This is a genomic window from Nocardiopsis sp. NPDC055824 (genome assembly GCF_053616335.1).
The window spans coordinates 1-56,272 of record NZ_JBSHDN010000008.1 but is presented as its reverse complement, the minus strand read 5'-3'; the positions used below and the strand labels follow the sequence as shown (position 1 = coordinate 56,272).

48 protein-coding genes are annotated in these 56,272 nt (G+C 72.7%); 25 read left to right on the top strand and 23 right to left on the bottom strand.

Features of this window, described 5'->3' with window-relative positions; all coding sequences use genetic code 11:
- The first annotated feature begins 164 nt into the window (after positions 1 to 164).
- Positions 165 to 1,109 (top strand): alpha/beta hydrolase, encoded by a 945-nt coding sequence (locus tag ACWGL3_RS03965; protein ID WP_267945048.1) that lies wholly within the window; start codon positions 165 to 167, stop codon positions 1,107 to 1,109.
- A 257-nt stretch (positions 1,110 to 1,366) separates the two neighbouring features.
- On the opposite strand, the gene ACWGL3_RS03960 is transcribed toward ACWGL3_RS03965, so the two are convergent.
- Positions 1,367 to 1,939, bottom strand: a complete 573-nt coding sequence (locus ACWGL3_RS03960) for a TetR/AcrR family transcriptional regulator (protein ID WP_267945049.1) — start codon at positions 1,937 to 1,939, stop codon at positions 1,367 to 1,369.
- Positions 1,940 to 2,023: 84 nt separating this feature from the next.
- On the opposite strand from ACWGL3_RS03960, the gene ACWGL3_RS03955 reads away from it, so the two are divergent.
- Positions 2,024 to 2,974, top strand: coding sequence for an NADP-dependent oxidoreductase (locus tag ACWGL3_RS03955; RefSeq protein ID WP_267945050.1), 951 nt, complete (start codon positions 2,024 to 2,026; stop codon positions 2,972 to 2,974).
- Positions 2,975 to 3,182: 208 nt separating this feature from the next.
- Here the strand turns inward: ACWGL3_RS03955 and ACWGL3_RS03950 are convergent, their stop codons facing one another.
- A complete protein-coding gene (locus ACWGL3_RS03950) occupies positions 3,183 to 4,430 on the bottom strand; it encodes an FAD-dependent oxidoreductase (RefSeq protein WP_452460799.1) in 1,248 nt (415 codons plus the stop codon).
- 97 nt (positions 4,431 to 4,527) lie between these two features.
- On the opposite strand from ACWGL3_RS03950, the gene ACWGL3_RS03945 reads away from it, so the two are divergent.
- Entirely contained in the window at positions 4,528 to 5,526 is a 999-nt protein-coding gene (locus ACWGL3_RS03945; protein WP_452460798.1) for a helix-turn-helix transcriptional regulator, read from the top strand.
- 322 nt (positions 5,527 to 5,848) lie between these two features.
- Here ACWGL3_RS03945 and ACWGL3_RS03940 read toward each other — a convergent pair whose 3' ends face one another.
- A complete protein-coding gene (locus ACWGL3_RS03940; protein WP_452460797.1) occupies positions 5,849 to 6,106 on the bottom strand; it encodes a carboxypeptidase-like regulatory domain-containing protein in 258 nt (85 codons plus the stop codon).
- Between the two features lie 457 nt (positions 6,107 to 6,563).
- Here ACWGL3_RS03940 and ACWGL3_RS03935 point away from each other — a divergent pair, with 457 nt between their 5' ends.
- From ACWGL3_RS03935 to ACWGL3_RS03925, 3 genes are read left to right on the top strand one after another with little or no spacing between them, the layout of a single operon-like run.
- Positions 6,564 to 7,400: a CPBP family intramembrane glutamic endopeptidase gene (locus tag ACWGL3_RS03935; RefSeq protein ID WP_267945054.1), complete on the top strand. Its 837-nt coding sequence runs from the start codon at positions 6,564 to 6,566 to the stop codon at positions 7,398 to 7,400.
- On the top strand, positions 7,397 to 8,560 hold the full coding sequence (locus ACWGL3_RS03930; protein WP_267945055.1) for a sensor histidine kinase: 1,164 nt from the start codon (positions 7,397 to 7,399) through the stop codon (positions 8,558 to 8,560). The genes ACWGL3_RS03935 and ACWGL3_RS03930 overlap by 4 nt, the downstream gene beginning before the upstream one ends.
- A complete protein-coding gene (locus ACWGL3_RS03925; RefSeq protein WP_267945056.1) occupies positions 8,557 to 9,216 on the top strand; it encodes a response regulator in 660 nt (219 codons plus the stop codon). The genes ACWGL3_RS03930 and ACWGL3_RS03925 overlap by 4 nt, the downstream gene beginning before the upstream one ends.
- A gap of 225 nt (positions 9,217 to 9,441) precedes the next feature.
- Here the strand turns inward: ACWGL3_RS03925 and ACWGL3_RS03920 are convergent, their stop codons facing one another.
- Positions 9,442 to 10,290: a LysR family transcriptional regulator gene (locus tag ACWGL3_RS03920; RefSeq protein WP_267945057.1), complete on the bottom strand. Its 849-nt coding sequence runs from the start codon at positions 10,288 to 10,290 to the stop codon at positions 9,442 to 9,444.
- Between the two features lie 152 nt (positions 10,291 to 10,442).
- Here ACWGL3_RS03920 and ACWGL3_RS03915 point away from each other — a divergent pair, with 152 nt between their 5' ends.
- Positions 10,443 to 11,180: an NADPH-dependent F420 reductase gene (locus ACWGL3_RS03915; protein ID WP_267945058.1), complete on the top strand. Its 738-nt coding sequence runs from the start codon at positions 10,443 to 10,445 to the stop codon at positions 11,178 to 11,180.
- 184 nt (positions 11,181 to 11,364) lie between these two features.
- Positions 11,365 to 14,064 carry an AAA family ATPase gene (locus tag ACWGL3_RS03910; protein WP_267945059.1) on the top strand — a complete coding sequence of 900 codons (2,700 nt, stop codon included), beginning with the start codon at positions 11,365 to 11,367 and terminating at the stop codon, positions 14,062 to 14,064.
- 34 nt (positions 14,065 to 14,098) lie between these two features.
- Here the strand turns inward: ACWGL3_RS03910 and ACWGL3_RS03905 are convergent, their stop codons facing one another.
- Positions 14,099 to 14,656 carry a helix-turn-helix domain-containing protein gene (locus ACWGL3_RS03905; RefSeq protein ID WP_267945060.1) on the bottom strand — a complete coding sequence of 186 codons (558 nt, stop codon included), beginning with the start codon at positions 14,654 to 14,656 and terminating at the stop codon, positions 14,099 to 14,101.
- Between the two features lie 120 nt (positions 14,657 to 14,776).
- Between ACWGL3_RS03905 and ACWGL3_RS03900 the strand changes: the two genes are divergently transcribed.
- The 5 genes from ACWGL3_RS03900 (at position 14,777) to ACWGL3_RS03880 (ending at position 20,329) form a co-directional block, all read left to right on the top strand.
- Positions 14,777 to 15,574, top strand: a complete 798-nt coding sequence (locus ACWGL3_RS03900; protein ID WP_452460796.1) for a hypothetical protein — start codon at positions 14,777 to 14,779, stop codon at positions 15,572 to 15,574.
- The gene (locus ACWGL3_RS03895; RefSeq protein ID WP_452460795.1) at positions 15,496 to 16,008 is read left to right on the top strand and encodes a hypothetical protein; all 513 of its coding nucleotides are present in this window, start codon (positions 15,496 to 15,498) and stop codon (positions 16,006 to 16,008) included. The genes ACWGL3_RS03900 and ACWGL3_RS03895 overlap by 79 nt, the downstream gene beginning before the upstream one ends.
- A 287-nt stretch (positions 16,009 to 16,295) precedes the next feature.
- Positions 16,296 to 17,801 carry a multicopper oxidase family protein gene (locus ACWGL3_RS03890; RefSeq protein WP_452460794.1) on the top strand — a complete coding sequence of 502 codons (1,506 nt, stop codon included), beginning with the start codon at positions 16,296 to 16,298 and terminating at the stop codon, positions 17,799 to 17,801.
- A 631-nt stretch (positions 17,802 to 18,432) separates the two neighbouring features.
- Positions 18,433 to 19,341 carry a zinc-binding dehydrogenase gene (locus tag ACWGL3_RS03885; RefSeq protein ID WP_452460793.1) on the top strand — a complete coding sequence of 303 codons (909 nt, stop codon included), beginning with the start codon at positions 18,433 to 18,435 and terminating at the stop codon, positions 19,339 to 19,341.
- 70 nt (positions 19,342 to 19,411) lie between these two features.
- On the top strand, positions 19,412 to 20,329 hold the full coding sequence (locus ACWGL3_RS03880; protein ID WP_452460792.1) for a cupin domain-containing protein: 918 nt from the start codon (positions 19,412 to 19,414) through the stop codon (positions 20,327 to 20,329).
- Between the two features lie 81 nt (positions 20,330 to 20,410).
- On the opposite strand, the gene ACWGL3_RS03875 is transcribed toward ACWGL3_RS03880, so the two are convergent.
- From ACWGL3_RS03875 to ACWGL3_RS03865, 3 genes are read right to left on the bottom strand one after another with little or no spacing between them, the layout of a single operon-like run.
- Complete coding sequence (locus ACWGL3_RS03875; RefSeq protein ID WP_452460791.1) at positions 20,411 to 21,874, bottom strand: phytoene desaturase family protein; 1,464 nt, start codon at positions 21,872 to 21,874, stop codon at positions 20,411 to 20,413.
- Positions 21,875 to 21,902: 28 nt separating this feature from the next.
- Positions 21,903 to 22,664 (bottom strand): GNAT family N-acetyltransferase, encoded by a 762-nt coding sequence (locus ACWGL3_RS03870; protein ID WP_267945066.1) that lies wholly within the window; start codon positions 22,662 to 22,664, stop codon positions 21,903 to 21,905.
- Entirely contained in the window at positions 22,657 to 22,938 is a 282-nt protein-coding gene (locus ACWGL3_RS03865) for a hypothetical protein (RefSeq protein ID WP_452460790.1), read from the bottom strand. Before ACWGL3_RS03865 ends, ACWGL3_RS03870 begins: the two co-directional genes overlap by 8 nt.
- A 90-nt stretch (positions 22,939 to 23,028) precedes the next feature.
- Between ACWGL3_RS03865 and ACWGL3_RS03860 the strand changes: the two genes are divergently transcribed.
- The 3 genes from ACWGL3_RS03860 (at position 23,029) to gltX (ending at position 26,163) form a co-directional block, all read left to right on the top strand.
- The gene (locus tag ACWGL3_RS03860) at positions 23,029 to 23,529 is read left to right on the top strand and encodes an NUDIX domain-containing protein (RefSeq protein ID WP_452460789.1); all 501 of its coding nucleotides are present in this window, start codon (positions 23,029 to 23,031) and stop codon (positions 23,527 to 23,529) included.
- The gene (locus ACWGL3_RS03855; RefSeq protein ID WP_267945069.1) at positions 23,526 to 24,593 is read left to right on the top strand and encodes a DUF2332 domain-containing protein; all 1,068 of its coding nucleotides are present in this window, start codon (positions 23,526 to 23,528) and stop codon (positions 24,591 to 24,593) included. The genes ACWGL3_RS03860 and ACWGL3_RS03855 overlap by 4 nt, the downstream gene beginning before the upstream one ends.
- Before the next feature lie 154 nt (positions 24,594 to 24,747).
- Positions 24,748 to 26,163 (top strand): glutamate--tRNA ligase, encoded by a 1,416-nt coding sequence (gene gltX / locus ACWGL3_RS03850; protein WP_267945070.1) that lies wholly within the window; start codon positions 24,748 to 24,750, stop codon positions 26,161 to 26,163.
- A gap of 1,271 nt (positions 26,164 to 27,434) precedes the next feature.
- On the opposite strand, the gene ACWGL3_RS03845 is transcribed toward gltX, so the two are convergent.
- Together ACWGL3_RS03845 and ACWGL3_RS03840 are read right to left on the bottom strand one after the other, a co-directional pair.
- On the bottom strand, positions 27,435 to 28,337 hold the full coding sequence (locus tag ACWGL3_RS03845) for a sulfatase-like hydrolase/transferase (protein ID WP_267945071.1): 903 nt from the start codon (positions 28,335 to 28,337) through the stop codon (positions 27,435 to 27,437).
- Between the two features lie 4 nt (positions 28,338 to 28,341).
- Positions 28,342 to 29,589, bottom strand: a complete 1,248-nt coding sequence (locus ACWGL3_RS03840; protein ID WP_452460788.1) for a methionine adenosyltransferase — start codon at positions 29,587 to 29,589, stop codon at positions 28,342 to 28,344.
- Between the two features lie 163 nt (positions 29,590 to 29,752).
- On the opposite strand from ACWGL3_RS03840, the gene ACWGL3_RS03835 reads away from it, so the two are divergent.
- From ACWGL3_RS03835 to ACWGL3_RS03825, 3 genes are all read left to right on the top strand, one after another.
- Positions 29,753 to 30,982 carry a helix-turn-helix domain-containing protein gene (locus tag ACWGL3_RS03835; protein WP_452460787.1) on the top strand — a complete coding sequence of 410 codons (1,230 nt, stop codon included), beginning with the start codon at positions 29,753 to 29,755 and terminating at the stop codon, positions 30,980 to 30,982.
- A gap of 24 nt (positions 30,983 to 31,006) precedes the next feature.
- On the top strand, positions 31,007 to 31,477 hold the full coding sequence (locus ACWGL3_RS03830) for an NUDIX domain-containing protein (protein ID WP_267945074.1): 471 nt from the start codon (positions 31,007 to 31,009) through the stop codon (positions 31,475 to 31,477).
- A gap of 580 nt (positions 31,478 to 32,057) precedes the next feature.
- Entirely contained in the window at positions 32,058 to 33,077 is a 1,020-nt protein-coding gene (locus ACWGL3_RS03825; RefSeq protein WP_267945075.1) for a LacI family DNA-binding transcriptional regulator, read from the top strand.
- A 111-nt stretch (positions 33,078 to 33,188) separates the two neighbouring features.
- On the opposite strand, the gene ACWGL3_RS03820 is transcribed toward ACWGL3_RS03825, so the two are convergent.
- Together ACWGL3_RS03820 and ACWGL3_RS03815 are read right to left on the bottom strand one after the other, a co-directional pair.
- Positions 33,189 to 33,725 (bottom strand): class IV adenylate cyclase, encoded by a 537-nt coding sequence (locus ACWGL3_RS03820; protein WP_267945076.1) that lies wholly within the window; start codon positions 33,723 to 33,725, stop codon positions 33,189 to 33,191.
- Positions 33,726 to 34,039: 314 nt separating this feature from the next.
- Positions 34,040 to 34,840 (bottom strand): GNAT family N-acetyltransferase, encoded by an 801-nt coding sequence (locus tag ACWGL3_RS03815; protein ID WP_267945077.1) that lies wholly within the window; start codon positions 34,838 to 34,840, stop codon positions 34,040 to 34,042.
- Positions 34,841 to 35,376: 536 nt separating this feature from the next.
- Between ACWGL3_RS03815 and ACWGL3_RS03810 the strand changes: the two genes are divergently transcribed.
- A complete protein-coding gene (locus ACWGL3_RS03810) occupies positions 35,377 to 36,171 on the top strand; it encodes an SAM-dependent methyltransferase (RefSeq protein WP_267945078.1) in 795 nt (264 codons plus the stop codon).
- A 207-nt stretch (positions 36,172 to 36,378) separates the two neighbouring features.
- Here ACWGL3_RS03810 and ACWGL3_RS03805 read toward each other — a convergent pair whose 3' ends face one another.
- Positions 36,379 to 38,469, bottom strand: a complete 2,091-nt coding sequence (locus ACWGL3_RS03805) for a serine/threonine-protein kinase (protein ID WP_452460786.1) — start codon at positions 38,467 to 38,469, stop codon at positions 36,379 to 36,381.
- Positions 38,470 to 38,729: 260 nt separating this feature from the next.
- Positions 38,730 to 39,110, bottom strand: a complete 381-nt coding sequence (locus ACWGL3_RS03800) for a winged helix-turn-helix transcriptional regulator (protein WP_452460785.1) — start codon at positions 39,108 to 39,110, stop codon at positions 38,730 to 38,732.
- A 75-nt stretch (positions 39,111 to 39,185) separates the two neighbouring features.
- On the opposite strand from ACWGL3_RS03800, the gene ACWGL3_RS03795 reads away from it, so the two are divergent.
- Complete coding sequence (locus ACWGL3_RS03795; protein ID WP_452460784.1) at positions 39,186 to 40,115, top strand: NADP-dependent oxidoreductase; 930 nt, start codon at positions 39,186 to 39,188, stop codon at positions 40,113 to 40,115.
- Between the two features lie 217 nt (positions 40,116 to 40,332).
- On the opposite strand, the gene ACWGL3_RS03790 is transcribed toward ACWGL3_RS03795, so the two are convergent.
- Together ACWGL3_RS03790 and ACWGL3_RS03785 are read right to left on the bottom strand one after the other, a co-directional pair.
- Positions 40,333 to 40,887 carry a hypothetical protein gene (locus ACWGL3_RS03790; protein ID WP_452460783.1) on the bottom strand — a complete coding sequence of 185 codons (555 nt, stop codon included), beginning with the start codon at positions 40,885 to 40,887 and terminating at the stop codon, positions 40,333 to 40,335.
- 155 nt (positions 40,888 to 41,042) lie between these two features.
- Complete coding sequence (locus ACWGL3_RS03785) at positions 41,043 to 41,237, bottom strand: hypothetical protein (protein WP_452460782.1); 195 nt, start codon at positions 41,235 to 41,237, stop codon at positions 41,043 to 41,045.
- Positions 41,238 to 41,475: 238 nt separating this feature from the next.
- On the opposite strand from ACWGL3_RS03785, the gene ACWGL3_RS03780 reads away from it, so the two are divergent.
- Complete coding sequence (locus tag ACWGL3_RS03780) at positions 41,476 to 43,329, top strand: ABC transporter ATP-binding protein (protein ID WP_452460781.1); 1,854 nt, start codon at positions 41,476 to 41,478, stop codon at positions 43,327 to 43,329.
- The gene (locus ACWGL3_RS03775) at positions 43,319 to 45,118 is read left to right on the top strand and encodes an ABC transporter ATP-binding protein (RefSeq protein WP_452460780.1); all 1,800 of its coding nucleotides are present in this window, start codon (positions 43,319 to 43,321) and stop codon (positions 45,116 to 45,118) included. Before ACWGL3_RS03780 ends, ACWGL3_RS03775 begins: the two co-directional genes overlap by 11 nt.
- Before the next feature lie 67 nt (positions 45,119 to 45,185).
- Here the strand turns inward: ACWGL3_RS03775 and ACWGL3_RS03770 are convergent, their stop codons facing one another.
- From ACWGL3_RS03770 to ACWGL3_RS03740, 7 genes are all read right to left on the bottom strand, one after another.
- Positions 45,186 to 46,277 carry a peptidase C39 family protein gene (locus tag ACWGL3_RS03770; RefSeq protein ID WP_452460779.1) on the bottom strand — a complete coding sequence of 364 codons (1,092 nt, stop codon included), beginning with the start codon at positions 46,275 to 46,277 and terminating at the stop codon, positions 45,186 to 45,188.
- 34 nt (positions 46,278 to 46,311) lie between these two features.
- Positions 46,312 to 48,414, bottom strand: a complete 2,103-nt coding sequence (locus ACWGL3_RS03765; RefSeq protein WP_267945085.1) for an iron ABC transporter permease — start codon at positions 48,412 to 48,414, stop codon at positions 46,312 to 46,314.
- A complete protein-coding gene (locus tag ACWGL3_RS03760) occupies positions 48,411 to 49,466 on the bottom strand; it encodes an iron-siderophore ABC transporter substrate-binding protein (protein WP_267945086.1) in 1,056 nt (351 codons plus the stop codon). The genes ACWGL3_RS03765 and ACWGL3_RS03760 overlap by 4 nt, the downstream gene beginning before the upstream one ends.
- Positions 49,463 to 50,341, bottom strand: a complete 879-nt coding sequence (locus ACWGL3_RS03755; protein WP_452460778.1) for an ABC transporter ATP-binding protein — start codon at positions 50,339 to 50,341, stop codon at positions 49,463 to 49,465. The genes ACWGL3_RS03760 and ACWGL3_RS03755 overlap by 4 nt, the downstream gene beginning before the upstream one ends.
- Positions 50,342 to 50,541: 200 nt before the next feature.
- Complete coding sequence (locus ACWGL3_RS03750; RefSeq protein WP_267945088.1) at positions 50,542 to 51,459, bottom strand: helix-turn-helix domain-containing protein; 918 nt, start codon at positions 51,457 to 51,459, stop codon at positions 50,542 to 50,544.
- Positions 51,460 to 51,919: 460 nt separating this feature from the next.
- Positions 51,920 to 52,675: an ABC transporter permease gene (locus tag ACWGL3_RS03745; protein WP_267945089.1), complete on the bottom strand. Its 756-nt coding sequence runs from the start codon at positions 52,673 to 52,675 to the stop codon at positions 51,920 to 51,922.
- On the bottom strand, positions 52,665 to 53,507 hold the full coding sequence (locus tag ACWGL3_RS03740; RefSeq protein WP_452460777.1) for an ABC transporter ATP-binding protein: 843 nt from the start codon (positions 53,505 to 53,507) through the stop codon (positions 52,665 to 52,667). Before ACWGL3_RS03740 ends, ACWGL3_RS03745 begins: the two co-directional genes overlap by 11 nt.
- Before the next feature lie 39 nt (positions 53,508 to 53,546).
- Here ACWGL3_RS03740 and ACWGL3_RS03735 point away from each other — a divergent pair, with 39 nt between their 5' ends.
- Complete coding sequence (locus ACWGL3_RS03735) at positions 53,547 to 54,191, top strand: TetR/AcrR family transcriptional regulator (protein ID WP_267945091.1); 645 nt, start codon at positions 53,547 to 53,549, stop codon at positions 54,189 to 54,191.
- Positions 54,192 to 54,597: 406 nt separating this feature from the next.
- Complete coding sequence (locus tag ACWGL3_RS03730; protein ID WP_267945092.1) at positions 54,598 to 56,202, top strand: BCCT family transporter; 1,605 nt, start codon at positions 54,598 to 54,600, stop codon at positions 56,200 to 56,202.
- The last annotated feature ends 70 nt before the right edge of the window (positions 56,203 to 56,272 follow it).

Genomic DNA, 56,272 nt, shown 5'->3' with positions numbered 1-56,272 from the left:
GGCCTACCCTTGAGTGCGCGTCGCTGTTTTCCCGACCCGTTGCCCAGGACGTCTCCGCGCGGAGACGTCCGTGCTCGTCCAGGCGGACCCACACCTGTGGAGGCAGTTCCGTCGGCGCGGGCTCTCCCCCACTGCCCCCCTTGCTACCCGACAGGACCAAGCGCATGAAGAGGGACCCCCGTATCTCCTGGCGGCACGCACTCGCCGCACGGGCGCTCCAACTGACCTACCCCGCGATGAACCGCTTTCTGCTGCTCCCGCCGGAGGTGGAGTTCGCGACCAAGCCGATCGCCGCGCCTGCGACCGTGCGGATCCCGACCCGCCACGGCGATATCGGCGCCCTGGTCTTCAGCCCCACCTCCGAGGACATCGAGTCACAGCTCGCCGACGGTCGCAGCCCTCCGGTGCACATGCTGATCCACGGCGGGGGGTTCATCACCCGCTATCCGCTCGGTGAAGGCAACGTCGCGCGCTATCTCGCCTCCGAACTGGGCTGCTACGTCGTCATGCCCGATTACCGTGCCGCCCCCCAGGTCTGCCATCCGGTGGCCGAGCAGGAGTGCTACGACGCCTACCTCTGGGTCCGCGGCAGCGGCGCGGCCCACTGCTGGGACGGCAACCGGGTCTCCGTCGGCGGGCCCAGCGCCGGCGGGCACCTCTCCCTGGGCGTTGCCCTGACGGCCATCGAGCGCGAAGACCCCTCCCCGGCGGCCCTGTCCGTGGAGTTCGCCCCGGTCGACCTGACGCTGCCGAACGCGCAGCGGACGTCGCCCCGGTCACGGCCCGTCGTCGGAAAGGCGTTGATGGACCTCGTCATGAACACCTACTTCGCCGGAGCGGACACCAGCCTCCCGCTGGTCTCACCCGCACTGCACCCGGCACTCGACCGGCTTCCCCCGACCCTGGTCATCACCGCCGAGCACGACACCCTCAGGGACGAGGCGGACCGGTTCGCGGGCGCCCTCGAACGCGCGGGCGTCGAGGTCGTGCACCGCGTGTTCGAGGGCGTCGACCACGGATTCCTCTACCACCGGCCGGCCGGACCCGCCCGCGCCGCCATCTCCCTGATGGGCGAGCACCTGGGCTCGGCCTTCCGACGTCCCCGCTGATCGAAGGAGCGGACCGGGTCGGGGTCGCGGGACCGGCGCGTGCGGTCAAGCTGTTGCACCCGCACCTGAGGGCAGGTCCCCGCCACGACGCGGGGCCCGGCTCGACACCGGATCCATCAGCCGATCCACTGTCCCCGCACCTCCGGCGACCGCCGCCCGACGACCCTGTCCGCGAGTGCGGCACCACGCGAGGAGGGTGTCCCGGGGTGTGTCCGGCATCGGCCACGACGAGCCGAACACGAGCCCGTGCGGCAGACTCAGCCGACCGTCGGGGCCGGCGGCGCGACCGCCTCACGCAGTTCGTCGGCGGTCTGGGCGACGAGCTCGGAGAGGGTCGCGTCCGGGTCGGCCAGCCAGCGGGACGTTGCGCGCCGGGCGACCGCTATCGCCACGTCGATGATGAAGCGTGCTTTGCCGGGCTCGACGCCGCGGTGTTCGAGCGCCCGCACCAGCGCGTCGGCGATGTCGGCGAGCTTGATCAGATCGCGCTCGGCAAGCGCCGGGCTGGCGGCGATCACCCTGACGCGGCGCAGCAGGAACTCGCGCGGGCGGAAGATCTCGTCGGCGGTCCCCAGAGCGGTCAGCAGCGCCTCGATCGGCGTGAGGCCCGGGTCGGCCGCTTCGACCTGGGCGACGAGATGGGTCTGGAGTTCGTCGCCGGCGAAGAGGACTTCCCGTTTGTCGGGGAAATAGCGGTAGAAGGAGCGCTCGGTCAGGCCGGCGGTGCGCGCGATCTGTGCGACCGAGGTGCGCTCGAAACCTTGCGCCTCGAACAGCTCGAGCGCCGCGCGCTTGAGCCGGCCCTGTGCGTCTGGCTCCCATCTCGGCATGCCCACCAGGATATGACAGCAGAGGCTGTCGTCGTGACACTAAGATCGATGACAACAGATGCTGTCATCACATAGGAGATCGTCATGAAGGCTCTTCAGTTCGACCGGTTCGGATCCCCGGACGTGATCGCGCTCCGCGACGTCCCGCAGCCGGAGCCGGGACCCGGCCAGATCCGGATCGCCGTGCGGGCGTGCGGCCTGGCACCGGCCGACTGGCACCTCGTCGACGGTCTCCTCGCCGACCATCTGCCGCCACTGCCGCGAGGGCTCGGCCTCGAGATCGCGGGCACCGTCGACGCGCTCGGTGAGGGCGTCACCGGCGTCCGGATCGGCGACCGCGTGTTCGGCCCGGCCACCTTCCACGGCCCGACGGCCGGCGCCGCCGAGTACGCGCTGATGCCGGCCTGGGCACGCATCCCCGAAGGCGTCACTGCCGAGCAGGCCGCCGCGCTGCCGATGGCGGCCGAGACGGCGTGGCGCGCGCTCGACGACCTCGGCGTCCAGGCGGGTGAGCTGCTGCTCGTCCACGGCGCGGGCACTACCGTGGGTGAGGCGGCGGTGCGCTTCGCGCTGCACCGGGGTATCCGGGTGATCGCCACCGCCGGGCCGACCCGGGCTGCCGCCCTGGAAGAGATCGGCGCCCAGGTGACCGCCTACGGCGAGGGCATGGCCGAACGCGTCAGCGCACTGACCGGAGGCCCCGTCGACCGCGCCCTGGACACGGCGCCGACCGGCGGTCGGATCGACCGTGCCGACCAGCCCAGCCCGGCCGGCGGCTCACTACCGACCTTGATCGAGCTGACCGGGGATCCCGACCGTGTCCTCACCGTCTCGGACTTCGCCGCCGCGGCCGAGCTGGGCGTCCGGATCACCACCGAGATCCGTTATGACCAGATGGACGAGTTCGCCCGGCTCGCCGGCGAAGGCATCTTGGTCGTACCGGTCGCCCGCACCTACACGCTCGACCAGATCCAGAAAGCGGCCGAACTCAGCCAGTCCCGCCGACCCGGCGGCAAGCTCATACTCGTCCTGTGAGCTGTGAGCGCACCGTCAGCCTGGTAGACGGATCCGGAGGGCGAGTACTGACATCCCTGTGCTCGTCAACACGTGACCAAATCCTGTGGTAATCCTCCTCGACCCCCGTTTTGGTTGCTGCAGCGTCAAGTCCTCGATGGCGTGGGTGGGATGCGGTTCACGGCTGGGAGAGGTGGAGAACGGAGAAGGGGTACGCGCCGGCCGGGGCTCAGCGGCGGTGGAGCAGCCGGGTGGCGGCGGCCAGGAGCGGGGTGGTGAGGGTGGTGGCGGCCGCGCCGAGCACGGTGTCGGTGGCCAGGATCCAGCGGACGGTCATCATCCCCCGGGTGATGACCTCGCTGCCCCGCAGGCGCATGGCCGCCTCGAACCGGTCGACGGCCGCGGTGAGCGCGGCGGGGTCGGCTCCGGCCCCGCCAAGGTTCTCGACCAGGTCGGCCGCGTCGCGGACGGCGGCGCCGGCCCCCATTCCGGCGGTCGGCGGGGTGGCGTGGACCGCGTCCCCCAGCGCCGTGATCCGGCCGGCGGGCCACGGTGCGAGCTCCCGTGCCCGTGGTGACGCGGCGTTGAAGCGGAACGCGGCCACGGTGTGGGGGTCGGCCCGGTCGAGGACCTCGAGCACGTGCTCGCTCCAGCCCAGCTCGGCGAACCGGGCGATCAGCGCCGCCCGCAGTCCTTCGCCGTGCAGGCCGCGCAGGGCGTCGGTGGCGGAGGACTCGGGGAGCATGGCCCCCCAGATGTAGGTGGGGCCCGTGGTGAGCGCCATGCACAGTTCGGGCCTGTCCAAGGCGGCGTTGCCGACGGGGTCGAGGTAGCCCACGTAGAGTGCGGCGCCGTGGCCGCCGAGCGCCAGGCCCGATCGCGGTCCCAGCCGTTCCCGCTCGCTCCGGCTCAGCGAGGGCAGCGGTGTCCGGCCGGAGAAGCCGATGATGCCCGCCGGGGTGTTCGTGGGACCGCCGGCCAGGTGCCGGGCCACCAGGGAGTGGGTGCCGTCCGCTCCGACCAGCAGGTCGCCGGTGGCGGGTGCGGCGTCGGCGAACTCCACGCGCGGCGTCCCGTGGTCGTCGTGGCCGACCCCGGTCGCCGTCCGGCCCAGGTGCAGGTCGTCGCCGACCGCTTCGGCGAGCAGTGTGCGCAGGGTGATGCGGTCGATGTCCACACTCGGGTCGGCGCCGAGGTCCGGGCCGTGTCCCAGCAGTCGGCCGCGCCGGTCCCAGAACGCGTCGCGGTCGCGCAGCCGCAGCGCGGAGGACGACGCCAGCAGCCGCTCGAAGACCTCCGGCGGGAGCAGCTCCCGCAGCGCCGTCTGGGCCCGCTGGTCGAGTGTGATGTGGTATCCGCCCGTGGCCGCGACGTCGGTGTCGCGGTCGAACACCGCCACCTCGATCCCGCGGCGGCGCAGCCCGGCCCCCAACGCGAGTCCACCGATTCCGCCACCGACAACGACGACACGCACCATGTTCCCGCTCCTTCTCCGTTCCGGGATCGTCCCGGTCATGCAGGAGGATGGGGCATGTAGTGGCCACCGAATGTCCACCACTGCCCATAATGGGGTGGTGGCGGATACTTCACGGCGGGCGCTGCGGCTGCTCTCCCTGCTCATGGCTCGGCGCCAGTGGCCGCTGGGCGAGCTCGCGTCCCGGCTCGGCGTCAGCGAACGCACGGCACGGCGAGACATCGAGACCCTGCGCGGGCTCGACTACCCGATCACCACCGTCCGCGGGCCCGACGGGGGGTACCGGCTCGGCTCCGGGCACACCCTCCCCCCGCTGCTGTTCGACGACGATCAGGCGCTCGCGGTCTCGGTGGCCCTGCAGACCGCCCCGAGCACGGTGTTCGGCCTGGCCGAGGACGCGGCCAGGGCGCTGGACACGCTCACCCAGGTGATGCCGGCCCGCGTGCGGGCGTCCATGGAGGCCTTGCACCTGACCAGGTTGCAGAACTACTGGGAGTTCCCCACTCCGCCCGTCGCCCCGGACGCGCTCACCGCGGTCGGCGGGGCGGTACGCCACCGGCACGTGCTCACCGTCCAGACCCTGCGCGCCGACGGGACACGGGCCCTGCCCGGGGACGGGGACTTCGTACCCGCCCGGCGCGTGGAGCCGCATCACCTGGTGGTGTGGGCCGCACGCTGGTACCTGGTCGCCTACGACCTCGCGGAGGAGGCCTGGCGCATCCACCGTGTGGACCGGCTGGTCCCCCGCCCGACGACGCAGCCCTTCACCGACCGCGCCCTCCCCGGGGGCGACGTCGCCCGGTTCGTCATGACCAGCCACGACCGGGGCGACGTCCCCACCGCCTGGCCGTGCATGGGAACCGCGCGCCTCGACCTGCCCGCCCACGTCGTCGCCCGCTGGGCGCCCGGCGGGTCGGTCATCGAGCACCTGGACGCCGACCACTGCCGGCTCACGCTCGGAGCGTGGTCGTGGGCGGGCGTCGCCGGGATCCTCTCCACCTTCGACACCGGGATCACCGAGGTGACCCCTGAGGAGCTGGTCGGCGCCTGCCACCGCCTCGCCGAACGGTGGTCCGCCGCCACGGGGCCGACCGCGTAGAGGCGGGCCGGGGCGGCGTCTGTCGGTCCCGGCCTGGAGAAACGGGGCCACCACGCACCACCCGACGCGAGGCCCTCTGTGACGCGACCCTCTCTGCCCCTCCGCCGGACCGGCGACGGCCCGCGTGTGCCCGGCACGCTGCTGGTCCGTACCGATCGCGCTGGGATCATGGTGGTCAACCTGGAGCTCGCCAACATGGACATCAGTTCCTTCATGGACCACGAGACCTGCAAGGCCCTCCCCTGGCGTTCGTCTCGTGTGGGCTCTTGCTCCGCCGGTCTAATACCTGTGCCGGGGCCATCGTCCAGGTGGTGAATTGCCGTCAGGGGAAGTGCAGGTCGACGACGGCGTCGTCTGCCCCGAGAACCACTGTTTCCACCTCGGTCCCCGTTCCGTCCTTCGTCCCGTGGACGTCCCAGCTGCCCCGGTGCAGGACGAGTCGGTAGCTTCCGTCGTCGACGGTGCGTGAACCCCTCTCGTGCGAGAACACGGGCGGGTCCTCGTTCGACGACCATTGGATGTTCACACCTTCGACCGGCTGACCCGAGGAGTCGTACACCGTGCCTGTGATGGCCGTCATCCCGGTTTCCCCAGGACTTCGACCGGGGTCGTCATTGCTGACCATTGTCCAGGGAAGAGCGCACGAAGAGGCCAGGAGAACCGTGGATACAACGCCTGATCCCCGCAGGCGGATACTGGCCATCCACGCCACCCTCTTTCTCGAAAGAAGCCGGGTCCGGACCACGGAAGCAAACCGGCTCCGGTTACGGCACCGGCCCGTGTTATGGCTTCCGCCATCGGGCAGGTCTGCTGCCACGGGCCCGAGGCGGTACCGCTCCGGAGCGGTCCGGGCAGCCCGGTTCATCATCCCCTGCCCGCGTTCCCGACGGCCGGGCCGGGGTACTCCGCCGGCCCGTGTCCCCCGGAAGAGCTACACGCAGGTGTCCACCCCATGGTGACGACTTCGCCCCGCCCCGGTCAGTAGCGTTCTCACCAGTCGCGGCTCCCCTGCCGCACCGATGTCATGAAAGACCCCCATGAGACTTCTCTGGCAGCTCCTGGCCGTCGCCGCGGTCGCCTTCCTCGGCGGACAGGCAGCCTTCGCGGTCCAGGACAACCCCTGGCTCACCCTGGCCCTGGGCCTCCTCACCGTCGTGATCTCGGTGTTCGTCTACCGGTGGGTGGTGCGCCGCACCGAGAAGCGCGAGGTGACCGAGCTGGCCTGGAAGGGCGCCACCGCCGCCACCAGCTGGGGCACCCTCCTCGGGGTCGGCCTGTTCGCCCTGGTCATCGCCAACATCACGTTCCTCGGCGGCTACCAGGTCCACGGTCTGGGCTCCCCGATGAGCGCCCTGGGCCTGGTCGGCTTCATGGGCGCCGCCGCGGTGACCGAGGAGCTGATGTGGCGCGGTGTGCTGTTCCGCATCATCGAGGAGCGCGCCGGCACCTGGATCTCCCTCGGACTGACCGGCCTGGCCTTCGGCCTCGTGCACATGGCCAACCCGCACGCCACCCTGTGGGGCGCCATCGCCATCGCCATCGAGGCCGGCGGCATGCTCACCGCCGCCTACATCGCCACCCGCAGCCTGTGGCTGCCCATCGGCCTGCACTTCGGCTGGAACATCGCCGGGTCCGCCCTCTTCGGCACCGAGGTCTCGGGCAACGGCACACCCCCGGGGCTGCTGGACGCCACCATGTCCGGCCACACCCTGATCACCGGCGGCGGGTTCGGCCCCGAGGGCAGCATCTACTCCGTGGTGTTCTGCGTCATCGCCACCGTGGTGTTCATGTGGATCGCCCGCCGCCGCGGCCGGATCGTCCCCGTCCGCCGGCGTGACGCGCGGCCCGCCACCACCGCCGCACCTCCCCGGTGACCTCGCTCCAGCGGCTCTCCCACCTGTGGCGGCGGCTCGACGTCTCCCTCCAGGACCTGCCCCTGGCCCTGCTGATCCTCTCCGTCTCCCTCGTCCCGTCGACGCACGGCTACGGGACCGATTTCGGCGGCGTGGCGGACCGCCCCTTCGACGCCCTGGGACTGCTCGCGGCAGCCCTGCAGTGCCTGCCCCTGGCCGTGCGGCGCCGGTGGCCGGCCCTGTCCCTGGCCGTGGTGGCCTGCGGCTTCGCCCTCGACCAGCTGAGCGGCTACCACCTGGTCGCGGGCACCGCGTTGCCCATCGCAGTGTTGAGCGCCGGCGCCCACCTCCACCGGCACCGGCCCACCGCCGTGGTGGTGGGCTCGGCCGCCTACGTGGTGCTGGCGGTCGCGGTGGCCCAGGTCGGCGCGGGTGAGTCCTTTCCCTCCTACCTGGTCTTCTACGCGACGCTGGCCTTCTCCTGGGGGACCGGGGCGTGGCTGCGGTCCACCAGGGCCGCCGAGGCCGAACGCCGCCGCTTCGTCGCCGAGGCCACCCGCACCGCCGAACGCACCCGCATCGCCCGCGAGCTTCACGACGTCGTGACCCACCACGTGACCGCGATGGTCGTGCAGGCCGAGGCGGCCCGCTACCTGACGGCCGCGCCCGAGCGGCTGGACGAGACCCTGACCGCGGTCACCGACACCGGTCGGCGGGCCATCACCGACATGCGCCACCTGCTCGACGTCCTCGACCCCGACCACTCCGCCCCTGTCCCCGGGTCCGACGAAGGGCTGCTGTCCGTGGTGGAGCGCACCCGCAGGGCCGGGCAGCCGGTGGAGTTCACCGAGGAGGGCGCCCCGGCCGCCTCGCGCGGCAGCGCCGACCTCGTCGCGCACCGTGTCGTGCAGGAGTCCCTGACCAACGCCCTCAAGTACGCGCACGGCAGCCCCACCACCGTCCGCGTGCGCCACCGCCCCGAGGAGATCACCGTGAACGTCACCACCGACCGCTCCGGGGCTTCCGGCGTCCCGCCCGGGGGCGGCGGGCGCGGCCTGGTCGGCCTGCGCGAACGCGTCGAGGTCCTGGGCGGCGAGTTCACCGCGGGGCCGCGCGAGGACGGGGGGTTCACCGTGGACGCGCGCATCCCCGCCCGCGCCCCGGCGGGCGGCCGGGCATGAGCGTGCCGATCCGGGTCCTGGTCTGCGACGACCAGGTGCTGATCCGCACCGGGCTGGTCACCATCATCGACGCCCAGCCCGACCTGGAGACCGTCGGCGAGTGCGGGGACGGCAGGGCCGCGGTCGAACTCGCCGAACGGCTGCGCCCCGACGTCGTGGTGATGGACGTGCGCATGCCCGTGCTCGACGGCATCGGGGCCACGCGGCGCCTGGCCGGAGCAGGGGTGGAACACCCCGTCAAGGTCCTCGTGGTCACGACGTTCAACCTCGACGAGTACGTCTACGAGGCGCTGCGCGCGGGCGCCAGCGGGTTCCTGCTCAAGGACGCGCCCCCGGCCCAGCTGCTGCACGGGATCCGGACCGTGGCCACCGGGGCGGCGCTGCTGGACCCCGACGTCACCCGCCGGCTGGTCGGCAGGTTCGCCACCCGGATCCGGCCCTCCCGGGCCGAGCCGGCCGATGTGCCGCTGACCCCGCGCGAGCTGGAGGTCCTGCGCCTGATCGCCGACGGGCTGTCCAACGGTGAGATCGCCGCGGCCCTGTTCATCAGCCAGGAGACGGTGAAGACGTTCGTCTCGCGGATCCTGGCCAAGCTCGGCCTGCGCGACCGGGTCCAGGCGGTGGTCTACGCCTACCGGCACGGGCTGGTCACCTGAGCCGGCGTCGGGCTCCGGCGCACGGGCAGGGCGGGTGCGGGCGGAGGTTCCCGGCCCCCGGCAGGCCCGGGCCGGGGCCGCCCCGGCCCGGCCGGCTTCTTCCCGGGCGGCGGAGATCCGCGACCGGCGGCCGGTCCGGGCGGGCGAGCTCAGCGTGTCGCCGCCGGCTCGGGGCGGGACGCGGCCGCGCCTTTCCGACACGACCTGCCCACCCTGGGCGGGGGTTCAATCCGCGAACGCGGCCACGTACGACGCCACGCACGGCTCCGGGGTGGCCGGTGAGGTGACGACGTGGCCGTCGACGGTCACCGGCGGGTCGAGCGGCACCTGGAGCAGCCGCTCGGAGCGGGCCCCGTCGAACTGCTCGGCCGGCATCAGCGTCCAGCCCCCGGGGTCCCGGCCCACCTCGAACAGCACGTTGAGCACGTCCCCGGCAGGCGGCCGCAGCGGGGCCACGGGCAGGGCGGCGAGGATCGCGTCGTGCATCGGCGGGTCACCGGCGCGGGCGGGAACCCGCAGGCCGTGCGGATCGAGGTCGTGCAGGCTGACCGCGGGCTTGCGGGCGGCGGGGTGCTCACGCGCGAGCACTGCGTGCAGCGGCTCGGACCAGGCGCGCACGACCGTCATCGCCGCGGAGGTGAACGCTCCCCGCACCAGTGCGAGGTCCAGCTCGCCGTCGCGGACGGCGTCGAGTCGCGCGGCCACCGGCAGGTCGACCAGTTTCGGCTCGGCGGGGCGTTCGCCCTCGCCGAGTCGGCCCAGCGCCCGGTCGAGCCGCCGGGTGACGCAGGACGCGACCCCGATCCGCAGGACGGCCGCCGGTTCTGCGGCGACCACCCGCACGCGGGCCGCCGCGGCGAGGGTCCTACGGGCCTCGGCGAGCACCCGTTCGCCCGCCGGGGTGAGCCGTACCCGGCGTGAGGTGCGGTCGAGCAGGCCCGCTCCGAGCTCGCGTTCGAGCCGGGCGACCTGCTGGCTCACCGCCGGCTGCACGATGCCCAGCCGTTGCGCCGCACGCCCGAAGTGCAGCTCCTCGGCGACGGTCACGAAGTACTGCAGCGCCCTCAGTTCCATCTGCCTGATCTATCACACGATGTGATCGCTGCCGGGCGTTTGTGGTCATTGTTCGCGTAGCCCGCTCCCGCTGTGATGGGTACGAGCCCGCCGGAGCGGTCCTCCTGTCCGCTGGAGGCCGCGACGCGCGGGAGACGCGAACGGAGAACAGAGTGAGCACCACAACCCTCGGCGTCATCGGCACCGGCATGGTCGGCCTCGGGGCCGCCCGCCGCGCCGTCGACGCCGGCCTGAACGTCGTCCTGAGCAACTCACGCGGCCCCGAGACGCTGGCCGGTACCGTCGCGGAGCTCGGCCGGCGGGCCCGCGCGGCCGCCCCGGCCGAAGCGGCGAGCGCCGGTGACCTGGTCATCGCCTCCGTGCCGCTGGCCGCCCACGAGCGGCTGCCCCGGGCGGAGCTCGCCGGCAAGACCGTGATCGACCCGATGAACTACGCGCCGCATCCCGGCTTCGCAGTGCCGGAACTCGACAGCGACGAGCTGACCTCCAGCGAACTGGTGCAGCGCCACCTCGCGGATGCCCGGGTGGTGAAGGCGTTGCACAACATCGGCCCCAAGCAGTTGTTGGAGCTGTTCCGCCCGGCCGGGGCCCCCGACCGCACCGCGGTGCCGCTTTCCGGCGACGCCCCGGACGCCAAGGAGGAGGTGGCCGACCTGCTGGACGTCCTGGGCTTCGACGCGGTGGACCTCGGCACACTGGCCGACAGCTGGCGCAGCGAACCCAACACCCCGTTGTACGCCCTCCCGTACGTGGGACGACCGCCGTCCGGCCTCACTCCCGGGGAATTCGTGGCCTGGGTCCAGCAGGCGCCCGGTGTGCCCGTGTCCGCCGCCCGGATCGAGGAGCTCGCCGACACAGTGCGGGGGCCCGCGGGTTTCCGGATGTCCTAGCGGGTGATCCGCCCCGGCGACGCGGCCGGGCGTCCGCCCGCCCTCTCCGCGGCTCCCCTGCGGGCGCTACGGCAGGGGGCGGGCCCGGCTGCCGCAGCGTCCCGGCCGCCGCGCGCCGCGCCCGCCGGGAGAGCGACGTTCCGACCGACTCGGCCGGATTCGCACCCTTGGTAACGTACGTGCCATGCGAACGCCAGCTCCCCCTCGCGGCCCCCTCGTCGGCCGGCGGCACGAGAGCGACCGCATCGAGGAGCTGACCGGGTCCGCACGGGCGGGCCGGGGCGGAGCACTGGTCCTGCGCGGCGAGGCGGGCATCGGCAAGAGCGCCCTGCTGGACCACGCCCGCGACGCCGCCTCCGGGTTCCGGGTCGTCCACGTGTCCGGGTCCCAGTACGAGGCGGAACTGCCGTTCGCCGCCCTGCACCAGCTGTGCCTGCCGGTGCTGGGACACCTCGACCAGCTGCCCGCCCAGCACCGCGAGCCCCTCCTGGCCGCGTTCGGGACGGCGACGGGAACCCCGGACGTGTTCCGTGTCGGACTGGCGGCCCTGGGGCTGCTGGCGGCCGCGGCGCGGGAGCGCCCGCTGCTGTGCCTGGTCGAGGACGCCCAGTGGCTGGACTCGGCCTCGACCAGGGTCCTGGCCTTCCTCGCGCGCCGGGTCGCCGCCGAGCCGGTCGCCCTGGTGTTCGGGGTGCGGCTGCCCTGCCCGGCCGGGGAGCTGGACGACCTGCCGGGCCTGACCGTCGAGGGGCTGGCCGACGCCGACGCGCGGACGCTGCTCGCGTCGCTGAGCCACGAGGTGCTGGACGAGCAGGTCCGGGAGCGGATCGTGGCCGAGGCGCGCGGGAACCCCCTGGCACTGCTCGCCCTGCCCAGGGCCGGCGGTTTCGCGCCGCCGGACGCGTCCTCGGTGACGACCCGTGTCGAGCTGGGCTTCCGGGAGGCGCTGGCCGGCCTGTCCGCCGGGGCGCGGCGGCTGCTGACGGTCGCGAGCGCCGACCCGACGGGCGACCCCGGGCTGCTGTGGCCGGCCGCGCAGCGGCTGGGCATCGACCTGCCGACCGCCGGCGCCGCCGCCTCCGCCACCGGGCTCGTGGAGTTCGGCACCCGCATCCGCTTCTACCACCCGCTGGCCCGGACGGCGGTCTACCGGTCGGCGGAGGCGGACGAGCGCCGGCTGGCCCACCGCACGCTCGCCGAGGTCACCGACCCGGTCGTCGACCCGGACCGGCGCGCCTGGCACCGCGCCCAGGCGAGCGCGGGACCCGACGACGGCGTCGCCGACGAGCTGGAGCGCTCGGCGTCGCGCGCCGAGGCCCGTGGCGGGGCCGTGGCCGCCGCGGCGTTCCTCGAACGTGCGGCGGAGCTGACGCTGGACGCCGACCGGCGGGTCGGACGGACCCTCGCGGCGGCGCGGGCCGCGCTCTCCACAGGCGACGCCGACCGGGCCGCGCGACTGCTCACGGCCGTGGACGGCTCGGGCCCGGACGAGCTCCGGAACGCCGAGGCCGACCTGCTGCGGGGGCAGATCGCCTTCGTGCGCCCGGGCGACGGCGACGGCCCGGTGTTCATGCTGCGCGCCGCGCGCCGGCTCGCGCCCCTGGACCCCGCCCGGTCCCGTGAGAGCTACCTGGAGGCGCTGGAGATGGGCCTGCTCGTCGGCCGGGCGAGCGGTGTGATGGACACGGTTCTGGCCGCGGCGCAGGACTCCGCGCCGCCCCCGCACGGGCCCGACGCCCTGGACGCGCTGACCGTGCTGGCCGCCCAGGGGCACCGCGCGGCGGTCCCCCTCGTCCGCGAGGCCCTCGACGGAGCCGGCGGGGCGCTGTGGACCCGGCACCCGGCGCTCGCGGTCACGCTGGCGGCCGAGCTGTGGGACCCGCACACCCACGCGACGATCATCGAGTGGCTGATGAAGAACGGCCGCGAGTCGGGGTCGCCGCTCGTGCTGCGCCTCGGTCTGGCGCAGGCGGCCTCCGGCGCCGCGCTGGCGGGCGACCTGGACCGGGCGATGGCCGCGATCGCCGAGGAGGAGGCGATCGCCGACGCGACCGGCGCCCCCTCGATCACCTACCACCGGTTGCAGCTGGCGGCGATGCGCGGCCGCCGCGAGGAGGCGTTCGCTCTGTTCGGGACCGCCACGGCAGCGGCGGCGACGCAGGGCGTGGGGCAGCTGGTCGCCAACGTCCACTGGGCCGGGGCGGTGCTGCACAACGGCCTGGCCGACTACCGGGCCGCGCTGGCCGAGGCCCGGCGGGCCGTCGCCCACGGGGACCTCTTCATCGCCGGGTTCTCCCTGCCCGAGCTGGTGGAGGCCGCCGTGCGGTGCGGCGAGCGCGAAGCGGCGGCCGAGGCGCTGGCGTCGCTGACCGAACGGACCCGGGCGAGCGGGACGGCGACGGGCCTGGGCGTGGCGGCCTACGTCCGGGGACTGGTGAGCGGCGCCGAGGACGACTACCGGGAGGCCGTCGAACTCCTCGCGGACAGTCCGCTGCTCCCCTACCGGGCCAGGGCCCACCTCCTGTACGGGGAGTGGCTGCGGCGCGAGGGGCGCCGCCGGGACTGCCGTCCGCACCTGCGCACGGCGCACGCGCTGCTCTCCGGCGCGGGGCTGGAGGCGTTCGCCCGGCGGGCCGCCGACGAGCTGCGGGCCACGGGAGAGACGGCCCGCAGCCGCTCCGGGCACACCCGCGACCGGCTCACGATGCAGGAGCTCCACATCGCCCGCCTGGTCGCCACCGGCGCGACGTCCAACGAGGTGGCGGCCCGGCTGTTCATCAGCCCGCGCACCGTCGACGCCCATCTGCGCAACATCTTCCGCAAGCTGGGGCTCACCTCCCGCCGACAGCTCAAGGACCTGCCCGACCTGTCCCCGTCCGCGTAGGGCCGGTTCCTCCGCGCGGGGCGGAGAAGGCGTCTCACAGGCGGGGCATCGTCACCACCCCGAGGAAGACGGCGACGTCGGTGCCCGCCTCGAACGTGTGGTCCGCGGTGTTCCCGATCCGCGCCGATCCCCCTGCGTCGACGCGCAGGTCCGACGAGCCGGACCGGACGAGGAGCTGGCCCTGGAGGACGTGGGCCATGGTCTCGGGTGCGCCCGCGGCGGGAGAGACGTGGTAGCGGTCGCCCCCGACCAGATGCCACTTCCACATCTCGACGAACACCTGGCTCGTCTGGACCGCCTGCAGGAGGCTCGCCCAACTCCCGTTCGGCGTCGACCACACCTCGACCCCCTCGGGCGGGCCCTCCCCCAGCACGCCGGCGAGCGCCGGGAACGTCGTGCCCAGCGCGGAGGCGATCCTGTCGACCGTCGCGATGCTCGGGTTGGCCTGGCCCAGTTCGATCTGCGTGAGCATCCGCCGGCTCACACCGCTGAGTTCGGCGAGCTTCACCACGCTCAGGTCCTTGCCCTGCCGTACCGCACGGATGCGGTTGCCCAGGAGGACGACCACCTCGGGTCGGATCTGCTCGGTCATGCGCTCCTCAGCCGGTGTCTCGGGACGGATCCAAGGTGAGCACTATAATGCTCACGCGTGCTTGTTCGGTTGCCGGGCCGGCCCGTCCGCCGTGTGCACAGACGAAGCTGAGAGGCGCGAATGACCCGCAAGCACGTGACTCCCCCGCCCCGGAAGACGGGTACGCCGCAGGCCAGGGCCAGAATCCTACGGTGGCAGCTCGCCTACGGCACCCTCGGCGTGCCGCAGGCCGCCGCGCCCATCGCCTTCGGCCTGGTGGCACTCCCCCTCACCGGCTCGGTCGAGTCCGGCGCCACGATGGTCTTCGCCATGACCACGGCCCAGGTCCTGGGCGCCGTCCCCGTCTCGCGCCTGGGCAGGCGGTTCAACAGTGTGCACTACCTTCGGGCCCTGATCGCCGTGCGCACGATCGCCCTCGCCGCGGTCACCGTGCTGGCGGCCGTGGGGGCCCCGTTCGCGTTCCTCGTCGCCGCGGTCGTCGCCGCGGGCCTGGTCAACGGAGCCGCCTACGGCTACCAGCGGCTCCTCCTCAACCACCTGGTCTCTCCGGGAGGGCTGCCCCGGGCACTGGGCGTGGCCGCGACGCTCAACGAGATCAACTTCGTGCTGTCCCCCGTGCTCGCGTCCCTGCTCGGCGCGGTCTCGCCCGTCGGGGCGATGGCGGCGATCACCGTGCTCGGGGTGGGGCCCATGCTCCTGCTTCCCCCGATTCCGCAGGCGCGCGGACCGGAGGACGGCCGGCCCGGCGGCACGGGCGGGCGGGTCCCCGCCGAGGTGCTCCTCTGGCTGTTCTGCGCGGCCGCGGGGGCGCAGCGGTCGCGGCCGTCGAGGTCGGTGCCGTGTCGTTCGCCCTCTCCTTCGGGCTCGCCCCGGGCTGGGCGTTCCTGTTCGCCTCGGTCCTGTGCGTCGGCGCCGTGACCGGCGGCGTCTGGGTCAGCCTCCGCAACCGCGTGCCGGAGCGCTGGAAGGTCGCCTTCTTCCTCGTGATGAGCACCGCGGCCTCCGGCGTGATCCTCGCCGGAGGGCACATCGCCCCGACTCTCGCGGGAGCGGCGGTCCTGGGGTTCTTCCTGCCGCTCCTGGGGACGTTCTACTCGCTGGTCGTCGACGAACTCGCACCGCCCGGACGCCGTGCGGAGATGTTCGCCCTCCTGCGCACGGCGAACTCGCTCGGCGTCATCGCCACCAGCGGCCTGCTCGCCCTCCAGGGGTTGCCGACCGCGCTCCTCGGCAGTGCGGCGCTCCTGCTGCTCGCGTCGTGCCTGGCCGCGCTCCACGCCGTCCTGGTCCGCCGTGGACGCCGGCCCCAGCCCCTGACGCACGTCGACGGCCGCGAGGATGCCATCGCCTGAGGTCGCGGGGACACCGACGGACACGGGCCGCCGGGCTTTCGGCCGACCGGCTCCGCGCCGGGGGCCGGTTGTCGCCGGCCGCGGGGATGACAGGGCCTGCGGCCACGCAGGTGTCGGTGTGCTCGCGGGTCGGAGCATCATTCCGTCGACGGTCACCAGAGCCGGAGGAGGGCAGCGGCGCCGCGTCGGCCCGCGCCCTGTTTCTCCGGGGCTCCGGGGCCCCGGGAGAACCGTCTACGTAGGTATCGCCGACGCGAGGGCGCCCCGTTCCGCGGGATGTTCGTCCCATGGAACGTCGCACAGCTCTCAAGGTCCTCGGTATCGGCATCGGCGGGGCGTTCGCCCTCGCCGGGGGCGGCCTCGGCGTCTACTACGCCGCCGCGAAGCGGGACACCGCCGGGAGGATCGGCTTCGACTCGGCGCTGGCCGTCCCTCCCCTGGCCGGGTCCGCGCCCGGCGAGGCGGGGTCCCGGGTGTTCACGCTCGGTCTCCGGTCGGGCGAGACGGCGTTCAAGGAGGGGGCGGCCACCCGCACCTGGGGCGTGAACGGCGCCTACCTCGGCCCCACGGTCCGCGCCCGCCGCGGCGAGGAGGTCGCGTTCGCGGTGCGCAACGAACTGGACCAGGAGACCTCGCTCCACTGGCACGGCATGCACCTGCCCGCGGCCATGGACGGCGGACCGCACCAGACCGTCGCCCCCGGCGGTACGTGGGAGCCGCGGTGGAGGATCGACCAGCAGGCGGCGACGCTCTGGTACCACCCCCACGTGCACGGGGCGACCGGAGACCACACGTACCGGGGCCTGACCGGGCTGTTCATCGTCGACGACGACGCGACCGACGCGCTGAACCTGCCCTCGGAGTACGGCGTCGACGACATCCCGATGATCGTCCAGGACCGCGCGTTCGACCGGGACAACCAGTTCGAGGAGAGGATCCCGCTGGCGGGCTCGCTGGGCGTGATCGGTGACGAGATCCTCGTCAACGGCACGCTGGGCCCGTACTTCGACGTCACGACCGGGCTCGTGCGGCTGCGACTGCTCAACGGGTCCAACGCCCGCCTGTACAACTTCGGTTTCTCGGACGACCGGGCCTTCTCGCTCGTGGCCACCGACGGCGGCCTGCTCGCCGAGCCGTGGGAGACCGACCGCCTGCACCTGTCGCCGGGTGAACGGGCGGAGATCGTCGTGGCCTTCGAGCCCGGCGAGACCGTCGACCTGCGCTCCTACCCCTCACCGGAGTACGGCGGGGCGTCGGGGAGGCTCGACGGCTTCGCGGACCTGCTCGACATCTGCCGGTTCAGGGCCGCCGACACCCTGTCCGACGACACCGAGGTCCCCGCGGTGCTCGGCGCAGCGCCGGACCTGGCCGCCGAGGCGGTGGCGCAGGAGCGCTCCTTCGTGCTCGCCTCGGACCGGATCAACGACCGCTCGATGGCGATGGACCGCATCGACTTCGGCGTCCGCGAGGGCACCGTGGAGGTGTGGGAGGTGACCAACGACAACGGCTACCTGCACAACTTCCACGTCCACGACGTCCAGTTCCAGGTCCTGACGGTCGACGGCGAGACCCCGCCGCCCCACCTGCGGGGCTGGAAGGACACGGTCATGGTGGCCCAGGGCAGGCACTACCGGCTCGCGATGCGCTTCGGCGGCCACACCGACCCGAACATGCCGTACATGTACCACTGCCACCTGCTGCAGCACGAGGACGACGGGATGATGGGCCAGTTCGTCGTGCTGGGCGAGGGCGAGGAGGTCGGCGCGGTGCCGGCTGCGCACGACCACGCCTGAGGGGCGCGCTGCGCGATGGCCGCCGTCGGGGCGGCCGGCCCGTCGCCGGAGGGGCGCCCGCGGAACCGTACGCGCACGCGCCGACGCCCGAGGCGTGCGGCACCCGCACACGGTCCGGTTCTCCCGAAGCCGCGGTGAGCCGCACAGCAGTCCGGTGGGTCGCCGCACCCGACCCCGTGGCCGCGCCGCGGGCGGGTGTCGGCGGACGGCGGTAGCGGTGATTCCTTTTCAGGTCGGGTTTTCGGAATTCCGTGTGCTGACAACCCATCGAGGCTTTGTCGCAGCGAATAACGGAATTCCCTGCGGCGGAGCCCCTGCCGTGATCATCGCGACCCGTGGCGGGCGATTCCGCCCGCCGAAGCACCGGCGCCGGACGCATGCCCCCAGGCCGGCCGCGCCGGGCCGTCCGGCCGTCCCTCGCCCCTCACAGCGCCGTCCGCCGGAGGGACACAGGGCTCGTCGCGCCGCGAGTCGCTCTGACACAGATCGTCAACTGATTGATTCTCCCGGGGCTGGCCGCCACCCCGGTCCTGCGTAGGATTTCAAGAAGTCGGCAGTACGTTATTTGCGTATTTGACCCACTGCCGCGCCGAGCGTTCCGTTTTATCGACGACAGAAGGAAGCACACACTATGCGCGCCCTCGTGGTCGCTCACGGCGAGGCCGGTCCCATCCGGTTCGCCGATGTCGATGAGCCCGTACCGTCCACCGGTGAGGCGCTGGTGGAGATACGGCACATCGGCCTCAACTTCGGAGAGCTGAATTACGTGCACCAGTGGCCGGCCGGCGCCGTGCACGGTCACGACGCGGCCGGCGTCGTGGTGCGCGCCGCATCCGACGGCTCGGGGCCGCCCGAAGGTACGCGCGTCGCGCTGGGAATGACCCCCCACGCGTGGGCGGAGCGTGTGGCGGTCGACCCGGCCTCGCTCGGCGCCGTTCCCGAGGGGGTGGACCTGGCCGACGCCGCCGCGCTGGGGATCGCCGGAGTCACCGCGTTCCGGGTGCTGCGCAAGCGCTCCCTGCTGGCGCGCAACGTCCTGGTCACCGGCGCCAGCGGGGGCGTGGGGCACTTCGCCGTCCAGCTGGCGGCGCTGGCGGGCGCCCGGGTGACGGCACTCGTCGGTTCGCCGGACCGGGCCGCCGGACTGCGCGAACTCGGCGCCGACGAGGTCCTGACCGACCTGGCCGAGACCGGGGACCGGTTCGACCTCGTCCTGGACACGGTCGGCGGGCCGCTGGTGGCCCGGGCGTGGAACTCGCTCGCCGAGGGCGGCACCATCCACGTGGTCGGTTACTCCTCGGGGCAGGAGACCACGTTCCCGCCAGGGGCCCTGTTCGGCTTCGGTGAACCCCGCAGCATCGCCACCTACGGCGACATGACACCGACCAGCGGGGAGCTGACGGACTTGCTGGACCTCATGGCCGCCGGGAGGCTCTCGGCGCCGGTCGGCCTGCGGGGCGACTGGCGGGACGTGGACGAGGCCGTCCAGGCGCTGTTCGCGCGGAAGGTGCACGGAAAGGTCGTTCTCGATGTGACCTGAAGCCGTGAACGAAGGAACGTGCGCCGTCGCCCGTCGGCGGGCGGTCCGCGGCGCGGACGAGAATGGACCCATGGACGTGTTGGCGGAGGTCTTGCGTGTCTCGGGTTCGCGTGGGGCACTCGGGGTCATGGTGAAGGCCGGAGGAACCTGGGGCCTGTGGCTGGACGCCTCTCCGGGAGCGACACTGCACGTGGTCTCTCGCGGCACGGTGTGGCTGCACGCCTCAGGCGAGAAACCTCTTCGGGTGCAGGCCGGAGACGCCGTCCTGGTGCCGCCGGGCACCGCGCACGGGATAGCCGGCGGCGCCGGCGTGACCATGGGTTCCTGCGACCGTGAGGCGGCGGCCCGGTCTTTCGGCGACGGCCGGGCCCTGCGGCTGGGCTCGGAGCCGGCACAGGCGGAGGTGATCGTCCTGCACTATGAGCAGGACCCGGAGGTGAGCACACCGGTGCTCACCTCCCTGGCCCGGCCGATGCACGTCACAGCCCGCCAGAACACGCAGTTCGGGAGGACCGCCGAACTTCTCGCCGAGGAGCTCGCACAGCCGCAGATCGGCACCGACGCCGCCGTCAACAGCATCGTCGACCTCCTGCTCGTCCAGTTCGTACGCGCCTGGCTGGAGCGCCATCCGGAGGCGCGGTCCGGCTCATGGCTGGGAGCGATGCGTGATCCGGTCGTGCGCGACGCCCTGGCACGCGTCCACGCCCAACCGGAACGCCCCTGGACCACGGAGGCCCTGGCCGTCGCGACGAGCGTCTCCCGGGCGACGCTGTCCAGGCGTTTCCGGTCCGCCCTCGGACAGACGCCGGGCGCGTACGTGACGCAGTGGCGCATCGACCTGGCGTCCGTCCGGCTCCGCGACACCGACGAGCCGGTCGAGTCGATCTCCGGCGCGGTCGGCTACGCCTCGCCGCACGCCTTCAGCCGTGCCTTCAGACGCGCCCGGGGCACGGCCCCCGGGGAGTACCGTTCCCGGTTTCGCCGGTGATCGCGGGCAGGAGGTCACCGGCGACACCTGCGCACGGGTGCGGTCCGGCCGTCCCCGGGCCGGGGCCCGGACGGACACGCCCTACCCCGGGGGCGCCGGCGACAGCGCCGGAGGCGTGCGCACGCCGAACTCGCGGCGCAACGCCGACCTGGCGGCCAGGTGGCCCCCCATGCCGTGCACACCGGGTCCGGGCGGGGCGGACGCCGAGCACAGGTAGACGCCGCGCAGAGGGGTGCGGTGCGGGTCCCAGCGGGGCACGGGCCGCAGCAGCGTCTGCCTGAGGGTCATCGCACCGGAGGCGATGTCGCCGCCCACGTAGTTGGGGTTGTACCGCTCCAGGTCGGCCGCGCTCCGGGAGCTCCGCGCCACCACGGTGTCGGCGAACCCGGGCGCGTACCGCTCGATGCGGGCGGTCACGAGCTCGGCGGGGTCGGCGGGGTCCCCGTGGGGCACGTGCGCGTAGGCCCACACCGGCCGGTGCCCCCCGGCGCCCACGCGCCCGGGGTCGGCCGCGGCCGGGTCCACGACCAGGACGAACGGCGCCTCCCCCGGCCTGCCCCGGGCCACCAGGGACTCCTGCCGGAACACGGTCCCCTGGCGGCCCCCGAGGTGGACCGTCCCCGCCGCCCCCACCTCCGGGTTCGCCCAGGGGATCGGCTCCGAGGTGAGGAAGTCGACCTTGGCGGCCCCGGGGCCGTACCGGAAGGCGCGCAGGCCCGCGCGGTAGGCGCCGGGCAGCAGCGGGCCCGCGATCCTCAGGAACTCCTTCGGGGACAGGTCCAGGAACACGGCCCGCGCGCCTCGGACCTGCCTGAGGTCGTCGATCCGCTGCCCGGTGGCGAGGGTTCCGCCGTGGGCCCGGACGTCGGCCGCCATCGCCTCGGCGATCCGCGCGCTCCCGCCGCGCGGGACCGGCCAGCCGGAGCCGTGGGCGAGATGGCCCAGCAGGAGGGCGACCGCGGCCGAGGAGGGCGTGGGCATGCGGCCGACCACGTGGGCGCCCACCCCGGCGAGCAGCGCCGCGGCCTCCGGCCCCGCGAAGGCGTGCCGGGCCAACGGGGTGCCGTGGCGCAGCATGCCCAGCCCCAGCAGCAGCGGGGCGCGCAGGTCGGCGGGGAGGCTGCGCTGCCGGCCCAGCGCGAAGTCCACCACCGCGCGGCTGTGCTCCAGCAGCGGTCCCATCAGCGCCCGCCAGGCTCGCCCGTCACGGCCCAGGCCCGCGCAGGTGGCGTCGAGGTCGTGGTGGGCCAGCGCCGCCCGGCCGCCCTCCAACGGGTGCGCGTAGCTGATCCGCGGCGTGAGCAGCTCCACCCCCCGGGCCGCCAGGTCGAACTCGCGGAAGAACGCGGACGCCGCCGCCATCGGGTGCACTGCCGAGCAGATGTCGTGCACCACGTCGTCACGGAACAGCGGCGAGGTGCGCAGGCCGCCGCCGATGTCCTCCGCCGCCTCGTACACGGTCACGGACAGGCCCGCCCGGGCCATGGTGACCGCTGCGGCCAGGCCGTTGGGCCCGCTCCCCACCACGGCGACGTCCTCGCTCATGCCTTCCCCTTCCACACCCCGGCGGCCTTCAGGCGCCGGGTTCGTAGACGTAGGGCCGGGTCCAGGTCACCGGCTCGAAGCCGCGCCTGCGCAGCGTGGGCTCCGAGGTCGGCAGGGCGTCGACCAGGACGTGGGTGCGCCCCCGCTCCCTTGCCTCCCTCAGCCTGCTGCCGACCAGCGCGGTGAACAGGCCCCGCTTGCGGTGCTCGGGCCGGGTGCGCCCGCCCGCCAGCTCGGCGTAGGGGCCGCCCGGCCGCAGGTGGATCCGGCCGCAGGCCGCGGGGCGGCCGTCCTCGTAGGCGATGTGGACGCTCATCGCCTCCGGTGCCCTCCGCAGACCCTCGGCGAGCCTGCGCCGCTCCTGCTCCACGTCGCGCCGGCCGAGGGCGGCGGCGATCCCGGCGTAGTCGTCCAGGCCCCGCTCGTCCACGACGCGCCGGATGTCGCGCCCCTGCGGGTCGAAGGCCGCCGGGTCGGCCCCCTCGACCGCCAGCGCCAGCACGCTCTCCCGGTCGTCGGGCTCGAAACCCGCGGCGGTGAGCCGCTCGCCCAGGTCGGCGGGGGTGTCGTGGCCGTAGACCTTCCACTCCAGGGTGTAGGGCGTCCGGCGCGCGAGGTCGACCTCCTCCCGGATGACCCCGTCGAGTTCCCCGGGGGCGCAGCGCGCGTAGACGATCCGGCGCTCGGAACCGTCCGCCGCGTGCTCGCGGACGACGCCTCCCCGGCCGGTGCTGTCCCCCGAGGCCCGGCGCTCGCCGTCGAGCCCCGCCAACAGGTCGTGGTCACTCATACGGGGTTTCCTCACGGTCCAGGATCCGGGCCACCGGCCGGTTGCCGGCCATGGCGTCGAGAATAGGGCAGAGGCCTTCCGGCAGGCCCCGGGCGCGCTCCGCGCGGAAGATCTCGCTGTTGCAGGTCAGGGCGAGCTCCGGTTTCCCGTCGGAGCGTACGAAGGCGAACAACAGGTCGGCCTCCTTCGGGCGCCGCGGCAGCTCCCGGGCCGCGAAGGAGACGCCGCCTGCGCTCGGCGCCTGCGCTCGGTCGGGCCGGTCCAGGGCCACCATGACGTCGAACAGCGGACTGCGGTCGGTGCCGCGGTCCCCAACGGTCCACGGCCACCGGCCCGGGGGGACGACTCGTCTAGGCTCGACCGGGTGAGCCACGACACCGCAGCAGAGCGGCAGTTCCACGCGCGCCTGCCCGCCACCCGGGGCGCGGCGGGCGCGCTCATCCTCTCCCCCGGCGGACAGGTGCTGCTGGTGGAGCGCGCCTACAAGCCCGACCGGCCATGGGGCCTCCCCGGCGGCATCGTCGAACACGGCGAGTCCCCGCTGGCCGCGTGCCGCCGCGAACTGGCCGAGGAACTCGGCGTCCGGGCCACCGTGACGCACCTGGCCGCCGTCGACTGGGTCCCGTCCTCCGGGGAACGCACCGCCGCCCTCCAGTGGCTGTTCACCGCCCACCTGCCCGAGGGCGCCGAACTGCGCCTTCCCCCGGACGAGCTGTCGGGCTGGGCGTGGGTGGAACCCGGACGCCTCGGCGACCTGCTGCCCGCCCACGTGGCCCGCCGCGCCACCGCGGCCCTGGCCGCCCGGGCGTCCGGCACCACCGTCTACCTCGAGCACGGCCACCACGCGCTGGAGGAGGACCGTTGACCGCGCCCGGCACCGACCGCGCCGCCGCGGTGGCCGCGGCCTTCACCGACATCGCCGAGCGCCGCGCCGGCGGCGGGTACGCGCCCGTCCACGCGGCCATGGCCACCGCCTGCGCCACCGACCCCTGCGCCCTGGACCTGGCCTCCCGGGCCGCCGACGGCCAGAACCCGCCCTCCCTGCTGCTGGGCGCGGTGCAGTACCTGCTCGCCCGCCGAGACCCCGGCCACGCGCTGGCCCGCTTCTACCCCACCCTCACCGGGCGGCCGGCCCCCGACCCGCAGGTCGACGACCCGTGGCCCGACCTGCGGGCGTTCCTCACCCGGCACCGCGACCGGATCGCGGAGATCGTCACCACCCGCCTGGTCCAGACCCACGAGGTCGGCCGGTGCTCCTACCTCTACCCGGCCCTGACCGCCGTCCGCCGCCACGCCGGCGCGCCGCTCGCCGCGATCGAGATCGGCCCCTCCGCCGGGCTCACCCTGGTCCCGGACCGCTACGCCTACTCCTACGGAGACGGGACCACCGCCGGCGCACCCGACTCCCCCCTCCTCCTGAGGAGCGAACTGCGCGGGCCCCACCGCCCCCCGCTCGACCGCGGCCCCGAGATCGCCTGGCGTGCCGGGATCGACCTCAACCCCCTCAACCTGGCCGACGCCGAGGACCGCGCCTGGCTGCGGTCCCTCGTCTGGCCGGACCACCCCGACCGCGCGGCCCGTCTGGACACCGCGTTCGCCGCCGCCCGTACCGGGGAACTCCCGACCCTCCACCGGGGCACCGCCTCCCAGCACCTGCCCGCCCTCCTCGAACAGGCTCCCGTGGACGCGGTGGTGTGCGTCTACCACACCGCCGTCACCGCGCACTTCACGTCCCGGGCGCGCGCCGAGCACCGGGACCTGCTGCGCAGGCTCTCGGAGCGCAGGCGCATCCTGTGGCTGCGCGCCGAACCCGTCGAGGAGCCGCGACTGCGGTTCACCGACCTGGACGGCGGCCTGGCCCGCACCGAGGTCGTGTTGGGCGGCTACCACCCGCACGGCGCCTGGCTGGAATGGCACCACCGGGGGTGAAGGCCGCCGGCCGGCAGTGGGCGCCTTTCGGGCAGCGGCCCTGCCGGGAAGACCGTGGCGACTGAAGTGTCCCCGGATCACACCCGAAGTCCCCGACAGGGCGAAGTGACGACAACTGAGCAGGGGCGGCATTCTCGGGGATAGGATCCCCCGTGTGACTGAGACCTCGATTCGCACCAGGTTCGCGCCTTCCCCGACCGGTATGTTCCATGTGGGCAATGCCCGGTCACTGCTGCTGAACTGGGTGGTCGCGCGACAATCCGGCGGCACCATGGTGCTGCGGATCGAGGACACCGACGCCGCCCGCTCCCGCCCCGAATGGACCGAGGGCATTCTGGCGGCGATGGCGTGGATGGGCGTGGACGCCACCCAGTACGAGGGTCCCTACTCCCAGACCGATTACGCGGACAAGCACACCGAGGCCGCCCAGCGCCTGTTGAAGGAAGGGCTGGCCTACTACTGCGACTGCGCCCGCGAGCAGGTCCAGGCCCGGCGGGACAACCCCAACCTGGGCTACGACGGGTTCTGCCGCGACCTCGGTCTGGAGACCGGGCCCGGGCGGGCGCTGCGTTTCCGCATCCCCGAGGGCGGACCGGCCGTGGTCGAGGACCGGATCCGAGGCCGGGTGGAGTTCCCGCACGAGGCCCTGGAGGACTTCGTCATCGCCCGCGGTGACGGCACCGCCCTGTTCGTCCTGGCGAACGTGGTGGACGACGTCGAGATGGGCATCACGCACGTCATTCGGGGCGAGGAGCACCTGTCCAACGCTCCCAAGCAGCAGTTGCTGTGGGAGGCGCTGGGACACACCCCGCCGGTATGGGCGCACGCCCCGGTGCTGGTGAACGACAAGCGCCAGAAGCTGTCCAAGCGGCGTGACAAGGTCGCCATGGAGTCCTACCAGGCCGAGGGCTACCTCCCCGAGGCCATGGTCAACTACCTGATGCTGCTGGGATGGGCTCCCGGCGAGGACCGCGAGATCATGCCGATCGAGGAGATGATTCCGCTCTTCGACCTGGCCGACGTCAATTCCTCCCCTGCGTTCTTCGACGAGAAGAAGCTGCGGGCCTTCAACGGCGACTACATCCGCGCCCTGGAGGCAGACGAGTTCGCCGAACGGTGCGCCCCCTACCTTGAAGGCGAGGGAGTGCCCTGGCGCGCGGAGGACTTCGACCCGGACGTGTTCGCCGTTATCGCCCCGTTGGCGCAGAGCCGCCTGACGGTGCTCAGCGAGATCGTGCCGAACGTGGACTTCCTGTTCCTGGACACCCCGGTCTTCGACGAGAAGAGCTGGTCCAAGGCCATGAAGCCCGGGATCGGCGCGGAGATGCTCACCGCGTCGATCGCGGCCTTCTCCGACAAGAGCCTGACCTGGGACGCTGAAACCCTCAAGGGAGCCCTTGAGCAGGCCGGGGCCGCCCAAGGGCTCAAGCTCGGCAAGGCTCAGGCGCCTGTACGGGTGGCGGTGACCGGTCGCACGGTCGGGCTCCCGCTGTTCGAGTCACTGGAATTGCTGGGCCGCGAGCGCACACTGGAGCGCCTGCGCGCGGCGCTGGAGCGGCTCAACGCCTGACGGGCCGAGGCCAGCCGCGAGTCCATCAGTTCCTGAGGTAGAACCTCAAGGAGTTCTGAAGCTGCGGGCCCGTCCCGTTGCCCGGTGAGCACCCAGCGGACCGGATGCGGAGGCGGGCCCTTCGCCATGTCGCGTGACCATGCGTCCAGCCACCACCATGCCTCCTCCGCCTGGTCGGGAGGCGGTTCATGGTTGATCTCGATGTCGGTGAGTGCCCGGCACAGCCGGACCTGTTGGGACAGCGGCCGCGGGTAGCACCGGGTGATCCACGCGGTGACGCGCGGGGATGTCCCCGGACAGCGGTCATCCAGTTCCTGTTTGGCCACCTCTGGAGTGAGGGTGACGGACACCTTCCGGTCCAAAGACCGTAGACGTCGTTCGTCCAGAAGGCTGTCCCCGTGCCGGGGAAGAACCGTTCGGACCTGGCCCACCAGGGCGGAGAAGCTGACCGGCAGTGCAGCTGGTTGCAGTTGGCCCAGGTACGGCTCAGCGAGGAAGCACCGCAGCGTCGAGGGTCTGACTCCCTGTTCGAGCAGGCCTGAGATGCGAGGTACTACAGACCCCGGCTCCAGCAGTTTGGGCAGGAACAGGTGCGCCGGAGGGCACCTTCCCTCGTTTAGGGCCCAGTACAGGCGGACCTGGACGGGCATGGCGTCGCGTTTGTCGGTGCCTCGCACGATCAGGGTCGTGCGCTGTTCGATGTCGTCCACGACTGTGGCCAGATGCCACAGGGCCCGCCCGTCACCGCGCATGAGCGGAACCGTCTCCTGCGCCGGGCAGAGGGCCGTGGTCGTGTTCACGGCCACCGAGGTGGTCAAGGCCTTGGGGCAGACGCCTTGTCCGGCCATGAGCTGATCCACGGCCGCCACATCGAGGCAGGGAAGTCCTCGGCGCGTCACCAGGAGACCTTGGATATCCAGCCGCTGTAAGGCCTGCTGGTACCGGTCGCCTCTCTGGCTCTGGCGGAAGACCCGCTGTTCTTCCTCGACCGGTATCTGAGCCACCTGCGTGAGCTCTCGGAGAAGCCGTGGTCGGTGTTCGTCGCGGCTGCGCAGGCTGTCGCTGTCGTCCCACCGGACCGCTACCCGTGTACGGACACCAAGATGCTGTGCGGCCCTGTGGGCCAAAAGCGCGGTGAGTAGATGGGTTCGAAGGACGCCGGCGCGGAAGGACGCGTGGTTGGGAGAGACGCCCAACCGTGTCCTGACACCCTCGGAGGAAGCCGTGATGAGTGCAGGATGCGTGAACCAGGGTTGGAGGACGGCCACGGCTTATCCCCCGCCCAACACGCCGCACCACAGGGGCACCGTGGCGACCGTCGGATGCGGGTGTGCGTGGCCGAACCTGCTGCCCTCTCCGAACTCCTCGCCGTGGTCGGCGCAGACCACCACCAATGGGCGTCGTGTGCTCAGCCGTGAGAACAGGTCGCCCAAGCGGGTGTCGGCCCACTCCAGGGCGCGCCTCTGCATGTCCAGGAGTACTCCGATGTCTTCAGCGGTCAGGAGGTCATCGTCGGAAGCGTCTTGCTGGAAGTCGTGCAGCTGGTAGAGGCGTCGAAGAAGGCCCCTGTTCCGTTCGGTGAGAGGGCTGAACGGGGTCGTGTAGGGGATGTGCGTGCTGGAGCAGTTGACGAACAGGAAGAACCGTGCGGCCTTCAGACACAGGTCCGCAAGCGTCCGGGTGTGGGCCAACGGGAGGTCTTTGCCGCGCTCGGCGACACGGGCCTCTGGAGTGGCCGGGGCGCGGGAGGCCCGTCCGAAGTAGTGGAACTCCGGGAACAACCTCGGCAGGCCGTTGGCCGGATCCGAGGAGTCGAAGAAGGTGACGCCCCCAGCGCCCACCACCCGGTAGCCCTTCCCGCTGTAGTGCGCCATCAGCGTGGGCCCGTCGAAGGGAACGGCGGCATGGCGATTCGAGGGTCGGGCGACGGCCGAACGCCAGATCGACTCCACGCTGTTTTCGCCGAGTGTGAGGGGCCCTGAGACCGGCCGGGGCAGGAAGCCGTTGAACAAGGCAGCGTGGGCGGGGAGCGTGTAGGTTCCCGGGCTCTCGGCCTTCAGTAGTGGGCCGAGTTTCACCAGATTCGGGGTGTGCGCGCTCGCCGCGACGTCGTAGCGACACGAGTCCAGGGTGACCAGAACGACGCTGCGCTCGGCAAGGTCGATGTTCGCCATCGGCTCACACCTCCAGGACCAGCGACGGGTCGCGGAAGCGATCCATCGGGGACAGCGCGAGCAGGCGCTCGGAAAGCAGCGGAAGCTCGGCCAGAGTCGCGATGGTTAGCTCCTCGACGGCATCGCGTTCGAGACGGCTGTCACGCGGTGCCAGTCGAACGCCCACGAACGACGGGTCCTCCAGGCGATCGCCGTTGCGCGACACGAGCACGACCTCGTTGGGCACACCGAGCTTGGCGTGGATTCGGTCCGCCAGACGTGCAGCGGCCAGCGTGTACAGCTTGCCGGTGTGGTGCATGGGGTTCTTCCCGGCCAGGGCCTCCACTCCCGCACCGCCGCTGGCGGAGATGACACCGTTGGCCTTGTTGCCGCGCCCGACAAGCCCGCAATCGCCCTTACCCAGCGAGGTCCCAAAGGGTGCCAGGTAGGCGTTACGGCCGTGGTCCTTGGTGTTGACGCTCAACCGGGTCAGCCACGGTTGCCGCCGGACAATCGGATGCTCGTTGATGAAGGCGTCGAGGCGGCCATACGCCTCGGCTACCAGGGCCGTGTACTCACGGTGCGAGCCGACCGCCTCGGGGTGCACCGGAAGGCAAACCGTCACCTCCAACACGCTCCCCGACCGGACCAGCATCACCTTGACGTCGGAACCGAGGCCGTCGAGCCCGTCCTTGAAGGAGGAACCGTTGACGTGGTTCTCTACGTCGACTGCCAGAACGTCCAAGGGATCGGCAGGGGCGTAGGCGCTACAGAAGGCCGTGTCGTTGGCCAGCGCGCCGCCACCCGGAACACGGCACTCGTCGCCAGCGGAGGGACGGTAGAACGAGGAGAGGTGGTCCGCGCCTACGCCAGCGGTGTTCTCCACGAAGCTGCGCACGGAACGGACGATGTCCTCACTACCGGTCGCCTCGGCCAGGACGTCCTCGACCACCGCCCGAAACATGCCCTCGATCGGGATAGACCGGTCACCCACTGAGCGCGTCACCTTGCCGAACAGGTACGCGCTGATGGGCTTGTGAACCGTGTAGCGGCCGAAAACGATCTCAGCCTCTGCGCCGACCAGGGCGACCTTGTCCACCCAGTGGTTCGGAACCGCTCCGAACCGGTCGAGTCCGTGAAGTGAGTAGCGGCGGGAGAACTCCTCCGCGATGAGGTCAGCGAGCGAGTCGGGGTGGCCGATGCCCTTGCGTTCGACCACGTTGAACCCGGAGTCCGTGCTGGGAACGAGGACTTCGTGGCAGGTTATGTGCATTGACTGTCTCCTCTTTGATCGAGTCCGTTAACGAGCTTCAAGGGAATTTCAGATAAGAGGGATGGCCGGGCCTTCTCTGCGGCCAGGCGGGGTGTTAGGAAGTTAAGGCCACGTTCTCCGCGTAACCCGGAAAGAAATTCCGGGGTGTTCAGGAAGGGCTCTGATGCCGCCGAGCTCCCCTCAGCTCAGCCCCGGCCAGCGGGTCGCCTGGCACCGGCTCCGACGCGGCCTTTCTCAAGAGGTGCTGGCGGGTCTGGTCGGGAGAACGGCCGACTGGCTGGGCAAGGTCGAGAACGACCGGGCGCCCTTGGACCGACTTTCGGTGATCAGCTCACTGGCCGAGGCCCTCGGCGTTCCCCTCATCGCTCTGATCGGAGACCACTCGCACCATGGGCACCATGAGGAAACGGACGTGCATGTCGCACAGATCCGGTCAGTCTTGATGGACTACCGCCAGATCAGCCCGGTTTTCCCGTTCGCCGACAACAACGGTGAGCAACCGGACCTGCGCTTTCTTCGAAACGAGGCGGAAACAGTCATGGGCGCCTACCAAGCATCCGACTACAGCCGGGTGTTTCGTGGGCTCCCCGACCTCCTCGCTCAGGCGCAGACCGCGGTGCGTGTCTACGAAGGTGAGCAGAGGCGGCGGGCCGGAGCTCTGCTCGCCCTGGCTTGTCAGGCGTGCGCGATGATCCTCACCAAGGTCGGAGAACCAGATTTGGCTTGGATCGCGACGGAGCGAGGAATGAAGGCGGCCTTCGACTACGGCGATCTGCCCCTGCAGGGTTCCCTGATGCGTTCGGGGGTGCACTCCCTCCACTCACGCGGACAACATGAGACGGCTGTCGCGCTGACAGGGGAAGCCGCTTCGTACCTGCGGCGGGAGCAGGGCAGTCGTCCCACCAATACGCGACTGTTATCCGTCTACGGCACCCTGTTGTTGCCGGGAGCCGTGGCCGCAGCGCGCAACGGGGATCGTGCCAGCGCGATGGAGTACCTGAAGGAAGCCGAACGCGTTGCTTCCCGGCTCGGGCGAGACGCCAACCATCTGTGGACGGCGTTCGGGCCGACCAACGTGCTCCTGCACAGAGCGACCGTTGCCGCCAGCCTCGGAGATCCGCGTGCTGTCCTCGAACTGGGAGTTGGTGTCGATACCGCGGCCCTGCCACGGGAGAGGCGGGTACGTCATCTCTTCGACGTGGCCGGAGCGTTCGCGGACGTCAACCAGATTCCGTCAGCCGTTGAGCGCATGCTCGAGGCGGAGAGACTGGCCGTCTCCCATGTCCACCGGCACGTGATGAGCCATCAGATCGTGGTACGCATGATGCGAACCAAGGCGGGGAGGCGGGATCGGAGGCTGGCGGATCTGGCGCACCGGATGGGGATGTTCTGACGCGAAGGCCGTTATTGTCGGAGCATGGTCTCTGATCCCACAGAATCCTTCTCCCGCCCCCGGGTCGCCGCAGGTGCCCTGTTCTTCAATCACCTCGGTCAGGTGATGATGGTAGTTCCCTCCTACAAGGACTACCTGGATATCCCCGGCGGCTACATCGAGCACGGTGAGACACCGACCCAGGCCGCAGTGCGCGAGGTGAAGGAGGAACTGGGGATCGCTCCACCCATCGGACGGCTATTGGTCGTGGACTGGGCACCCAACCCCTCCGAAGGAGACAAGCAGCTGTTCATCTTCGACGGGGGAGTGCTGGGTCAGGGGTGGCTGGACCAGATCACCCTCGCTCCGGCCGAGCTGACCGGATACGAGTTCCACGACGTAGCCACGATCGAGGCGGCAACGATCCTTCGTCTCGCGCGCAGGATCACCCATGGCGCACGCGCACGCCAGGAGGGCACAACGGTCTACCTGGAGAACGGCGAGCCCGTCTTGTAGACGCATACTCACAGGGGAGGTGGGGCGCGTTGACGAAGCACTCCGTTCTTCCTGAGTGAAGTGCGCATGCGAGGACCGATGAAAACCGGGCGGGCCACCGCAACCGCGGAACCGGCCCGGCCTCCCCCGGGCCCAGGGCTCCGATGTGCGGTCATCGAGGTGGTCACCTCTGCCGACGCACTGTCCAGCGGCAGGAGATCCCACCAGCGCACGTGCCTTGTCCAGCGAGGCTTCGTCCCTTGTCGCGGGTCTTGGACCGCCACATCAGGTTCAGCACCTCGTATGGAGCGCTGAGGCGCTGGGTCGGGAAAGTTCGTGCTGAGGTTCTGGCACGCTTGTACGACCTCAACCGAGACAGAACAGCGATCCGTTCCCTCTGGAGCGCCACTTCGACGCGCGCACGGCCCGCCTGCTCGACGCCCTCATCGAGGGGGCGGGGATCCACCGGGCGCTGGACCCCGAACCCGCGGACCGCGAACTCACCCGCGAGGCCGTCGCGAAGATCACCGCGCCCCGACCCCGCACGCCCTGACCCGCTCAGGCCCCGTGCCGCGACCGGACACACCCGACAGGAGTACCGATGGGCTCGATGATGCGGCGCCCGACGATCATGGACATCGCCAGAGCGGCGGGGGTCTCCAAAGGAGCGGTGTCCTACGCCCTCAACGGCCGCCCCGGTGTCTCCGCGCAGACCCGCGAGCGCATCCTGGCCACCGCCCGCGACTTCGGCTGGTCGCCCAGCGGCCCGGCGCGCGCCCTGTCCTCGGGCGGCAGGACGGCCACCATCGGACTGGTGACACGCCGGGCGGGCCGCCTCTGGGGCAGCCACTCCTCCTTCGCGCTCCTGGTCGAGGGGGTCCAGCACACACTCGCCTCCACCGGGATGGACATGATCGTGCACTCCGATCCCGACGGGGAGGGCTCTCCGCGCCGCCGTTGGGAGACCCGGGGCCGTGTCGACGGTGTGCTCCTGGCCGAGGAGCGCATGGGACGGCCCCCCGCGTCTTCGCCCGCCGTGCCCGCCCTGGTCCTCGGAGCCGCGATGGAGGGGAACGGCACGCTGTCACTGCCGGTCGACGACCACCCCACGATGAACGAGGTCATGCACTACCTCGTCGCCCTGGGGCACACGAGCCTGGCCCACGTCGCGGGGCCGGCCGACCTCGCCCACGCGCACGCGCGGGCCAAGGCCTTCGAGCAGACCGCGCGCGACCTCGGCCACCGGGCCGTGGTCGTGCACACCGACGGCAGCGGGGAGCACAGCGCGCGTGCCACCCGGCGCCTCCTGGCCCTGCCCGAGAGCCCGACGGCCCTGGTGTACGACAACGACGTGATGGCGGTGGGCGGGCTGGCGGTGGCCGAGGAGATGGGCGTCGCGGTCCCCTCCGAGCTGTCCATCGTGGCCTGGGACGACTCGCTCCTGTGCCGTCTGGTGAGGCCGGCCCTGACGGCGGTCCGCCGCGACATCGTCGGATACGGCCGTCGTGCGGCGGCCCTGCTCATCGGGGCCGTCGAGGGCGCACCGGTGGCCGAGGAGATGCTCCCCGGCGGAGAGCTGGTGCCCCGGGAGAGCAGCGGGCCCCTCCGCCTCCCCCGGTGAGGGCCCCGGCACAGCGACATCACGTCGCGAGGCGTCGTGCAGTCCGACCCGCACTCGCCGCGCGGTGCCCTCCGGCCACGGGAGCGGGGCCGCGGGGCACCGCCGCGGGCCTCAGGCGGGCACGGGGCGCACCAGGACGTCGTAGGTCTCCGTGACCCGCTCCAGGTCCGTCCCGAGTCCGCGCGCCCACGCGTCCAACTCCTCCTGGGCCGCCCGTCCGTCCCGGTCGTCATCGACCAGCACCTCGAGCTCCAGGAACACCCCGGCTCCCCGCACGTCGTCGAGGCACACCGCGATCGGACCGGACCGGCCCGTCCGACGGCTCTTGACGATCCGCACGCTCGGCACGTAGCCCAGCGCGGTCAGGACACCGTGCATCCCGTCCCGGTCGGCGACGGCCGTCTCGTGCTCCACGCACTCCATCGCGTTCGCCAGCGGGGTCTTGGCCGTCACGATGTGCACGCCGTCCTCGGTGCGCAGGCGGGCGAAGGTGAAGCCGCGCTTGCCCTGCCCCGGATCCCAGCCGGGGGGCGCGTAGGCCGTGTCGTCCTGGTGTACCGGCTCCCCCATGGTCACCCCGGCCTCCCGGAGCGCGGTCAGGACCGCCTCCGGGTCGTGCACCCGGTACTTCGCCTCGATCTCCCGCATCCTCGGCCTCTCCTCGCAGCGCTGTCGGGGCGAGCGTAGTGAAGGCTCACGACGGCGTCCGGGGTTCGGCCCGTCCAGCGCCGGAATGCGAACACACGTCCCTTTCGGGGCGTCCCCGGAACTGCTGCTCAGGATGTCTTTCCCGTCGACCGGAAGTCCCCGAGGATTCCCGGGACCCTCTCTCCTGGGTTCTCGATCAGCGAGCGGCGGGTTCGCCGCTCAGGGGTCCTCGTACCCGGGCCCGCCGCTCGCCTCGTTCCGGCGCTCCTCGCCGCAGCCCGGGCGCGAGGTCCGCCCCGGACACGCCGGGGAGCTCAGCCCTTCAGACCGTAGAAGTGCACCGGGGAGTTCGGCCGGAAGCCGATGCGGGGGTACACGGGCGCCCCCGCCTCGGTCGCGTGCAGGGTCGCGCGGGTCAGGCCGGTGGCCCGCCCGCCCTCGTGCAGCGCCTTGCGCGTGACCGCCTCGCCGTAGCCCCTGCGCTGCCAGTCCGGGTGCGTGGCGACGAGCGCCACGAACAGGCGGCCCTCCGCCTCCACCGTCGCGGCGCACGTCACGGGGACGCCGTCGCGCAGGCCGAGGTAGGCGTACACCCCCTGTTTCCACAGCGCGGACCCGAGGAGCCCGTCGCGGCCGTCCTCCAGCGGGAACCCGTACGCGCGCGAGTTGAGGTCCGCGTACTCCCGGAGCCGCTCCTCGGTGGTCACGCGCACGAAGACCAGGTCGGGGTGGGACGGCTCGGCGACGGGAAGGAGGTCCCCGGCCATGCCGGTGCCGGAGAAGGCGAACTCCAGGCCGGCCCTCTCCGCGGTCGCCCGCACCCCCTCCCGCGCGTCCTCGCCGAGGAGGTCCTCGAACAGCCACAGGAACCCCGGACGGGCCTTGGAGCGCATGATCTCCGCCGCCCCGGTCAGACGCTCCTCGACGAGCGCCGCGTCCGCGCCGACGTCGGTCAGCGTGACGCAGTTCCAGAACGCGAACCGGCAGTCGGCCCAGCGGACGGCGATGCCGGGCAGGTCCCGGACGTCGGCGTCCGCGTCGCGGTCGAGCACCATGGTGCGCCAGGCCGCGGCGAGCTGCCGCATCGATTCGATCGACTCCGTGCGATCAGTCATCGGAACCCTTCGAGCGGTGGGGAGGGGGGAGCCCGTCCGGCCGGGCGTGGGGCGCCGCCCCGGCCCGTGGCCGCGTGCGTGCTCCGGCTCCACGATCCCCGACCGTCCCCCGGTTACCGGCCGGTTCGTCCGATCTGTGACCTGGAGGCGGGCACGGATCGGTATCGGAACGGATGAGCGCGAGTGTGGAGGGGAAAGGAGACCGGGGGACGACCGTGGCCCGTCCCCTCCTCCGAAAGCTCCTCGTCCCACGGAAACGACGACTACTGAGCCCCGTTTCCCGCACAGGGGCGGAACACGGTCCGGCCGGGCCCTGCGTCGGCCCCGCACCCCGTCCACCGGGCGCCGGAGTCCGGCCGCGCACGGAGGGGGTTCCTGGCCAGGTCCCGTGTCGAGGCACGCCGAACGCACGTGGCCGACGGGGTGATGGCCGCGAAAACCCTTGTGTGGCAGGGTTTCCCCGACGGCGAAGAAGATGCGCGAACGAGAAGGACGACCGTGTCCCCGGATCGTCCGCCGAGCCGGAAGGCACTCCCATGACGAACACCCCCCGCGTCCCCCTGGACACGACCGTCCCCCACTCCGCACGGGTGATGAACTACTGGCTGGGCGGCAAGGACCACTACCCGGTGGACCGCGCCCTCGGGGAGCAGGTCGAACAGGCCTCTCCCGAGATCGTCGAGCTCATGCGCGCCGACCGCCGGTTCCTCGCCCGCGCGGTCGCCCACCTGGCCCGGGAGGAGGGCGTCCGGCAGTTCCTGGACATCGGCTCCGGCCTGCCCACCGCGAACAACACCCACGAGGTCGCCCAGGCCATCGCCCCCGGGGCCAGGATCGTCTACGCCGACAACGACCCCCTGGTGCTCGCGCACGCCCGTGCGCTGCTGACCAGCACCGAGGAGGGAGCCACCGCCTACCTCGACGCCGACCTGCTCGACCCGGAGGCGCTGCTGGCCCGGGCACGCGAGCACCTGGACTTCACCCGGCCGATCGGACTGGTCCTCATGGGCGTGCTCGGCCACTTCCCCGCCGACGGGCGGACCTACGCCGTGGCCCGCGCCTACGTGAACGCCCTGCCGGCGGGCAGCTTCCTCGCCCTGTGCGACAGCACCGACACCAGCCGGCAGATCGTGGAGGCGGCCAGGGCCTGGAACGAGAACGCCGCCCAGCCCATCCACCTGCGCACCCCGGAGCAGATCGGCGCCTTCTTCGAGGGCCTGGAGCTGCTGGAGCCCGGCGTGGTCTCCGTCCCGTTCTGGCGGCCCGGGACGACCGGGGCGGGCGCTGCCGGGGAGATCGCGCAGTACGGCGGCGTCGCCCGCAAGCCCTGAGCCCGGGCACGGTCCCCCGCCCCCGCGCGTCCGGGCTCCCCGCTCGGACGCGCCCCTCCCCCGACGCACGACCGCGGTGCCCCGGTGTACCGCCAGCACGCGTTCGTCGTCCCTCCGACCGTGTCCACCGCCGCGGCGACGGCACCGTCCCGGCCGTCGCGTTCCAGCAGCGCGTGCCGGCTCGGGCCCCGAGTGGTCCGGGCCGCCTCAGGCGGGCAACCGCTCGCGAACCCCGTCCAGTTCCACGAGTTCCCGGCGGAGCCGAGCGGCGTCCTCCTCCGCCTGGCGCGCCTTGTTCCGCCATCCCCGGGTGGACCGGTACTTCTTCCTCATCCTGTCCGACGGCGGGGGGTGCAGCATCTTGTGGGAGTCGGCGGCGATCATCACCAGGGCGTAACCGAGCAGGAAGAAGACCGACCAGAGCAACGCCGTCAGCGCCATTCCCGTGACCGCGTCCACCGCCCGGTCGTCGCTGAAGTAGAGCGGGAGGGCGAACAGGCACGCCGCACCCGCCGCGATCAGGCGGGCCCACGTGTGCTGCGTGTTCCGACGCCTGAGCGCCAGTGCGAACGCCTCCCGCCGTTCGATCCTCTCGCTCAGCTTCCGGTGCCGGGAGTCGAGTCGGGCGAGGAGTTCGCGGAGCACACGGACCACCAGCCCGTGGCACGCCCACACCGGCTGCGGGGTCCCGGTCGGCGGCTCGGGCGGCAGGTGCCGCCGCAGCGACGGGTCCAGGGCGTCGCGGTCCCGCCCGACCGCGCGCCGCCACTCGTCCGGGGCCAGGACGGCCCGGAGGAACAGGCCGCCGTCCGCCCTGCGGTCGAACGCCGTCCGGGACCGGGGCTCGGCCGGGGACAGCACGGCGGCGTAGCGCTCGCTCTCCCGGAGGTAGAGGGCCAGCGCGGACCGCGCCGCCCTGATCATGCGCCGGTACTCGTCGCACCCCTGCCCGGGGCGGCACGGGTGGCCGGGTTCCCGGCAGTCGTACCCGGCCGCCGCCTCGGCCGCGTTCAGGGGCAGGTCGACGTCGTCGCCCAACGGGTCCGCCCGTCCGGCGGCCGTCGCCCGCGCTCCGGACAGTCCCACGTCGGTCCCCCGGTACCTCGGCGGCAGGTCCAATCGGACCCGGGCGACGAACCGCAGGACCGCCAGCTCGACGTCCACCGGCTGTCGGCGGAGCAGGTCCGGGTCGATCCCGGTGTCCCCCGGGTGCTCCGCGATCCACGCGGCCAGGTCGGCCCGTTCGTCCGGGTCCCCGAACAGCTCGCACGCGGCGTCCGTGTCCGCGTGGAAGGCCGCGGCCAAGCCGCCGAGCGAGCGGTACCACCCGCCGGCGAACCCGTACGGGCGTCCGGGCCGCACCCCGGGGCCCGGAAGCTCCTCCGTCAGCTTCAGGGTCTCCCGCAGTGTCGGGACGCCGCGGATGTCCTCCGTCGGCAGCGTCCCGGCCGCCCCGGTCGCCGCGGTCCTGCCCGAGACCAGCGCGGTCTCGACGTCCGTGTCGTCCGCGCCGAGTCCCAGCAGGGAGTTGAGCACCTGGTGGGCGGTCGGTCGCCGGTCGGGCTCCCTGTCCAGGCACCGGACGACGAGTCCGCGCAGTTCCTCCGGGACTGCCGAGCAGTCGGGGTCGCCCGTCAGGATCCTCGTGATCACGGCGACCGGGGTGCGCCCCTCGAACGCGTGCCGCCCGCTCGCCGCGTAGACCATCACCGCGCCCCACGAGAAGACGTCCACCGCGGGGGTCAGGTACGGGGCGTCGTTCAGCCGTTCGGGCGCCATGTAGCGCAGGGTCCCGACCTTGGCCGTGGCCTGGAAGGCCGTGTTCTCGAAGGAGCGCGCTATCCCGAAGTCGATGACCCTGGGGCCGTCCGGCGCCATCATGATGTTGTCCGGTTTGAAGTCCCGGTGGGCGACGCCGGCCCGGTGGATCGCCGTCAGCGCGGTGGCCGTGGACACGGCCAGGCGGTGCAGGTCCGCGCCGCGGCGCGGGCCCCGCGCCCCGATCTCCTGCGTGAGCGTGCGGCCCTCGATGAACTCACTGGCGATCCAGGGCCTTTCGGCGTGCGGGTCGGCGTCCAGGACGCGTGCCACGCAGAACGGGCTGACCCTGCGTGCCGCCGCCACCTCGTGGGCGAACGTCTCCCTCAGGCCCGGGTCCGCGCCCGCGCCGGCGTGGAGGAGCTTCACCGCCGCGGGGCCGCCGCCGGGGGCCTGGGCCCGGTAGACGACGCCGAAGCCGCCCCGGCCGATCTCCTCCAGGAGCCGGTATCCGCCGATCTCGCCGGTCTCCGCGTCCATGACCCACCACGCCCTGTCGCCCGTCCCCTCGCGGGGCCCGGGATCCGCTCCTCAGACGTGTATAGCGCCGCGGCGATCCGTGCGGAAGGGCCGGTTGCTCCTCCCGGCCGCGACCGCGTCCTCGACCAGCGGTGATCAGGCGGGCGCGGAGAAATCCGCGCCGACTCTCGCCTTTCACGTGTGCCGTACGCACGTTCCTGTCCGAGGGTCGGGGCCTCCCAAGCCCGGCTCGACAGCCGACGGGAGCACACGGGTTCGGGTCAGTCGGTCCGGGCGACCGGCTCGGGACCGGCATCGAGTGCGTCGAGCACTGCGTCGCCGTTCTCCATCGCCCATTCGGTCAGCATGCGGATCGGATCGATCAGCGTCGCCCCGAGCGGGGTGAGCTCGTACTCGACGCGGGGCGGCACCTCGGCGTAGGCGTGGCGGCGGACGAGCCCGTGTGCCTGGAGTCGTCGCAGTGTCTGGGTGAGCACCTTGCGGGAGATGCCCCCGATCAGCTCGACCAGCTCGCCATGGCGCACCGGACCCTGGCTGAGGCCGTAGAGCACGACCACCGTCCACTTGTCGGCTATGAGCTCGACCGCCAGACGCCCCGGACAGTCGGCGAGGAAGAGATCACCGGGACCGAATCCGCTCATGGCGCCAAAGGTACCTGTTGGTTCCTATGCGGAAATCTAACTTGGGCTCTCCCTTCCAACGAATCCAGGGGAGTCATGCGAGTCATCACCCAGCAGACGCTCGGCGGTCCCGAAGTGCTCACCATCGTGGACGCACCCGAGCCACAACCCCTCCCGACCGAGGTCCCCGTCCTCGTCGAGGCGATCGGGCTGAACCCGTTGGAGGCGCTTCTGCGCGCCGGCGAGTTCCCGCTGTTCGGCCGGCCGCCGTTCACCCTCGGCTGGGACATCAGCGGCGTGGTCGGGGAGGCGCCTCAGACGTGGCGGTTCAAGCCCGGCGACGAAGTGTTCGGAATGCCGCTGTTTCCGCGGGCGGCGAGCGCGTACGCCGAGGTCGTGTCCGTGCCGGCGCTGCACCTGGCACGCAAGCCGGCCTCGCTCTCGCACGTCGAGGCGGCGGCGCTGCCGACCGTCGGACTCACGGCGTGGCAGGGTCTGGTCGACCTCGGCGGCGTGACCGAGGGCGACCGCGTCCTGGTCCACGGCGGTGGCGGCGGGATCGGCCACGTAGCGATCCAGATCGCCAAAGCGCTCGGCGCGCACGTGACCACGACCGCCGGCGGGAGCAAGCGGCAGTTCGTCGAGGGGTTCGGCGCCGATGAGGTGATCGACTACACGGCGGTCGACTTCACCGAGGCGGTCAGCGACATCGACGTCGTACTCGACACGATCGGCGGCGAGATCGCCGAGAGGTCGCTCGGAGTGCTCCGGCCCGGCGGGCACCTGGTGACGGCGGCCGCCATGCGGGACGTGCGGCTCGCCGCCGAGTACGAGGCGGCCGGCATGCGCTTCAGCGGCATCGCGGTCGACCCCGACCCGGTCGCCCTGCGGGGTCTGGTCGACCTCGTCGAGCAGGGCAGGCTCCGGGTCCACGTGCAGGAGACGTTCCCCTTCGAGCGCGTCGCCGACGCGCACCGACTGCTCGAGGGCGGCCACCTCCGGGGCAAGCTCGTCCTCACCGTCTGACCCCGTCATGGGGCCTCGTGCGAGCGGGGCCCCACCGGGGTTTTCTCACGTCGTATGGGTGGAGCCGTTGCAGGTGGAGCAGGAGGAGGGCGCGGCCGCGGTGATCCCGGTGACGCACCAGGGCTCGGGCCGGATGCCCCGGGGCGGGCCACACCGCCGGTCGCAGGCGAATCACCACACCGGGGGACGGGGCGGGAGAACCCCGGTGAGCAGCCCGTCACCCACCTTGCGCCCCTTCCTCGGCGTAGGGCGTGAAGAGCGCGTCGCGTTCCGTCCCCGACCCGTCGAGCAGCTCACCGCGCACCTCACCCCGGACGAGTCCCAGGAGGAGGTCAGTGGCGGGCAGGTCGTGCCTCTCCCACACGTCGCCGTTGCGGTCCGAGACCCGGATCGGGTACGCCTCGGCCGCCGTCCCGGGCGAGACCTGCCAGTAGAGCGTGACCCCCGTGCCGGTCGAGGCCCAGGGCAGCAGCCTGGAACCGGGGTGGAGATCGTCGGGCCGCCCCACGACCTCGTCCTCGAACAGGTCCTGGAGCTGGTCGAACTCCAGCGCCGATCGTTCGAGATCGACGTGCTGGAGACCGGGGCCGGGCGCCGGTACGTAGAGCCTCACGTAACCGAGCCAGAGCCCGCCGCCCCCGGCGTCGAGAAGCTCGCGGTAGTCCTGCGGCACGGGCGCCCCGAGCCGGCGCCTGACCTGTCCCCAGTCGAACGGGGCGGCCGGCGGTGCGGGACGTGCCGTGTCGATCAGCTGCTGAGCACTGCTTGTCATGCGGGTGCATTCCTCGGGGTCGCCGGCCCGGGTCCGATCTGGCCGACCCGGGTCCTGTCCGCGGTCCGGTCGAAATCCGGTGTTTCCCTGACACCGGCCTCACCGGGCTCGTTCTCGAGCGTGGCGTCGTGGTCGACCGCGCGTACCTGTTCGGATCAGGTGGTCGGGTCGTGCGCGAACTCGCCGTCGAACTGCTCCACCACGCCGACCACGACAATATCTCCCGAGGCCATCCGGCCCCCACCGCACCGGTCCGACCCCTGGCGCATCCGGAGATCACCGCAGCCGCCGCCCTGCTCCTCCTGCGACGCCCCGCCTTTCCCCGCCCCGAAGACGTGAGAAAAACCCACCGATGAACGGATAGCCACAACGGTGCTGCGGAAAATTCAGATCTGATCAACCGCCTGGTGGAAGCACTCCCGAAGCAGCCTTTCCCTCGGAATGGAGTTGACCTCCCGGCAAGGGCGAAGGTAGGTTCCACATCGCCGAGCCATTGCAGCTGGGCATTCCCTGATGCCTTCATTCCATCATCCGGCAGTCGCACCGAGCGATCTTCTCGTGAATCACGATCCACCGAGAGAAAGGCTGGTGCACAGGGTGCACACCCCTGACACCGAAGAAGTGGTGCGCCCCGGGAGGAGCAATCCGCTGTCCCTGCTCAAGGCGCGGAGGGAATGGGTCTTCTTCGGCACCCTGTGGAAGTCGCACCCCGGGTTGACCGCCCTGTGGTGGGCGCTGATCCTTCTTCAGGGCGTTCTTCCCGCCGGCTTCGTCGTGGCGGTCGGAGCACTCGTCGGCGCCATCGCCGACGGCGCACCTCTGGTGGCACCGCTGCTCCTGATCGGCGCCGTCTTCGTCCTGATGCAGCTCCTGACACCCCTGCACACCCAGGTCGGCTCCCTCCTGGGAGAGCACGTCTCCGACCGTCTGCACGATCGGCTGCTCGTCGCCGCGGGCGCCCCCGAAGGGGTCGCGCACCTGGAGAACCGTGCGCACATGGACGAGCTGGCCGCTGCCCGGGACTTCGACCTCGGCATGACCGGTCCGCCCCTGCACCTGTCGATGGGCTTCATCGCCGGCGGCCTGGTGGAGGCGGTCTCCGGCCTGGCGCAGGCGGTGGTCCTGGCCGCCTACGCGTGGTGGGCGCCGCTCCTGGTGGGAGGCGCCTGGCTCTCCACCCACTGGCTGCTCCGCGAGAGCACCCGGTGGGACCGCCACACGGGGGAGGTCCTGGACGCCCAGCGCCGCGCCGAGTACTCCTACCGGCTGGCGGTGGACTCCCCCGCCGCCAAGGAGATCCGACTGTTCGGCCTCGCTAGCTGGCTGACGGACAGCTTCGCCTCGGAACGCCGGACCCTGGTCGAGCTGCGGTGGCACACCACCCGGCTGCGGCAGAAGCCCATGCGCTGGGCCGTGGTGGTCCTGACGGTGTCGGGAGGACTCTTCTTCTGGTCCCTGGGACGGGACGCCGCCTCGGGCGCCGTCGACCTGGGCCAGGTGAGCACCTTCGCCTACGCGGCGGTGGGGGCCGGCGCACTGGCCTTCGGCGGGTTGAACTGGGCCCTGTCCCTGGCCGCCGACGGGGTCGCGTCGGTGCTGCGCGTGGAGAGGACGATGTCGTCGAGCGCCGAAGCGCGCAGCGTGGTCTCCGGAGGGGCCCCGGCCGAGGGGATGCCGGCGGCGGAGATCAGGTTCCGGGACGTGACCTTCGCCTATCCGGGCATGTCCGCGCCGGTCCTCGACGGCCTGGACCTCACCGTTCCGGCCGGGAGCTCGCTGGCCGTGGTCGGGGTGAACGGCGCCGGGAAGTCGACCCTGGTCAAGCTCCTGTGCCGCCTCTACGATCCGGTCTCGGGAACGGTCGAGGTCAACGGCACCGATCTCCGGGACCTGGACCTGGAGTCGTGGCGCCGCCGGATCAGCGCGGTCTTCCAGGACTTCATCCGCTACGAGCTCTCGCTCGCGGACAACGTGGCCGCCCCGGGCGCCACACCCGAGGATGTCCTCGAGTCCCTGGCCGCGGCCGGCGCCGCGGACCTGCGCCACCTCGACCGGGTCCTCTCCCCCGGATACGAGAACGGCACCGACCTCTCCGGAGGGCAGTGGCAACGCGTCGCCCTCGCCCGGGTCCTGTGCTCCGTGCGCACGGGAGCCGGAGTGGTCGTCCTCGACGAGCCCACGGCCCAGTTGGACGTACGCGGCGAGGCCGAGGTCTTCGACCGCGTCCTGGAGGCCACCCGGGGGTGCACGACCGTGCTCATCTCCCACCGCTTCTCCACGGTCCGGCGCGCCGACCGGATCTGCGTCGTGGACCGGGGCAGGGTCGTGGAGCTCGGGAGCCACGACGAACTCATGGCCCTCGGGGGCGCCTACAAGCGGCTCTTCCAGCTCCAGGCCGCACGGTTCGACGAAGATCAGGACGGAGCCGACAGTGCCGGCTGAGGACCACCCCCTGCCCTCGTCCTGGCGGGGCCTGGGCCGCACGCTGCGCCTGGGCTGGACCGCCTCCCCCGGACTTATCGCCGTCGCGTTCGCCACGACGATCGCCGCCTCCCTCCCCGACGTCCTGATCGCCGCCGCCCTGGCCCTGCTCGCGGACGCGGTGCTGTCCGGGGAGCAGGTCGGCGTGATCTCCGCCGCCGTGCTCCTGGGCGCGCTGGCGGTCATGAGCTGGCTGCTGCGCCTGCTGAGCGAGCGGGCCAACCGCCGCTTCGCCGACCGCACGGCCGTGTTCATGGAAGCGCACGTGGTCCGGCTCCAGAGCAGCGTCCCCTCCCTGGAGCACCACGAACGCCCCTCCTACGTCGACCGGGTCCAGCTCGTCCGCGACCACGCGGACACGTTGAGCGAGGTCTACCAGGAGCTGTTCCAGGTGGTCGGCGCCGTCCTGCGCCTGATCCTGACCATGGCCCTGCTGATGACCGTCCATCCCCTGCTGGGACTGCTGGGACTCTTCGCGGTGCCCACCGCCGTGGTCTCCCACTGGCGGGGAGGGGTGGAGCACGCACTGGAGGAGAGGCTCGGACACCACGAGCGCCTGGCACGGCACTTCTTCCTGCTGGGCACGAACGCCTCCCCCGGGCGTGAGCTGCGTGTCGCCCGCGCCGGGGAACGGGTCCGTCGAGGGCGCCACCAGGCTTGGGCCGCACGGCACCGTGCCATGGCCCGGGCCCGCTGGACGACCACGCTGTGGCAGACGGCGGCGCTCACGGTCTTCGGCTGCGCGTTCGCGGGCTCCGTCGCCGGGGTGGCGCTGAACGGCGGCTCGGCGGCCGAGGTCGTCCTCCTCCTCACCGCAGGCGGCCGTCTGGCCCAGTACCTCGGCCAGGCTCTCAGCCAGGTCCACTTCCTCCGCACGATCTGGCTGGAGGGAGGACGCCGCCTGCTGTGGCTCGAGGAGCTGTCCTCCATGGCGGCCGAACGGAGCCCGACCCCTCCGCCGGAACGGATGCGCTCCGGCATCACCCTGGACACGGTCTCGTTCACCTACCCCGGGACGAACCGGCGGGTTCTGGAGGACGTCACGCTCCACCTGCCGGCAGGGGCCGTGGTCGCCGTCGTCGGCGAGAACGGAGCGGGCAAGTCCACGCTGGTCAAGCTCCTGGCGAAGATGTACGAGCCCGACTCCGGCAGGATCCTGGTCGACGGGGTCCCCCTGGCCGACATGCCTGCCGACGCGTGGCGCGAACGGCTCTCGGGCGCCTTCCAGGACTTCGCCCGCTTCGAGTACCCGCTGCGCCTGTCCATCGGGGTGGGCGACCTGGCCAGGGCCGGGGAGGGCGGGGCCGTGGACCGGGCGGTCGAGCGCGCCGACGCCGGCGCCCTGGTCGACCGGCTCGACCGGGGGCTGGACACCCAGCTCGGCAGCGCCTGGGCCGGTGGGGCCGAGCTGTCCGAGGGGCAGTGGCAGAAGGTCGCGCTCGCCCGCGGCTACATGCGCGACCAACCTCTGCTCCTGCTCCTGGACGAGCCCGCCTCCGCCCTTGACCCCGAGACCGAGCACCTGCTGTTCGAGCGGTACGCGGAGCGCGCCCGAGCCCTCAAGGACCGGGGCCGCGTCACGCTCCTGGTCTCGCACCGCTTCTCCACCGTGCGCACGGCCGACCTCGTCGTCGTCATGGACGGGGCGCGGGTGATCGAGCAGGGCACCCATGCCGAGCTCATGGAGCTCGGCGGACGCTACGCCGAGCTGTACGGGATCCAGGCCCGCGCCTACCGCGTCGAGGGATGATCACCGCGGCTTCCCCGCCCTCCATAGATTTCCCGCACCAGGACAGCTCGATCACGGTACGGACGAGCTACCCCGCCGCCTCAGGCGCTCCGATGACCACGGCGCCGCGGTGGCCGCCCCGCTCCACCGCCGCCATCGCGTCGAGCGCGGCGTCGGGCACGGGCAGCAGGTGGGCGTCGACCCAGGTGTCGCCCGTGGTGTCGTTGGTCCACGGGTCCTCGATCACGACGGCGCCGGGTACGGCGCCGTGGCAGAGGACCCAGTGCGGCACGTCGAAGCCCAGCATCACGGCCAGGGAGAGCAGGAGCAGGACGCGGTCGCCCCGGTCGATCGCGCCGCGGAGCTCGGGCAGGGTGAGGCGGTGCGGGTCGATCGGGACCCCGGCCCGGGCCGCGTCCGTCCGCGACGCCTGCTGGAGGAGGGCGCGCCACTCCTGTTCGGCCTCGGTGTAGGAGTCGAGGAGGACGGACCGGTCCGTGTCGAGGAAGACGGTGACGGGCGAGGCCGGCCAGGTCCGGCGCACGGCGACGCCCAGTCCGACGGGTTCGCAGGCGGGGAAGTTGGTGGCGCCGCGCCACAGCGTGAGCTCCGCCGTGCGGTCGAGGGAGTCGCGGGGCGCCGCCCCCGCCTGGACCTGGGCGAGCAAGGCGACGACGGCGCCGCAGGTGAAGTTCGTGGACTGGCGGTGGTACGGAGGCTCCGCCGTCCCGTCACCGCCCCCGTCCAGCCAGCGCACGTAGCCCGCGGGCGGGCGGGCGGCGCCGTCCGCCGTCCCGCGCGGGGCCTCCATCGGGGTGAAGCCGAGGGCGGCGGCGTCGGCGGAGTCGGCCGTCCATCCCTCCCACTTGACCTGCACGAGCCCTTGGTCGCGGGCGTGGGCGAGGACCGCCTCCACGGCGGCGGGGACGTCGCCGACGGCGTCGACGATCTTGGTGTAGGCGGTCTGCGGGCGCGCGGTCACCAGCGCGGCGCCGGCCCAGCCCTCTCCTGCGGCGTCGGGGACGGCCACGATCCGGGGCGCGTGGTTCGAGCGGTCGACCGCTTCCCAGCGCTCCAGGACCGGGCCGGGCGCGATCCGCTCCAGCTGCGCGAGCCGGGCCGCGGGGTCGAACGGGAGGACGGCGCCGCGGGCGGGCGCGTCGGGGCGGCTGGATGGCATCGGGGTCTCCTCGTGGGGTGCGGGCTGCGGGGGCTCAGATGTGGGAGCGGCGCAGCAGCCAGATGAGGTAGGGGGCTCCGACCAGGGCGATCATGAGCCCGGCCGGCATCTGGGAGGGGGCGATGAGCGTGCGGCCGAGGGTGTCGGCGACGCAGACCAGCAGTCCTCCCAGCACGATCGCGACGGGGATGCTGCGCCCGTGCCGGGCGCCGACCAGTGCGCGGGCCAGGTGGGGCGCCACCAGCCCGACGAAGCCGACGACCCCGACCGCGACCACGCTGACGGCCGCGAGGAGCGCGGCGACGCTGAGCAGCGCCAGCCGCGTCCGCCCCACCCGCATGCCGAGGATGCGGGGGGTGTCCTCGTCGACGGCGATCAGGTCGAGGTGGCGGGCCAGGCCGATGACCAGCGGCGCCGCGACCAGGAGCACCACGGCGACCGGTACGACGTCGGGGAAGGTGCGCCCGTACGTCGTCCCGGAGAGCCACGTGAAGATGCGCGGGGTCTGCCAGGGGTCGGCGCGCAGGAGGAGGAACGTGGTGAGGGCGCTGAGGCTGTAGCCGAGCCCGATGCCGATGAGGACGAACCGGTCCGGGCGCAGTGCGCCCCTCCAGGCCAGGGCGGCGATCACGGCGAAGGTGGCCAGGCCGGTGAGGATCGCCATGGTGACGAGGGAGGGCAGGCCGCTGCCCGCGGCGGAGGTCACGACGATGACCGCGCCCAGGCCCGCGCCGGCGGTGATGCCGAGCAGGCCAGGTTCCGCGAGGGGGTTGCGCACGGTGCTCTGGACGAGGCTGCCCGCCAGGGCGAGCGCCGCTCCGGCGAGGACGGCGGCGGCCACGCGGGGGACCCGTTCGTCGAGGGCGCGGCCGATGAGGTCGGGGGCGGTTCCCTGGAGCCAGAGGGCGATGTCGCCGGTGCGCAGCCACAGGCTGCCGGCGAGCACGCCGACGAGGACGGCCGCGACGAGCAGGACCGCCGCGGTGAGGAGGACGCCGAGGAAGCGTCGGCGGGTGCGCGTCCCGGTCCGTGCGCCGGGCGGCCGGCGGACGGGGCCCGCGTCGCGCAGGCGCAGGGCGAGGACGACGATGAGGAGGCCGCCGAGCACGGCCGTGGGCACGCCCGTGGGGATGGAGGCGGCGCCCTCGGCGCCGAGCACGGCGCGCAGGGAGGCGTCGGCGAACAGGACCAGGAGTGCGCCGAGGAGGCCGGAGACGGTGACGAGGAGGAGGTGGCGGCGCAGGGAGGGGATCCGTCCGGCGATCAGGCGCGCGAGCACGGGGGCGCCCAGGCCGATGAAGGCGATCGGTCCGGCCAGCGTGACGGAGACCCCGGTGAGGAGCACGGCGCAGAGCACCGCGATGGTCCGGGTCGAGCGCAGGGGCACGCCGAGCGACGCGGCGGTGTCGTCGCCCAGGCCGAGCACGTCCAGCCGCCGGCTCAGCAGCAGCGCGACGGCCAGCACCGCGACGATGACCGGCATGGCGCGCAGGGACGCGTCGATGTTGAGCTGGACGAGGGAGCCGTTCCCCCAGGCGTAGAGGCCGGTGGTGTTCTCCTTGAACAGGATGAGCATCATGGCGGTGGCCGCGTCCAGGGCCATCGCCATGGCCGAGCCGGCCAGGATGAGCCGCGTCGTGGCCGTTCCGGCGGCGTGGCCGGCGAGTCCCAGGACGAGGGCGGCGGCGAGCAGGCCGCCGGTGAAGGCGACCAGGCCGGAGGCCCACAGCGGGACGGCGAGGCCGAAGGCGGCGACGGCGGTGAGCGCGAAGTAGGAACCGGCCGTGACGGCGAGGGTGTCGGGTGAGGCGAGCGCGTTGCGTGTGACCGACTGCAGCAGTGCTCCGGCGGCGCCGAGGGCGAAGCCCACGGCCACGCCGGCGAACAGGCGCGGGAGGCGCGAGCCGGTGAGCACGTGGCCGACCGGCACCCCGTCGACGTCCTCGCGCTCGCCGAGCGCGTAGCGCGCCAGGTCCCACCAGCCCACGCCGGAGGTGCCCTGGGTGAGGTGCCACAGGCCGACGGCGAGGATCGCGGCGGTGAGGGTCGCGGCGACCGCCGCCCCGGCGGTGCCGCCGCGCATGCCGACGCGCGGCAGCGGGGACCGCCGGGGCGGGGCCTGGAGTGTTCCGCTCATCCCTGGGTGAGCGCGTCGACGAAGCCGTCGATCGCCTGCTCCGTCGAGCGCGGGCCGCCGGCGCCCCAGATCCGCGGGGGGAAGGCGTGCGCGCGCTCCTCCTCGACGGCGGGGAGGGAGGTCCAGATGGGGTTCTTCTCCAGCTCCTCGACGTAGCCGCCGACGCCTTCGTCGTTGGCGTAGAAGAGGTTGGCCTCGCCCACGGCGGTGAGGCCCTCGACGTCGGTCTGCGCGAGGCCGTAGGAGGGGTTGACGCCGCCGTCGCCGTAGGCCTCGTTGATCTCGTCCGTCCAGACGGGGGTCATGCCGAGCTCTTCGCCGAGCGCGGTGAACAGCGCGCCCTCGCCGTAGGGGCGGATGGTGAGGTTGCCGCCCTGGAGCCATCCGTCGAAGTAGAGGAAGTCCGTGGTGGGCAGGTCGAGGGCGGCCACCTGCTCCTTGGCGTCGGCGAGGTGGTCGTCGAACCTCTGGAGCTCCTGCTCGGCGCGCTCGGTGCGGCCGGTGGCCTCGCCGATCATCCCGAAGACCTCGCGCATGTTCCCGATGGGGTCGGCCGGGTCGGCGCCCAGGGTGGCGAGGACGGGCACGCCGCGCTCCTCGAGCTGGGCGATGATCTCGTCGTCGGCGCTGAAGGCCTCCACGACGACCAGGTCGGGGTTCTGCGCGTAGAGGGTGTCGAGGTCGGGTTCCTCGCGGCTGCCGATGTCGGTGACGCCCTCGGGCAGTTCCTCGGCGCTCACCCAGGTGCTGTAGCCCTCGGTGTCGGAGACGGCCACGGGGGTGACGCACAGGGTGAGGGCGTCCTCGACCTGCTGCCATTCCAGGACGGCGATGCGTTCGGCGGGCTTGTCGAGCTCGACCTGCCGGCCGACGCCGTCGGTGAGGGAGACCGGGTCGGTGGAGGTGGCCGTGGTGTCGTCGGCGCAGCTCTCGGAGGCGGGTGCGGCGACGGCCTCGGGTTCGGCCTCCTCGACGCTGGTGGTGCCGCATGCTGTTGCGGCGAGGACGGCGGCGGCGGAGGCCGCGGCCGCGAGGTGGCGGAGACGGGTCATCGGTGGTTCTCTCTGCTCTGTTCCTGTGTGCTCGGGTGGTCCGAGGCGGTGGTGCGGGCGCGGGCCGTGTGCCGGCCCACGGGGTCGATGCGGAGCCGACCGGTCCGGGGGTCCTGGACGACCTCGACCCGGATGCCGTAGACCTCGCTGAGGTTCGGGGTGGTGAGGACCTCGGCCGGGTCGCCCGCGGCGCGGACGCGGCCGGCGCTCAGCAGGAGCAGCGTGTCGGCGATGCGGGCCGCGTGGTCGAGGTCGTGCAGGACGACGCCGACGGCGACGCCGTGGTCCTCGGCGAGGTCGCGGATCAGGTCGAGGGTCTCGATCTGGTAGCGCAGGTCGAGGTGGTTGGTGGGCTCGTCGAGCAGGACGACGCCGGTGTTCTGGGCCAGGCAGGCGGCGAGCCAGACGCGCTGCATCTCCCCGCCGGAGAGCTCTCCGGCGGCCCGGTCGGCCATGTCCCGCACGCCGGTGGCGCTCATGGCGTGGTCGATCGCGCGGCGGTCCTCGGCGGAGAGGCCGGCGAAGCCGCGCCGGTAGGGGTGGCGTCCGAAGGCGACGACCTCGCTGACCGCCAGTCCCTCGGGGGTGGGGCGGGACTGGGAGAAGAGGGTGACCTCCCTGGCGAAGCGGCGTGCGCTGAGCAGGGACACCGGGCGCTCGGGCTGCCCGTCGCGGCCGCCGAGGGTGACGTGGCCGTCGTCGACGCGGTGGAGTCGGGCGAGCGAGCGCAGGAGCGTCGACTTGCCGCTGCCGTTGGGTCCGACCAGGGCGGTCACGCGGCCTGCCTCCAGGGTGAGGGAGGCTCCGTGGACGACCGTGGACCTGCCGTAGCTCAGGACCAGCTGTTCCCCGCTCAGGGCGTGTGCGCGCGTCACGGCGCTGTGCGCGTCGCGCGCGCCGGGTTCCCGGCGGCCGCGGTGGAGGAGGGCCGCGGCAGGGCTCGGGCGGCGCCGGGGGCGGTGTGCGCGGGCCCCGTGAGCAGCGGTTTCGGCCGTGCGCACGCGAGCCCGCCCGAGGAGGAGATTAGGTTAGCCTTCACTCACTCAGGATAGGTACGGCTGCTCCGAGGCTGCAATCAGGACTTCCGGACTCCGGATACGGAATTCCGGTCAGCGGTCGCGCGGGGCGTGTCGAAGTACGTCCCCGGGGTGGTGCCCATCACACGCCGGAAGGCGTCGATGAACGTGCTGGTCTGGGCGTACCCGAGGCGCTCGGAGGCGTCCTGCACCTCGCACCCCTCGCTGAGCAGCGTGAGCGCCCGGTGGATGCGCAGTGACTGTCGCCACTGCGCGAACGACAGCCCGGTGGCGGTGCGGAAGGCGCGGCTGATCGTGCGGGGGCTGACCCCCAGGTCGCGCGCCCACTCCTCCAGGGAGCGGTCGTCGGCGGGATCGCGCAGCAGGGCCTCGGCGATCACGTCGGCCCGGGGGTCGCCCGGCAGCTGCAGGGCGGGTTGGGGGCGCGAGGGCTCCAGCACGTCGAACACGACCGCCTCGGCCCGTGCCCGCGCCCCGGCGTCGATGTCGGTGCGGGCCAGGTGCAGGAGCAGGGACTCCAGCACCGGGGTCATCGCGATGGCCGTCGGGCCCTCGAAGGCGACCGGTGTGCGGTCCGGGGCGAAGAAGGCGGTGTGGAGTTCGGCCCTGGCCGTCAGCCGGCCGGCGTGCACCTCCCCCGTGGGCACCCACAGCCCGCACCCCTCGGAGACGGTGAACACGCGGTCGCCGACACGGGCGGTCACGGCCCCGCAGCGCACCCACACGAGCTCGTGCGCGGGGTGGGCGTGCGGCTCCCACTCCGCGGGGGCGCCCGGGACGTGCGACTCCGCGATGATGACGAAGGGCGCGTCAGCGCCCCCCGGGAGCGGGGCGGCCTGCTTCACCAGGGTGCTCGGCTCACGCCGCCAGGCCCCCAGGCCCGCGCCCTCACCGGGGGGCGGGGGCGACCCGGAGGGCGGACGGCGTCCGGACGGGTCCGCCCCGGTCGCGCTCACGGGCGGCACGCCCCGCCGCCCGCCGGAAGCACCCGCCGGGCGGCACGGCGCCGAGGGGTCGCGGTGCCGATCGCGGGGCGCTTCCCCGGCGGGATCGCCCGGAGAGCACCGTGGCGGGCGCGGCGGCGCGACCGCTCCCGGTGGGCACGGGCGGTGCGCCCCGGGAACGGAGAGATGGACGGCATGTCCCTATTGTCGCAGGCGGCGCCGGGTACGGCGTTCGGGGTGGCGCAGCGGCACGTCGATGTCCCGCGCGGTCCGCGGGGGCGGCGCACGCGTGCCGCGGGCCCCCGCGGCCCCGCGGCAGGCCCTCGGGGACTCTCCCCTCGCCCCCTTCTCCGTCGGCGGCCCGGCGGACCGGTCCCGGCTGCCCGCCGGTCCCGTGCGGCGCCTCTCGCGCCGGCGGTGGGACCGGTCGCGCGCCCCCTCCCCTGAGGGGCCGCGACGGTGAGGCGCGCCTCTACCCCTGGAGTTCCTTCAGACCCCGGCCGATGCGGATGCAGGCCAGCACGCCCGCCACCGCTCCGACCGCGACGAGGACGAGCGCCGCCCGCGCGACGGCGTCGGCCTCCCCCGCGACCGCGGCCTTGAGCATGGTCACCGCCCAGTAGCCGGGGGAGGCGGGCGCGACGGCCTGAGCCCAGGCGGGCATCATCGCGATCGGGGTCAGAGCTCCGCCCAACGCGCTCACCGTCAGCGCACCGACGTCGCAGACGGCCGCGAGCTCTCCGTGGCTGCGCACCACGCCGGCCAGGGCCACGCCGATGGCCAGCAGGGCGAAGGACCACACGCAGACCGCCGACAGGATCAGCGCGAAGGAGCCGGCGACGGGCATGTCCACGACCTGGGCCCCGAAGACGATGAGGATCGTCTGTTGCACGACCAGCAGCACGAAGACGGGCAGCGCCTTGCCGATGAGCATCTCCACGACCGAGACCGGGGTGACCCGCATCCGGTTCCAGGTGCGCCATGTGCGTTCGGTCAGCAAGGCGGTGCCCACGACGGACAGGGAGAGCACGGAGAACATCACCAGCATGCCGATGACCGCTTGGGCCTCACCGCCCCGGGGAAGCGCGGCCCTGTAGAGCGGGCTGAAGACGAGCATGAGCACCATCGGCATGACCAGGTAGCTGATCAGGTGGCCTGGGTCGCGCAACCGGAGTGTGGTGTTGTGGCCGACCAACAGGGCCAGGCGGCGGGGAAGGTCAGTGCGCACGGACCACCGCCCGGTAGAGATCGTCGAGGGTGGGCCGGCTCAGGTCCACCGAACGCACGGGCTTGGTGGCCTCGACCAGCATCGTGGCCAGGGTGGCGGCGGGATCGGTCGTGGGGACGCGCATCTCCTCGTCGTCGAAGGTGAGGCGGACCTCTCCGGGGAGTCCGTGGAGCAGCTCACCGGCCTCGCCCCTGGCGATGACCCGCCCGTGGCGGGCGACGGCGATGCTGGCCCCCAGGTCGGTGAGCTCGGGAAGGTAATGGGTGGTGTAGACGACCGCCGCCCCGGTCCGGGCGTGGTCGCGTACGACCTCCGACAGGGACTGGCGGGTCTCGGGATCCACACCCGCGGTGGGTTCGTCCAGGAGGAGGAGCGCGGGCCTGTGGACCATGGCGGCGGCGGCCTGGACCCGGCGCTGCTGGCCGCCGGAGAGGACCCCGACCCTGCGGTCGAGGAAGTCGGTGATCCGGAGGGCCTCGGCGATCTCGGTGACGGCCCGGCCGAGCTCACGCCGGCGCAACCCCTGCAGTCCCCCGAACAGCCGCAGGGTCTCACGGGGGGTGACCGTCGGGTACAGCGCGATGTGCTGGGGTGCGAGCCCGAGGAGGCGGCGTGCGGCGCCGGGGGCCTTTCCGTCGACGAGGACCCGCCCGCCGTCGGGGCGCAGAAGCCCGGAGACGATGTTGGCGAAGGTGGTCTTACCGGCCCCGTTGTGCCCGACGAGTCCGACGATCTCACCCGGCCGGGCGGCCAGGGTGAAATCGTCCAGAGCGTTGACCGGCCCGTACCCCTTCACCAGACCTAATGCCTCCAACATGCCACGACCACCCATTCTGTTCGGTGTATAGAAACATTGTCTATGGCGTAAAGTATGGCCATGGGAAAGATAAATCAAGAAAGACGGGAAGAGATCCTCTCCGCCGCTCTGCGCATCGCCGAGAACGGAGGTCTCGCAGCCATGTCGATGCGTGCGATCGGGGCCGAGGTCGGCTTGACGCCGATGGCCCTGTACGGGTACTTCGCGAGCAAGGACGAGTTGTTGGACTGGCTGGTCGGCCGAGTCCTGCAAGAGGTGCCCCTGCCCGATCCGGAGGCGGACTGGCGCGAGCGGCTGCTCGCGTGCGCCCGTGGGGCCAGAGCCGCGGCGCACCGGTACCCGCGAACGTTCTCGGTGCTCCTGAACAGGCCCGTGGTGCTACCGGAGGCGATGCGCGTGGTGGATCCCCTGTACGGCGCCCTCATGGACGCGGGGATCCCCCACGAGCGGGTGGCGGGCTGGGAGCGGATGTTCAGCACGTTCGTGCTGGGCTTCGCCGTCTCGGAGGTGAGCGGCCGCTTCGGGGAGGGGAACCTCGGGACCCGGGAGCGGCGTGAGCGCCTGGGCCCCCGGGAGCTGCCGGCGCACCACCGCCTGGGAGAGGTGCTGGACCTGCCGGTCGACTGGGACGCGGAGTTCGAGGAGGGACTGACGAGACTGGTGGCGATGGTCGAGGCGGAGGGCACGGGGCCCGCATGAGGCACCGGGCGACCGCCGGGACGGGCGGCCGGGGCCGCGCGCTGTCGGCCCGGCTGCGCCGAAGCCGGCGGGCCGGCTCCTCCCGGTGGAGGAGAGTCGGCGGACACCCGTCCGACCGTGTCCGCCCTCACACGGGCCGACACCGGGGCCTGCGGTAATGTGGACAGTCGTCGTCGCGCCGGCGGACACGGGCCCCGGGGTCTTCCCCTCGTCCCCTCCCGCCCGTGCCCGTCGGCGACCCGGCGGGACCGTTCTCGGCTCCCCGCCGGCCCCGTGCAGCACCTCTTGCGCCGGCAGTGAGACCGGGCGTCGTTCCCGGCGGCCTCCGCGCGCAGCCACGGGCCTTCAGATGCCGGCCGCGGCGTGTCCCGGCCGGTGCTTCCATTCGAGGGGCTTCCTCTACTCCATGTTCTCCACTCTGCGCTCACGCGCGTCCGCGCGAGGCAGACGTTCCGATCCCTGGGTCATGGGCGTGACCAGCGTCTTCATGGTCGTCTTCGTCACCGCGTCCTTGGCCTCCCCCGGTGCGGTGGGGGCCGTCGTCGACGCGGCCTTCGTCTGGTCCGCGCGCTGGTTCGGCGCCTACTGGCAGCTCCTGATGCTGGCCACCTTCGTCGTGATGACGATCCTGGCCTTCTCCCGCTACGGCAGGGTCCGCATGGGCGGAACCTCCTCGCCGGAGTTCGGCAGGTTCACCTGGATCGCGATGATCGTCACCACCCTGCTGGCCGCGGGAGGGGTGTTCTGGGCGGCGGCCGAGCCCATCGCCCACTACGCCTCCCCGCCCCCGCAGTACGCCGACCTGGCGGGCGGGCCGGAGGGCGCGGCCTACGCGCTGGCGCAGAGCTTCGTCCACTGGGGCTTCATCGGCTGGGCGATCGGCGGCGCGCTGGCCACCCTGGTCATGATGCGCGGGGTGGAGAAGGGCATGCCCCTGCGCCCGCGCACCCTGCTGTGGCCGCTCATGGGCGAGCGGGTGCGCACGCACTGGATCGGCGCGGTCGCCGACATCAGCTGCGTGATCGCCGTGATCGCCGGGACCGTGGGGCCCATCGGCTTCCTGGGCCTGCAGATCTCCTACATCTGCAGCCGGTTGTTCGGGCTGCCCGACACCTATCCCGTCCAGGCCCTGATCATCCTGGGCCTGACCGCCGTGTCCGCGGTGTCGGTGCTGAGCGGCCTGCACAAGGGCATCCAACTGCTGAGCCGGGCCAACGTCTGGGTGGCCCTGGCCCTCATCGCCGCCATCGTCGGCATGGCCTCCCTGCCCTTCGTCCTGGACCTGTTCGTGCAGGCGAGCGTCGTGCACGCGCAGGAGTTCCTGCCGATGGCCCTGTACGGGGGCGACGAGCAGTGGCTCGGGTACTGGACGCTGTTCTTCTTCGGCTGGTTCCTGGGCTTCGGACCCATGATGGCGGTCTTCTTCGCCCGCATCTCGCGGGGCCGCACCGTGCGCGACATCTACGTCGGCGCGACGGTGGTGCCCTCGGTGGTGACCATGGGCTGGTTCACCGCCCTGGGCGGGACCGGCATCTGGCTGGAGCAGCGCTCGCCCGGAACGATCACGGGCCCCTACAACGAGGACGGCCTGCCCGCCGCGGCACTGGCCATCCTGGAGGCGCTGCCGCTGACGGGGGCGCTGGGCGTGCTGATGGTGCTCGTGGCGCTGATCTTCCTGGCCTCCACGCTCGACTCGATGTCCTACGCCATCTCGGTCTCCAGCATGCACGCGGGCGAGCCCTCGGGCCTGGTCCGCGCGTTCTGGTGCGTGGGCATGGGCCTGGCCGCGGTCGCGCTGCTCCTGGTGGGGGACGGCGGCATCCAGGCCCTGCAGTCCTTCATCGTGGTGACCGCGGTCCCCGTGGGCCTGGTCATGCTGCCGACGCTGTGGACCACGCACCCGCTGCTGCGCGAGATGGCGGTCGAGCAGGGCATCGTCGCCCCGAGCCGCCCCCCGGGCGAGGACGGGGACGGCGCCGTCCGGGAGCGCGACGAGGAGCCGGTGGCCTGACCGGTCCCGGGTCCGCGGGGAAGGGGGCGCCCCTCCCCCGCGGGCCCCACACGCCGCCCGTGGCCCGTCC

Excerpts from the sequence above, each read along its gene's own strand:
- ACWGL3_RS03965 (WP_267945048.1), top strand. The coding sequence starts at position 165 with ATGAAGAGGGACCCCCGTATCTCCTGGCGGCACGCACTCGCCGCACGG.
- ACWGL3_RS03960 (WP_267945049.1), bottom strand. The coding sequence starts at position 1,939 with ATGCCGAGATGGGAGCCAGACGCACAGGGCCGGCTCAAGCGCGCGGCG.
- ACWGL3_RS03955 (WP_267945050.1), top strand. The coding sequence starts at position 2,024 with ATGAAGGCTCTTCAGTTCGACCGGTTCGGATCCCCGGACGTGATCGCG.
- ACWGL3_RS03950 (WP_452460799.1), bottom strand. The coding sequence starts at position 4,430 with ATGGTGCGTGTCGTCGTTGTCGGTGGCGGAATCGGTGGACTCGCGTTG.
- ACWGL3_RS03940 (WP_452460797.1), bottom strand. The coding sequence starts at position 6,106 with ATGACGGCCATCACAGGCACGGTGTACGACTCCTCGGGTCAGCCGGTC.
- ACWGL3_RS03935 (WP_267945054.1), top strand. The coding sequence starts at position 6,564 with ATGAGACTTCTCTGGCAGCTCCTGGCCGTCGCCGCGGTCGCCTTCCTC.
- ACWGL3_RS03925 (WP_267945056.1), top strand. The coding sequence starts at position 8,557 with ATGAGCGTGCCGATCCGGGTCCTGGTCTGCGACGACCAGGTGCTGATC.
- ACWGL3_RS03920 (WP_267945057.1), bottom strand. The coding sequence starts at position 10,290 with ATGGAACTGAGGGCGCTGCAGTACTTCGTGACCGTCGCCGAGGAGCTG.
- ACWGL3_RS03910 (WP_267945059.1), top strand. The coding sequence starts at position 11,365 with ATGCGAACGCCAGCTCCCCCTCGCGGCCCCCTCGTCGGCCGGCGGCAC.
- ACWGL3_RS03905 (WP_267945060.1), bottom strand. The coding sequence starts at position 14,656 with ATGACCGAGCAGATCCGACCCGAGGTGGTCGTCCTCCTGGGCAACCGC.
- ACWGL3_RS03900 (WP_452460796.1), top strand. The coding sequence starts at position 14,777 with ATGACCCGCAAGCACGTGACTCCCCCGCCCCGGAAGACGGGTACGCCG.
- ACWGL3_RS03890 (WP_452460794.1), top strand. The coding sequence starts at position 16,296 with ATGGAACGTCGCACAGCTCTCAAGGTCCTCGGTATCGGCATCGGCGGG.
- ACWGL3_RS03885 (WP_452460793.1), top strand. The coding sequence starts at position 18,433 with ATGCGCGCCCTCGTGGTCGCTCACGGCGAGGCCGGTCCCATCCGGTTC.
- ACWGL3_RS03880 (WP_452460792.1), top strand. The coding sequence starts at position 19,412 with ATGGACGTGTTGGCGGAGGTCTTGCGTGTCTCGGGTTCGCGTGGGGCA.
- ACWGL3_RS03875 (WP_452460791.1), bottom strand. The coding sequence starts at position 21,874 with ATGAGCGAGGACGTCGCCGTGGTGGGGAGCGGGCCCAACGGCCTGGCC.
- ACWGL3_RS03870 (WP_267945066.1), bottom strand. The coding sequence starts at position 22,664 with ATGAGTGACCACGACCTGTTGGCGGGGCTCGACGGCGAGCGCCGGGCC.
- ACWGL3_RS03865 (WP_452460790.1), bottom strand. The coding sequence starts at position 22,938 with ATGGTGGCCCTGGACCGGCCCGACCGAGCGCAGGCGCCGAGCGCAGGC.
- ACWGL3_RS03845 (WP_267945071.1), bottom strand. The coding sequence starts at position 28,337 with ATGGCGAACATCGACCTTGCCGAGCGCAGCGTCGTTCTGGTCACCCTG.
- ACWGL3_RS03840 (WP_452460788.1), bottom strand. The coding sequence starts at position 29,589 with ATGCACATAACCTGCCACGAAGTCCTCGTTCCCAGCACGGACTCCGGG.
- ACWGL3_RS03835 (WP_452460787.1), top strand. The coding sequence starts at position 29,753 with ATGCCGCCGAGCTCCCCTCAGCTCAGCCCCGGCCAGCGGGTCGCCTGG.
- ACWGL3_RS03830 (WP_267945074.1), top strand. The coding sequence starts at position 31,007 with ATGGTCTCTGATCCCACAGAATCCTTCTCCCGCCCCCGGGTCGCCGCA.
- ACWGL3_RS03825 (WP_267945075.1), top strand. The coding sequence starts at position 32,058 with ATGGGCTCGATGATGCGGCGCCCGACGATCATGGACATCGCCAGAGCG.
- ACWGL3_RS03820 (WP_267945076.1), bottom strand. The coding sequence starts at position 33,725 with ATGCGGGAGATCGAGGCGAAGTACCGGGTGCACGACCCGGAGGCGGTC.
- ACWGL3_RS03815 (WP_267945077.1), bottom strand. The coding sequence starts at position 34,840 with ATGACTGATCGCACGGAGTCGATCGAATCGATGCGGCAGCTCGCCGCG.
- ACWGL3_RS03810 (WP_267945078.1), top strand. The coding sequence starts at position 35,377 with ATGACGAACACCCCCCGCGTCCCCCTGGACACGACCGTCCCCCACTCC.
- ACWGL3_RS03805 (WP_452460786.1), bottom strand. The coding sequence starts at position 38,469 with ATGGACGCGGAGACCGGCGAGATCGGCGGATACCGGCTCCTGGAGGAG.
- ACWGL3_RS03800 (WP_452460785.1), bottom strand. The coding sequence starts at position 39,110 with ATGAGCGGATTCGGTCCCGGTGATCTCTTCCTCGCCGACTGTCCGGGG.
- ACWGL3_RS03795 (WP_452460784.1), top strand. The coding sequence starts at position 39,186 with ATGCGAGTCATCACCCAGCAGACGCTCGGCGGTCCCGAAGTGCTCACC.
- ACWGL3_RS03790 (WP_452460783.1), bottom strand. The coding sequence starts at position 40,887 with ATGACAAGCAGTGCTCAGCAGCTGATCGACACGGCACGTCCCGCACCG.
- ACWGL3_RS03770 (WP_452460779.1), bottom strand. The coding sequence starts at position 46,277 with ATGCCATCCAGCCGCCCCGACGCGCCCGCCCGCGGCGCCGTCCTCCCG.
- ACWGL3_RS03765 (WP_267945085.1), bottom strand. The coding sequence starts at position 48,414 with ATGAGCGGAACACTCCAGGCCCCGCCCCGGCGGTCCCCGCTGCCGCGC.
- ACWGL3_RS03760 (WP_267945086.1), bottom strand. The coding sequence starts at position 49,466 with ATGACCCGTCTCCGCCACCTCGCGGCCGCGGCCTCCGCCGCCGCCGTC.
- ACWGL3_RS03740 (WP_452460777.1), bottom strand. The coding sequence starts at position 53,507 with ATGGGTGGTCGTGGCATGTTGGAGGCATTAGGTCTGGTGAAGGGGTAC.
- ACWGL3_RS03735 (WP_267945091.1), top strand. The coding sequence starts at position 53,547 with ATGGCCATGGGAAAGATAAATCAAGAAAGACGGGAAGAGATCCTCTCC.
- ACWGL3_RS03730 (WP_267945092.1), top strand. The coding sequence starts at position 54,598 with ATGTTCTCCACTCTGCGCTCACGCGCGTCCGCGCGAGGCAGACGTTCC.